At 69.9% G+C, this 57671-nt stretch carries 46 protein-coding genes, 4 tRNA genes, 1 other RNA gene and 2 pseudogenes (1 of these 53 only partly in view); 22 read left to right on the top strand and 31 right to left on the bottom strand.

Annotation, left to right across the window (positions count from 1 at the left end; all coding sequences use genetic code 11):
- Positions 1–73, top strand: the final stretch of a protein-coding gene (locus tag ACFT9I_RS13510; protein WP_189111161.1) for a DUF3073 domain-containing protein. Its footprint begins 176 nt before the window's first position; 73 of the gene's 249 nt are visible here — the last part of the coding sequence; its start codon lies off the left edge, out of view; its stop codon occupies positions 71–73.
- Between the two features lie 95 nt (positions 74–168).
- Here ACFT9I_RS13510 and purM read toward each other — a convergent pair whose 3' ends face one another.
- From purM to purS, 9 genes are all read right to left on the bottom strand, one after another.
- Positions 169–1245, bottom strand: a complete 1077-nt coding sequence (purM, locus tag ACFT9I_RS13505; RefSeq protein ID WP_382563744.1) for a phosphoribosylformylglycinamidine cyclo-ligase — start codon at positions 1243–1245, stop codon at positions 169–171.
- Positions 1246–1413: 168 nt separating this feature from the next.
- Positions 1414–2931 (bottom strand): amidophosphoribosyltransferase, encoded by a 1518-nt coding sequence (purF, locus tag ACFT9I_RS13500; protein ID WP_382563743.1) that lies wholly within the window; start codon positions 2929–2931, stop codon positions 1414–1416.
- A 144-nt stretch (positions 2932–3075) separates the two neighbouring features.
- Complete coding sequence (locus ACFT9I_RS13495) at positions 3076–3903, bottom strand: META domain-containing protein (RefSeq protein WP_382563742.1); 828 nt, start codon at positions 3901–3903, stop codon at positions 3076–3078.
- 86 nt (positions 3904–3989) lie between these two features.
- Complete coding sequence (locus ACFT9I_RS13490; protein WP_382563741.1) at positions 3990–4784, bottom strand: sterol carrier family protein; 795 nt, start codon at positions 4782–4784, stop codon at positions 3990–3992.
- Between the two features lie 10 nt (positions 4785–4794).
- Positions 4795–5634: a M23 family metallopeptidase gene (locus tag ACFT9I_RS13485; RefSeq protein WP_382563739.1), complete on the bottom strand. Its 840-nt coding sequence runs from the start codon at positions 5632–5634 to the stop codon at positions 4795–4797.
- A gap of 31 nt (positions 5635–5665) precedes the next feature.
- Positions 5666–6196 (bottom strand): ArsR/SmtB family transcription factor, encoded by a 531-nt coding sequence (locus ACFT9I_RS13480; RefSeq protein ID WP_382563737.1) that lies wholly within the window; start codon positions 6194–6196, stop codon positions 5666–5668.
- 131 nt (positions 6197–6327) lie between these two features.
- Entirely contained in the window at positions 6328–8586 is a 2259-nt protein-coding gene (gene purL, locus ACFT9I_RS13475; protein ID WP_382563735.1) for a phosphoribosylformylglycinamidine synthase subunit PurL, read from the bottom strand.
- A complete protein-coding gene (gene purQ, locus ACFT9I_RS13470; RefSeq protein ID WP_382563734.1) occupies positions 8586–9266 on the bottom strand; it encodes a phosphoribosylformylglycinamidine synthase subunit PurQ in 681 nt (226 codons plus the stop codon). Before purQ ends, purL begins: the two co-directional genes overlap by 1 nt.
- A complete protein-coding gene (purS, locus tag ACFT9I_RS13465) occupies positions 9263–9508 on the bottom strand; it encodes a phosphoribosylformylglycinamidine synthase subunit PurS (RefSeq protein WP_031230836.1) in 246 nt (81 codons plus the stop codon). The genes purQ and purS overlap by 4 nt, the downstream gene beginning before the upstream one ends.
- Before the next feature lie 399 nt (positions 9509–9907).
- Between purS and ACFT9I_RS13460 the strand changes: the two genes are divergently transcribed.
- The 8 genes from ACFT9I_RS13460 to ACFT9I_RS13425 all read left to right on the top strand — a co-directional run bounded on the left by ACFT9I_RS13460 (position 9908) and on the right by ACFT9I_RS13425 (position 14724).
- Positions 9908–10234, top strand: a complete 327-nt coding sequence (locus tag ACFT9I_RS13460; protein WP_171908496.1) for an Lsr2 family protein — start codon at positions 9908–9910, stop codon at positions 10232–10234.
- Between the two features lie 129 nt (positions 10235–10363).
- A tRNA-Gly gene (locus tag ACFT9I_RS13455) sits at positions 10364–10435 on the top strand.
- A gap of 41 nt (positions 10436–10476) precedes the next feature.
- Positions 10477–10549 (top strand) — tRNA-Gly (locus ACFT9I_RS13450).
- Between the two features lie 158 nt (positions 10550–10707).
- A complete protein-coding gene (locus ACFT9I_RS13445; RefSeq protein WP_382563731.1) occupies positions 10708–11703 on the top strand; it encodes an ABC transporter ATP-binding protein in 996 nt (331 codons plus the stop codon).
- Positions 11700–12512 (top strand): ABC transporter permease, encoded by an 813-nt coding sequence (locus ACFT9I_RS13440; protein WP_382563729.1) that lies wholly within the window; start codon positions 11700–11702, stop codon positions 12510–12512. Before ACFT9I_RS13445 ends, ACFT9I_RS13440 begins: the two co-directional genes overlap by 4 nt.
- A 60-nt stretch (positions 12513–12572) precedes the next feature.
- Positions 12573–13979, top strand: a complete 1407-nt coding sequence (locus tag ACFT9I_RS13435; RefSeq protein WP_382563727.1) for a sensor histidine kinase — start codon at positions 12573–12575, stop codon at positions 13977–13979.
- The gene (locus ACFT9I_RS13430; RefSeq protein WP_382563725.1) at positions 13976–14629 is read left to right on the top strand and encodes a response regulator; all 654 of its coding nucleotides are present in this window, start codon (positions 13976–13978) and stop codon (positions 14627–14629) included. The genes ACFT9I_RS13435 and ACFT9I_RS13430 overlap by 4 nt, the downstream gene beginning before the upstream one ends.
- 22 nt (positions 14630–14651) lie before the next feature.
- Positions 14652–14724 (top strand) — tRNA-Gly (locus ACFT9I_RS13425).
- Between the two features lie 59 nt (positions 14725–14783).
- Here the strand turns inward: ACFT9I_RS13425 and ACFT9I_RS13420 are convergent.
- The 6 genes from ACFT9I_RS13420 to ffs form a co-directional block, all read right to left on the bottom strand.
- Positions 14784–15683, bottom strand: coding sequence for a phosphoribosylaminoimidazolesuccinocarboxamide synthase (locus tag ACFT9I_RS13420; RefSeq protein ID WP_382563723.1), 900 nt, complete (start codon positions 15681–15683; stop codon positions 14784–14786).
- A gap of 101 nt (positions 15684–15784) precedes the next feature.
- On the bottom strand, positions 15785–17242 hold the full coding sequence (locus ACFT9I_RS13415) for a N,N-dimethylformamidase beta subunit family domain-containing protein (protein ID WP_382563721.1): 1458 nt from the start codon (positions 17240–17242) through the stop codon (positions 15785–15787).
- 316 nt (positions 17243–17558) lie between these two features.
- The gene (locus ACFT9I_RS13410) at positions 17559–19289 is read right to left on the bottom strand and encodes a hypothetical protein (RefSeq protein ID WP_382563720.1); all 1731 of its coding nucleotides are present in this window, start codon (positions 19287–19289) and stop codon (positions 17559–17561) included.
- A 380-nt stretch (positions 19290–19669) separates the two neighbouring features.
- A complete protein-coding gene (purD, locus tag ACFT9I_RS13405; protein WP_382563718.1) occupies positions 19670–20926 on the bottom strand; it encodes a phosphoribosylamine--glycine ligase in 1257 nt (418 codons plus the stop codon).
- A gap of 57 nt (positions 20927–20983) precedes the next feature.
- Positions 20984–23290, bottom strand: a complete 2307-nt coding sequence (locus ACFT9I_RS13400) for a DNA polymerase III subunit gamma and tau (RefSeq protein ID WP_382563716.1) — start codon at positions 23288–23290, stop codon at positions 20984–20986.
- A gap of 44 nt (positions 23291–23334) precedes the next feature.
- An RNA gene (gene ffs, locus ACFT9I_RS13395) (signal recognition particle sRNA small type) lies at positions 23335–23431 on the bottom strand.
- Between the two features lie 72 nt (positions 23432–23503).
- On the opposite strand from ffs, the gene ACFT9I_RS13390 reads away from it, so the two are divergent.
- From ACFT9I_RS13390 to ACFT9I_RS13380, 3 genes are all read left to right on the top strand, one after another.
- Positions 23504–23591: transfer RNA gene (locus ACFT9I_RS13390), tRNA-Ser, on the top strand.
- 573 nt (positions 23592–24164) lie between these two features.
- The gene (locus tag ACFT9I_RS13385; protein ID WP_382563714.1) at positions 24165–24290 is read left to right on the top strand and encodes a hypothetical protein; all 126 of its coding nucleotides are present in this window, start codon (positions 24165–24167) and stop codon (positions 24288–24290) included.
- Positions 24291–25025: 735 nt separating this feature from the next.
- Positions 25026–25865: an SAVMC3_10250 family protein gene (locus tag ACFT9I_RS13380; RefSeq protein ID WP_382563712.1), complete on the top strand. Its 840-nt coding sequence runs from the start codon at positions 25026–25028 to the stop codon at positions 25863–25865.
- On the opposite strand, the gene ACFT9I_RS13375 is transcribed toward ACFT9I_RS13380, so the two are convergent.
- The 7 genes and pseudogenes from ACFT9I_RS13375 to ACFT9I_RS13345 form a co-directional block, all read right to left on the bottom strand.
- Positions 25816–26406 (bottom strand): hypothetical protein, encoded by a 591-nt coding sequence (locus tag ACFT9I_RS13375; RefSeq protein ID WP_382563711.1) that lies wholly within the window; start codon positions 26404–26406, stop codon positions 25816–25818. The genes ACFT9I_RS13380 and ACFT9I_RS13375 overlap by 50 nt on opposite strands.
- A gap of 249 nt (positions 26407–26655) precedes the next feature.
- The gene (locus ACFT9I_RS13370) at positions 26656–27663 is read right to left on the bottom strand and encodes a hypothetical protein (RefSeq protein ID WP_382563710.1); all 1008 of its coding nucleotides are present in this window, start codon (positions 27661–27663) and stop codon (positions 26656–26658) included.
- Positions 27664–28056: 393 nt separating this feature from the next.
- Positions 28057–28566, bottom strand: a pseudogene (locus ACFT9I_RS13365) (transposase); the annotation flags it as partial.
- 880 nt (positions 28567–29446) lie between these two features.
- Positions 29447–29585 (bottom strand): annotated as a pseudogene (locus ACFT9I_RS13360) (site-specific integrase); the annotation flags it as partial.
- Positions 29586–29669: 84 nt separating this feature from the next.
- Positions 29670–30068 (bottom strand): DUF6281 family protein, encoded by a 399-nt coding sequence (locus tag ACFT9I_RS13355; protein WP_382563707.1) that lies wholly within the window; start codon positions 30066–30068, stop codon positions 29670–29672.
- A gap of 377 nt (positions 30069–30445) precedes the next feature.
- Positions 30446–31420 (bottom strand): hypothetical protein, encoded by a 975-nt coding sequence (locus tag ACFT9I_RS13350; RefSeq protein ID WP_382563706.1) that lies wholly within the window; start codon positions 31418–31420, stop codon positions 30446–30448.
- A 399-nt stretch (positions 31421–31819) separates the two neighbouring features.
- Positions 31820–32488, bottom strand: coding sequence for a hypothetical protein (locus ACFT9I_RS13345; protein WP_382563705.1), 669 nt, complete (start codon positions 32486–32488; stop codon positions 31820–31822).
- A gap of 306 nt (positions 32489–32794) precedes the next feature.
- Between ACFT9I_RS13345 and ACFT9I_RS13340 the strand changes: the two genes are divergently transcribed.
- The gene (locus ACFT9I_RS13340) at positions 32795–34315 is read left to right on the top strand and encodes a DUF4331 domain-containing protein (protein WP_382563703.1); all 1521 of its coding nucleotides are present in this window, start codon (positions 32795–32797) and stop codon (positions 34313–34315) included.
- Positions 34312–35676 carry a tetratricopeptide repeat protein gene (locus ACFT9I_RS13335; RefSeq protein ID WP_382563700.1) on the top strand — a complete coding sequence of 455 codons (1365 nt, stop codon included), beginning with the start codon at positions 34312–34314 and terminating at the stop codon, positions 35674–35676. The genes ACFT9I_RS13340 and ACFT9I_RS13335 overlap by 4 nt, the downstream gene beginning before the upstream one ends.
- Positions 35677–35863: 187 nt before the next feature.
- Here ACFT9I_RS13335 and ACFT9I_RS13330 read toward each other — a convergent pair whose 3' ends face one another.
- The 3 genes from ACFT9I_RS13330 to ACFT9I_RS13320 form a co-directional block, all read right to left on the bottom strand.
- Entirely contained in the window at positions 35864–38176 is a 2313-nt protein-coding gene (locus tag ACFT9I_RS13330; RefSeq protein ID WP_382563699.1) for an esterase-like activity of phytase family protein, read from the bottom strand.
- A 289-nt stretch (positions 38177–38465) separates the two neighbouring features.
- The gene (locus ACFT9I_RS13325; protein ID WP_382563696.1) at positions 38466–38774 is read right to left on the bottom strand and encodes a hypothetical protein; all 309 of its coding nucleotides are present in this window, start codon (positions 38772–38774) and stop codon (positions 38466–38468) included.
- A gap of 227 nt (positions 38775–39001) precedes the next feature.
- Positions 39002–39421: a Fur family transcriptional regulator gene (locus ACFT9I_RS13320; RefSeq protein WP_382563694.1), complete on the bottom strand. Its 420-nt coding sequence runs from the start codon at positions 39419–39421 to the stop codon at positions 39002–39004.
- Positions 39422–39626: 205 nt separating this feature from the next.
- On the opposite strand from ACFT9I_RS13320, the gene katG reads away from it, so the two are divergent.
- The 3 genes from katG (at position 39627) to ACFT9I_RS13305 (ending at position 42715) form a co-directional block, all read left to right on the top strand.
- Positions 39627–41858 (top strand): catalase/peroxidase HPI, encoded by a 2232-nt coding sequence (gene katG / locus ACFT9I_RS13315; protein ID WP_382563693.1) that lies wholly within the window; start codon positions 39627–39629, stop codon positions 41856–41858.
- A 174-nt stretch (positions 41859–42032) separates the two neighbouring features.
- Positions 42033–42419 carry a hypothetical protein gene (locus tag ACFT9I_RS13310; protein WP_382563691.1) on the top strand — a complete coding sequence of 129 codons (387 nt, stop codon included), beginning with the start codon at positions 42033–42035 and terminating at the stop codon, positions 42417–42419.
- A 152-nt stretch (positions 42420–42571) separates the two neighbouring features.
- Entirely contained in the window at positions 42572–42715 is a 144-nt protein-coding gene (locus ACFT9I_RS13305) for a hypothetical protein (protein WP_382563689.1), read from the top strand.
- A 47-nt stretch (positions 42716–42762) separates the two neighbouring features.
- Here ACFT9I_RS13305 and ACFT9I_RS13300 read toward each other — a convergent pair whose 3' ends face one another.
- Positions 42763–43371: a restriction endonuclease gene (locus ACFT9I_RS13300; RefSeq protein ID WP_382563688.1), complete on the bottom strand. Its 609-nt coding sequence runs from the start codon at positions 43369–43371 to the stop codon at positions 42763–42765.
- Between the two features lie 224 nt (positions 43372–43595).
- On the bottom strand, positions 43596–44486 hold the full coding sequence (locus ACFT9I_RS13295) for an NAD(P)-dependent oxidoreductase (protein WP_382563686.1): 891 nt from the start codon (positions 44484–44486) through the stop codon (positions 43596–43598).
- 149 nt (positions 44487–44635) lie between these two features.
- Between ACFT9I_RS13295 and ACFT9I_RS13290 the strand changes: the two genes are divergently transcribed.
- Positions 44636–47857: a BTAD domain-containing putative transcriptional regulator gene (locus ACFT9I_RS13290; protein ID WP_382563684.1), complete on the top strand. Its 3222-nt coding sequence runs from the start codon at positions 44636–44638 to the stop codon at positions 47855–47857.
- Between the two features lie 14 nt (positions 47858–47871).
- Entirely contained in the window at positions 47872–48261 is a 390-nt protein-coding gene (locus ACFT9I_RS13285; RefSeq protein ID WP_382563682.1) for an Imm1 family immunity protein, read from the top strand.
- A 10-nt stretch (positions 48262–48271) separates the two neighbouring features.
- Here ACFT9I_RS13285 and ACFT9I_RS13280 read toward each other — a convergent pair whose 3' ends face one another.
- Both ACFT9I_RS13280 and ACFT9I_RS13275 read right to left on the bottom strand, forming a co-directional pair.
- Positions 48272–48922, bottom strand: coding sequence for a response regulator (locus ACFT9I_RS13280; protein ID WP_382563680.1), 651 nt, complete (start codon positions 48920–48922; stop codon positions 48272–48274).
- On the bottom strand, positions 48919–50124 hold the full coding sequence (locus tag ACFT9I_RS13275; protein ID WP_382563797.1) for a sensor histidine kinase: 1206 nt from the start codon (positions 50122–50124) through the stop codon (positions 48919–48921). Before ACFT9I_RS13275 ends, ACFT9I_RS13280 begins: the two co-directional genes overlap by 4 nt.
- Positions 50125–50434: 310 nt before the next feature.
- On the opposite strand from ACFT9I_RS13275, the gene ACFT9I_RS13270 reads away from it, so the two are divergent.
- Positions 50435–51232, top strand: coding sequence for a class I SAM-dependent methyltransferase (locus ACFT9I_RS13270; RefSeq protein WP_382563678.1), 798 nt, complete (start codon positions 50435–50437; stop codon positions 51230–51232).
- A 52-nt stretch (positions 51233–51284) separates the two neighbouring features.
- Here ACFT9I_RS13270 and ACFT9I_RS13265 read toward each other — a convergent pair whose 3' ends face one another.
- Positions 51285–52163: an alpha/beta fold hydrolase gene (locus ACFT9I_RS13265; protein WP_382563676.1), complete on the bottom strand. Its 879-nt coding sequence runs from the start codon at positions 52161–52163 to the stop codon at positions 51285–51287.
- 135 nt (positions 52164–52298) lie between these two features.
- Between ACFT9I_RS13265 and ACFT9I_RS13260 the strand changes: the two genes are divergently transcribed.
- Positions 52299–53486, top strand: coding sequence for a hypothetical protein (locus tag ACFT9I_RS13260; protein ID WP_382563674.1), 1188 nt, complete (start codon positions 52299–52301; stop codon positions 53484–53486).
- A gap of 2 nt (positions 53487–53488) precedes the next feature.
- Here the strand turns inward: ACFT9I_RS13260 and ACFT9I_RS13255 are convergent, their stop codons facing one another.
- Complete coding sequence (locus ACFT9I_RS13255) at positions 53489–53830, bottom strand: winged helix-turn-helix transcriptional regulator (RefSeq protein ID WP_382563672.1); 342 nt, start codon at positions 53828–53830, stop codon at positions 53489–53491.
- Positions 53831–56159: 2329 nt separating this feature from the next.
- On the opposite strand from ACFT9I_RS13255, the gene ACFT9I_RS13250 reads away from it, so the two are divergent.
- The coding region (locus tag ACFT9I_RS13250) for a tetratricopeptide repeat protein (RefSeq protein ID WP_382563670.1) at positions 56160–57671 on the top strand (1512 nt) is incomplete at its 3' end.

Below are 57671 nucleotides of genomic sequence, written 5' to 3'. Positions count from 1 at the left end.
GTACGCGGAGCTGTACAACGACGACGAAGAGGACGAGGAGTCCGGCCCGTCGTCACAGCGCCGCGGCGCTTGACGTACGTACACCTCAAAAAGAAATCACCCATGTGACCCGGTCCGGGCATCCCGGACCGGGTTTCACCATGACACCAGTGCCCCGCCGGCACGGCCTCAGGCCGCATAGTCCCCGGTCAGCGCCGCGCCCGTGGTCGGGCCGCCGCTCTGCCTGTCCACGATGCCGCCGGCCACCCAGGCGCCCACGCCCCGGTCGGCGAGCGTGGTGAGCGCCGAGTCCACCGACTCCTCGGGGACGACGGCGATCATGCCGACGCCCATGTTGAGCGTCTTCTCCAGTTCCGTACGCTCCACCTGACCCGCCGAGCCGATCAGGTCGAAGACGGCGCCGGGCGCCCAGGTCGAACGGTCCACCGTCGCGTGCAGATGGTCCGGGACGACCCGCGCCAGGTTGTTGGCAAGGCCGCCGCCGGTGACGTGGCTGAAAGCGTGCACCTCGGTGGTCCTGGTCAGGGCCAGGCAGTCCAGCGAGTAGATCTTGGTGGGCTCCAGCAGCTCCGCGCCGAGCGTGCGGCCGAACTCGGCGACCTCGCGCTCCAGCGACCAGCCGAGCCGGTCGAACACGACATGCCGGACGAGTGAGTACCCGTTGGAGTGAAGCCCGGAGGACTCCATGGCGATCACGACGTCACCCGTACGGATACGATCCGCGCCCAGCAGCCGGTCCGCCTCGACCACGCCCGTACCGGCGCCGGCGACGTCGAAGTCGTCCTCGCCGAGGAGGCCGGGGTGCTCGGCGGTCTCGCCGCCGACGAGCGCGCAGCCGGCCAGCACACAGCCCTCGGCGATGCCCTTGACGATGGCGGCGACCCGCTCGGGGAAGACCTTGCCGACGCAGATGTAGTCGGTCATGAACAGCGGTTCCGCGCCGCACACCACCAGGTCGTCGACGACCATGCCCACGAGGTCGTGGCCGATGGTGTCGTAGACGCCCATCTTGCGGGCCAGGTCGACCTTCGTACCGACGCCGTCGGTCGCGGAGGCGAGCAGCGGGCGCTCGTAGCGCTTGAGCGCGGAGGCGTCGAAGAGTCCGGCGAAGCCGCCGAGACCGCCGACGGTCTCGGGGCGCTGGGTCTTCTTCACCCACTCCTTCATCAGCTCGACGGCGCGGTCGCCGGCCTCGATGTCGACGCCCGCGGCGGCGTAGGAGGCACCGGAGGATTCAGCTGGCATGTCGGAGAGCTTTCGTGTCAGTGCTGCGGGGCTGGACTGGGGCTGGATTCGAGGTCCGTGGGGCCGAGGGGCCGTGGGTTCGGGACGTGGCTGCGGGCCGCCGCGACCGGTAGGGAAGAGGGTCGCGGCGGGCCGTGCGGGCACGTACACGGGCGCTCATGGCCTCTGTTACGGCCGCCTGAGCGCGTCGGCGGCATCGGCGCCGCCCGCCAGCTCGGTCTCCAGCAGCTGCTTGCCGAGGAGTTCCGGATCGGGCAGGTCCATCGGGTACTCGCCGTCGAAGCAGGCGCGGCAGAGGTTCGGCTTGGCGATGGTGGTCGCCTCGATCATGCCGTCGATGGAGATGTACGAGAGCGAGTCGGCGCCCAGTGACGCGCCGATCTCCTCGATGGACATGCCGTTGGCGATCAGCTCCGCGCGGGTCGCGAAGTCGATACCGAAGAAGCACGGCCACTTCACCGGCGGGGACGAGATCCGGATGTGGATCTCGGCGGCGCCGGCCTCGCGGAGCATCTTGACGAGGGCGCGCTGGGTGTTGCCGCGGACGATCGAGTCGTCCACGACCACCAGGCGCTTGCCCCTGATGACCTCTTTAAGAGGATTCAGCTTGAGACGGATGCCCAGTTGGCGAATGGTCTGTGAGGGCTGGATGAAGGTCCGGCCGACATACGCGTTCTTGACCAGTCCCGAGCCGTACGGGATGCCGCTCGCCTCCGCGTAACCGATCGCGGCGGGCGTGCCGGACTCCGGCGTCGCTATGACGAGATCCGCCTCGACGGGCGCTTCCCTGGCGAGTTTTCGACCCATCTCCACCCGGGAGAGGTAGACGTTCCGCCCGGCGATGTCGGTGTCGGGGCGGGCCAGATACACGTACTCGAAGACACAGCCCTTGGGCTTCGCTTCAGCGAATCGGGAGCTGCGCAGGCCGTTCTCGTCGATGGCGATCAGCTCGCCCGGCTCGACCTCGCGGACGAAGGAGGCGCCGCAGATGTCGAGAGCGGCGCTCTCGGAGGCCACGACCCAGCCGCGTTCGAGCCGGCCGAGGACCAGCGGGCGGATGCCCTGCGGGTCGCGGGCCGCGTAGAGGGTGTGCTCGTCCATGAAGACGAGCGAGAAGGCACCCTTGGCGTGCCGCAGGACCTGCGGTGCGGCCTGTTCGACGGTGAGGGGCTTGCCGTCGTCGTCCGTCTGTCCGGCGAGGAGCGCCGTGATCAGATCGGTGTCGTTGGTGGCGGCGACGCGGGTCGTGCGGCCGTTCTCCTTGGGGAGGTCGGCGACCAGCTCGGCGAGTTCGGCCGTGTTGACCAGATTGCCGTTGTGGCCGAGCGCGATGGAGCCGTGAGCGGTGGCTCTGAAGGTCGGCTGCGCGTTCTCCCACACCGAGGCTCCGGTGGTGGAGTAGCGGGCGTGACCCACGGCGATATGGCCTTGGAGGGAGCCGAGGGAAGTTTCGTCGAAGACCTGTGAGACAAGGCCCATGTCCTTGAAGACAAGGATCTGGGAGCCGTTGCTCACTGCGATGCCCGCGGACTCCTGTCCGCGGTGTTGCAGTGCATACAGTCCGAAGTAGGTGAGCTTGGCGACCTCTTCGCCGGGGGCCCAGACTCCGAAGACGCCGCAAGCGTCCTGAGGGCCCTTCTCGCCGGGGAGCAGGTCGTGGTTGAGTCGTCCATCACCACGAGGCACGGCACCGAGTGTAGGCGAGATCGACCGCTGGTCCGAATGCGGTACGGAAGTGGGCCGTGAGGTGGACGGCGAAGCGGGCCGGCGGCGTGTCGCCACCGGCCCACCCGAAGAGGCCCCTGTTCACCTGGGAGAACCGGGCCGTGACTACTTCCCGGGGGCTCCCGCGCCGGCGCTGAGTCCTTCGCCGCCGGCCGTCCTGAGGGTCAGCTCACGGTGGTGCACCTCATACGTCACCTGGCCCTTGAGCACCTTCATCAGCTCCCGCTCCACGGACATTCCCGGCTCCGGGCAGAGCTTCCTGGTGGCCTTGACGGGCCCGAAGGTGATCGTGGAGCCCGCGACCTTCGCGGACGCCGAGAACCCGTTGCAGCCGAGGTTGCCGCTCACGGTGCCGTCCTTGGCGAAGGTGAGCGTCGCCTTCGGGGTCTCGCCCTTCTTGTCCTTGGGCAGCGAGCGGGCGGTCTTGTCGGAGATGAGGCCGTCGACGGCCCACCCGGTGCCCACGAGCGGGGCCGGCTTCTCGGCGGCCAGGGCGATGGAGTCGCCCCCGGCGGTGGTGAGGGTGAGCTTCTTGTCGTCGACCTTGGCCTTGATCTTGCCGTCGATGGCCCCGCCGAGGGCCTTCTCGAAGGTCCCGGGCACCCCCGGGCAGCCCATCTGCGTCGACGGCAGCCTCTCACCGACAGTGATCGTGTCACCGTCGATGGTGACCATCGCTCCGACGCCGTTGCAGCCGGTCTGCGCGCTGACCTTGCCCTTGGCGTCGATCTCCAGGCTGGCCTCGGCGGGCACCGCGACTTTCTTGCCGTCGACGCTGAGGCTCTCGATGCTCCAGCGCACGTCGGTCAGGGGCAGATCGGTCCGCACCGCGCTGCCGGCCTCGGCCGCCCCGTCGGACTCTCTGCCGGACTCGGTGCCGCAGCCGGCGAGGGCGAGGAGGGTCAGGGTCGTGAGGGCGGTGACGGTGGTCACTGACTGTTTCCGCATACCGCTGGGACGAGGCAGCCCCGGGTCCGGTTCCGTACGGATGCCGGGAGGGGCTGCCGCGAGGGGCTTGCTCAGCTCATGACCGGCAGCAGAGCACCGAGATCCGCGCGCTCCCCGCTCGCGCTGACCTGGGCCGATGCCAGCGCCTCGGCCCAGCTCGTACGGCCCGTGGCGAGCCGCAGCCAGGTGAGCGGGTCCGTCTCGACGACGTTCGGCGGGGTGCCCCGGGTGTGCCGGGGCCCCTCCACGCACTGCACGACGGCGTACGGCGGGATCCGCACCTCCGTCGACGCGCCGGGCGCCTTCGCCGCGAGCGCGTCGGCGAGCAGCCGGGTGCAGGCGGCGAGCGCCTGCCGGTCGAAGGGGATGTCGAGCCCGGCGGCGCGGTTCAGGTCGTCGGTGTGGACGACGAGTTCCACGGTGCGGGTGACCAGGAAGTCGCCGAGGCGCATGGCCCCGACCCGGACGGCGATCAGCCGGTCGGCCGGTGCGTCCGGCAGCAGCGCGGTGATCCGGCCGGCCGTGCGCCCGAACAGCTCGGCGGGCTCGGCGGAGGCCGCGTACGCCTTGACGTCGTCCGAGATCGGGGTGGCCAGCGCGGCCGTCGCGAAGGCCCACTCGGGCAGGCCCACCTCCGCGACGGGCGGCGCGGGCTGCTCCAGGGCGCGGCTGACGGACTCGACGCCGAAGCTCAGGTGTGCGGCCAGCTCGCGCACGGTCCAGTCGCCGAGGCCGGCGGGCAGGGCGAGTTGCTCGGGGGTGAGGGCGAGGACCGCTTCGCGCACGTGCGCGAACTGGGTGAGGACGGCGGTACGGGTCTTGTCGGAGTCGTAACCGCGCTGCTTGCGCTTCTTGGCCGGTGGCATGTCCGGGAGGCTAATCGAGGCTCGGCGCGGGTGACGCCTCGTCCTGAGGGGTGAACGACTCGCCGTTGGCCGGGACGCCGATGCCGCGCCAGGTGAAGGGGACGCCGCGCGCGGTGTCCAGGTCGGGGCCGTCCATCAGCTGGAAGTGGACGTGCGGCTCGGTGGAGTTGCCGGTGTTGCCGCAGTCGGCGATCCGCTGCCCCGCGCGCACCCGGTCGCCGACGGCGACGGTCAGCGAGCCCTTCTTGAGATGCGCGTACGCGGCGTACGTGCCGTCGCCGAGGTCGAGGATCACGTGGTTTCCGAAGATCCGCGCGGGGCCGGCCATGTCCCGTACCGCGCTCTCGGCCAGCATCAGGTAGGCGAGCGCCGGGAGCGAGGTGCGGGTGAGATGGTCGCGCTGCCGGTCCGACGCGTGGACGACGGTGGCGTCCGCCACGGCCAGCACGGGGGTGCCGAAGGCCGGATAGCCCTGATTCCCGCGTGCCATGGGCCACAGCAGGGCGAAGGGCGGGCGTGAGTCGGGCCCGGGCTCGGCGACGATGTCGATGGCGTACGTCTGGCCGTAGCCGTGCACGCCGTGGCTGGGCACCTTGTCCGCCGGGCTGTTGAGCGCGGTCCAGCGGCCGGTCACCGGCGCCAGGACCTCGACGGGGCTGCGGGCGTCGGCCGCCTTCACCTTGGCGGAGGTCAGCCGCCCCATGACGATCACCAGGAGCATCCCGAGCACGGCGGGGCTCATCAGCAGCGCCCAGCCGGGGTCCCAGCCGGCGAAGACGGCGACGACGAACGCGACGAAGACGATCCAGCTGAGACGGAAAAGGATCATGGCGAGTTTCCGGACGGACATGGTGCGTGTCACCTCGGTTCTCCTACGGATGTCAGTTCCTGGCCGCCGACAGCATGACCAGCAGGGGTACGACGCGGGCGGCGGGCACCTCGTAACGCCCCCGCCCCTTTGCCTGGAGCCAGCCCGCGCCGGTCAGTTGGCGCAGGTGGTGGTAGATCTGGCCGGTGGTGCCGATGTCGGCCAGCTCGGTCAGCTCGGCGGCGGTGCGCAGGCCGCCGAGGATCTCGCGCATCAGCCGGAGCCGTACGGCGTGCCCGAGCGCGGCGAAGCAGTCGGCGGCCACCGACCAGTCGGCGTCGAGCAGGTCGTCGGTCAGCTCGGTGAACTGCCAGCCGTAGGGCTGTCCGGTCGGCAGCCGTACCGAGCCGGTGTACATCACGCCGCCGGCCTCGGCCTCCGCCGCCGCGAGCTGCTCCTCCAACTGCCGCAGCGGTCGCAGGGCGTCGTCCGCCGTCGGCCCCGGCCGCTCCCCTCGTGGCGGCCGGGGTGACGACTCCGACTCGGCGCGCTCCAGCGCCGCGAGCCGGCGTTCCAGCTCGGCGACGCGTTCCTCAAGCTCCATGCGTTGAAGTTACGTAATTACGTAATCCACGGCAAGTGCTTTCCGTCGTGCGGGCACGGCGGACCTGACGAGGCCCCCGTCCGGTTCCATGCGAACCGGGCGGGGGCCTCTTCGTGTCTCAGGCCGCGGCCTCAGGCCAGCAGCGCCTCGATCGTTCCCTCGTGCGCCGCCCGCAGCTCGCTCAGCGCGATGCTGAACTCGCCCTGGACCTCGACCTCGTCGCCGTCCACCACACCGATCCGCGTCGCGGGCAGCCCACGCGCCCCGCACATGTCGGTGAAGCGCAGCTCCTCGCTGCGCGGCACGGCCACGACCGCGCGCCCGGCCGACTCGCTGAACAGCGCGGTGAACGCGTCGAGCCCGTCCGGCACGACCAGCCGCGCGCCCTTGCCGCCCCGCAGGCACGACTCGGTGACGGCCTGGATCAGACCGCCGTCGCTCAGGTCGTGCGCCGCGTCGATCATGCCGTCGCGCGATCCCGAGATCAGGATCTCGCCGAGCAGCTTCTCCCGGTCCAGGTCCACCTTCGGCGGCAGTCCGCCCAGGTGGTCGTGGATGACCTGCGACCAGGCGGAGCCGCCGAACTCCTCGCGGGTGTCGCCGAGCAGGTAGAGGAGCTGGCCCTCTTCCTTGAAGGCGATCGGCGTACGGCGTGTGACGTCGTCGATCACACCGAGCACGGCCACGACCGGCGTCGGGTGGATCGCCGTCTCGCCGGTCTGGTTGTAGAGCGAGACGTTGCCGCCGGTGACCGGGGTGCCCAGCTGGAGGCAGCCGTCCGCGAGACCGCGTGTGGCCTCGGCGAACTGCCACATGACGGCCGGGTCCTCGGGCGAGCCGAAGTTCAGGCAGTCGGAGATGGCGAGCGGCTTGGCGCCGGAGGCGGCGACGTTGCGGTACGCCTCCGCCAGCGCGAGCTGCGCGCCCGCGTACGGGTCGAGCTTGGCGAACCGGCCGTTGCCGTCCGTCGCCATCGCCACACCGAGGTTGGTCGACTCGTCGATCCGGACCATGCCCGCGTCCTCGGGCTGCGCGAGGACGGTGTTGCCCTGCACGAAGCGGTCGTACTGGTCGGTGATCCACGCCTTCGACGCCTGGTTCGGCGAGCCGACCAGCTTGAGCACCTGCTCGCGCAGCTCGGCCGAACTCGTGGGCCGGGCAAGCTTGTTGGCGTCGTCGGCCTGGAGCGCGTCCTGCCAGTCGGGACGGGCGTACGGCCGGTGGTAGACCGGGCCGTCGTGCGCCACGGAGCGCGGCGGCACGTCCACGATCTGCTCGCCGTGCCAGAAGATCTCCAGCCGGGTGCCCTCGGTGACCTCACCGATGACGGTCGCGATGACGTCCCACTTCTCGCAGATCTCCATGAACCGGTCGACCTTGTCGGGCTCGACGACCGCGCACATGCGTTCCTGCGACTCGCTCATGAGGATTTCCTCGGGCGAGAGGGACGAGTCACGCAGCGGGACGGTGTCCAACTCGACCCGCATACCGCCGGATCCGGCCGACGCCAGCTCGCTCGTCGCGCAGGAGAGACCGGCGCCGCCGAGGTCCTGGATACCGGCGACCAGCTTCTCGGCGAAGATCTCCAGGGTGCACTCGATGAGGAGCTTCTCCTGGAACGGGTCGCCCACCTGGACGGCCGGGCGCTTGGCCGGTCCGGTCGACTCGAAGGTCTCGGAGGCCAGCACCGAGACGCCGCCGATGCCGTCGCCGCCGGTCCGGGCGCCGTACAGGATCACCTTGTTGCCGGGGCCCGACGCCTGCGCGAGGTGGATGTCCTCGTGCCTCATCACGCCGATGCAGCCCGCGTTGACCAGCGGATTGCCCTGGTAGCAGGGGTCGAAGACGACCTCGCCGCCGATGTTCGGCAGGCCCAGGCAGTTGCCGTAACCGCCGATGCCCGCGACGACCCCGGGCAGCACCCGCCGGGTGTCGGGGTGGTCGGCCGCGCCGAAGCGCAGCGGGTCCACGACGGCGACCGGGCGGGCGCCCATGGCGAGGATGTCGCGGACGATGCCGCCGACGCCGGTGGCCGCGCCCTGGTAGGGCTCGATGTACGAGGGGTGGTTGTGCGACTCGACCTTGAAGGTGACCGCGTACCCCTGGCCGACGTCCACGACGCCCGCGTTCTCACCGATGCCGACCAGCATCGCGTCGTTGGCGGGGGCCTTGTCGCCGAACTGCTTGAGGTGCACCTTGCTGCTCTTGTACGAGCAGTGCTCGGACCACATCACGGAGTACATGGCCAGCTCGGCGCCGGTCGGCCGGCGCTCCAGGATCTCGCGGATCCGGGTGTACTCGTCCTCCTTGAGGCCGAGTTCCTTCCAGGGCTGGTCGACGTCGGGCGTCCCCGTCGCGTTCTTGACGGTGTCCAGGTTCTTGATCGTCATCAGGCGCTTACCAGCTTCTTCAGGATCGAGGTGAAGAACCCGAGCCCGTCGGTACGGCCCGTACCGATCAGCGGTTCCACGGCGTGCTCGGGGTGCGGCATCAGGCCGACGACGTTGCCCGCCGCGTTGGTGATGCCCGCGATGTCACGGAGCGAGCCGTTCGGATTGCCGTCCAGATAGCGGAAGGCGACCCGGCCCTCGGCCTCCAGCTCGTCCAGGACCGCCTCGGCGGCCACGTACCGGCCGTCGATGTTCTTCAGCGGTACGGAGATGGACTGGCCCGCCTCGTAGTCGGCGGTCCACGCGGTCGAAGCGTTCTCCACCCGCAGCTTCTGGTCGCGGCAGATGAAGTGCAGATGGTTGTTGCGCAGCATCGCGCCCGGCAGCAGATGCGATTCGGTCAGGATCTGGAAGCCGTTGCAGATCCCCAGGACCGGCATGCCGCCCTTCGCCTGCTCGATGATCGTCTCCATCACCGGCGAGAATCGGGAAATGGCGCCGGCGCGCAGATAGTCGCCGTAGCTGAATCCACCCGCCAGGACGACGGCGTCGACCTGCTTGATGTCCTTGTCGCGGTGCCAGAGTGAGACAGGTTCCGCTCCGGCGATCCTGACAGCGCGAAGACTGTCGCGGTCGTCGAGTGTGCCGGGGAAAGTGACGACTCCGATACGAGTGGTCACGACTCCACCTTTACGACGAAGTCCTCGATGACGGTGTTGGCGAGGAACGTCTCGGCCATCTCATGGATGCGGGCGAGGGCGGCCTCGTCGACCGGGCCCTGCACCTCCAGCTCGAAACGCTTTCCCTGGCGGACGTCCGCGATCCCGTCGAAACCCAGCCGGGGCAGTGCGCGCTGCACTGCTTGTCCTTGCGGGTCGAGGATCTCCGGCTTGAGCATGACGTCGACTACGACGCGTGCCACTGGCACTCCCGGTGGTGTGGTGCGGCTGTGTGCAGCTGTCTGCGGCTGTGGTTCTGACCGGGGAATCCCCCGACCCCCCGAGTGCCATCAGCGTACCCGTACACAAAATCTACGCGAGTAGATATCCACACAGTGCCGGACTCTCCACCGATCTCCGTCGATATCGCACCGTGAGACCGCACGGAAAAATCCAGGAAAAAACCCGCTCCCGCCATTGCCGTCGGACACGCTGATGCAATTGGCTGGGCTTCACAATGCGAGGCGGTTCGCTGTACAAAGGAATAGAGTAGAAAGTCGCATTGCCCCTAAACAGCCGGAAGGCCGGTATCGCCGCACGTCAGCCGTGTTTCAGAAGCATGAGCCGGACGAGGCGGGTGCCGCATGAAAGGACCGATATCCGTGGCGCAGCGCGTAGTGGTCACGCTCTCCGACGACATCAGCGGCGGAGAAGCGGCGGAAACGGTCTCGTTCGGCCTCGACGGGAAGTCGTACGAGATCGACCTCAATCCCGCCAATGCAAAGAAACTGCGCAAGGCCCTGGCCCCCTACCTGGAGGCGGGCCGGCGGCAGACCCACGCCGGCAAGAACCGTAAGTCGTACCGGCACACGGCCCTCGCGCCCGACCCGGCGGCCGTACGCGCGTGGGCGCTCTCGCACCGGATGGAGGTGCCGGCCCGCGGCCGGATCCCCAAGCGGGTCTACGAGGCGTTCCGCGAGGCCAGTTGAGGGACCGTCCGGCCGGAGGACGTCCGGCCGGGCTCGCCGGGGATCGGAGTTGCACAGCACCCCCAGCCATCGGCTAGAGTCTGGAGCACGCCGAAGGGCAAGGCCGAAAAGCCGAACCTCACGCAGCGTGCGGGTGTAGTTCAGTAGTAGAACGCCCCCTTTCCAAGGGGGAGGCGCAGTGTGCGATTCCTGTCACCCGCTCTGCATCACATCGAAGGTTTGTTGTTGGTGAACGATGCACTGCGGACGTAGCTCAGTTGGTAGAGCGCAACCTTGCCAAGGTTGAGGTCGCCAGTTCGAACCTGGTCGTCCGCTCCGTATCGAAGGCCCCGGTCACTTGTGACCGGGGCCTTCGTCGTGCCCGGCCGCTCTCTGTCCGGCCCCTCTCCGTCCACCCCCCAATGACATTTGTCATGAGCAGTGGTGACAGCGCGCACTGCTCCCGGGCCCGGTCCGGCGGAAGTCTTGAAGGCATGACACGAACTCTGGGAGACCACAGCGCGAGTGCCACGAATGTGGACAGGAACGTCATCGAGGTGGATCGGCTCCGGCGCAGCTACGCGGGAGGGTTCCAAGCGGTGGACGAGGTCTCGTTCACCGTCGGGGAGGGCGAGCTGTTCGCCCTGCTCGGGACGAACGGCGCGGGCAAGACCTCCACCGTCGAGATGCTGGAGGGCCTCGCCCGCCCCAGCGGCGGCACGGTGCGGGTGCTCGGGCGGGACCCGTACACCGAGCGGGCCGAAGTACGGCCCCGGACCGGGGTGATGCTCCAGGAAGGTGGCCTCCCCAGCGATCTGACGGTCAAGGAAACCGTGCGGATGTGGGCGGGCTGCACGAGCGGGGCACGGCCCACCGGTGAGGCGCTGGAGCTCGTGGGGATGGGCAAGCGCGCCGATGTACGGGTCAAGCAGCTGTCCGGCGGGGAGAAGCGGCGCCTGGATCTGGCGCTCGCGCTGCTCGGGCGGCCCGAGGTGCTGTTCCTCGACGAGCCGACGACCGGCCTGGACGCCGAAGGGCGGCGGGACACCTGGGAGCTGGTGCGCGCGCTGCGTGACGGCGGCACCACCGTCCTGCTGACCACCCACTATCTGGAGGAGGCCGAGGGCCTCGCGGACCGGCTGGCGATCATGCACGGAGGCCGCATCGTGGTGTCGGGGACACCGTCGGAGGTGACGGCGACCAGGCCGTCCCGGATCCGGTTCACGCTGCCCTCGGGCATGGAGCCCGGACAGCTGCCGCTCACGCTGATGGCAGCCGCCGACGGCCGGCGGATCGAGATCCGCACCCAGCACCTTCAGCGGGACCTGGCCGAACTGCTGCGCTGGGCCCAGGAGTTCGACGTACATCTGGACAAGCTCGATGCCCGGTCGGCCTCGCTCGAAGAGGCGTTCCTGGACATCGCCGCCCAGCGCGCGGGGGCCACGGCCCCCGGTGCGGGCACCGACACGGGAGAGGCATTCGCAGCATGAGCACGGTAATCGCACAGAATCGGGAGACGGCCGCCGAGGGCGGGACCGTGACCAGGGCGGGACGGCTGAGCGCGCTCGGGCGGGCCGAGCTGACCCTGCTCGTACGCAACAGGAGCATGCTCGTCACGGCGCTCCTCATGCCGCTCCTGCTGATCGCCTCGACCAAGGCCTCGCTGCGGAACGTCAACCTGGACGGCACCGGGCTGAGCGTCATGGAGATCGCCATGACGGGCGGCATCGGCATGGTGCTGCTCCTGGTGGTGTACATGAATCTCACCTCCGCCTACACCGCCCGGCGTGAGGAACTGGTACTCAAGCGGCTCCGTACGGGCGAGGTCTCCGACATGGAGATCCTCACCGGTACCGCGCTGCCGGCCGCCTCGCTGGCCCTCGCGCAGTGTGTCGTGCTGATCGTCGCCGGAATCGCGTTCCTCGACATCAGCGCCCCGCAGCGGCCCGAGCTGCTGGTCCTCGGTGTGCTGGCGGGCGTCGGGCTCATGGCGGCGCTGGCCGCGGCCACGGCCGGGTACACCCGTACTGTGGAGAGCGCCCAGATCAGCATCCTGCCGATGCTTCTGATCTCGTCGCTGGGATCGGGCCTGTTCGTACCGCTGGAGACGCTGCCCGACAAGATCGCCTCGATCTGCGAGCTGCTGCCGATGACCGGCGTCGTGACCCTCGTACGAGCCGGGTGGCTGGGCGGCACCTCGGGCGGCGACCTGGCCGTCGCGGGACTGAGTGCCCTGGTCTGGATCGTGCTGGCGGTGTTTGCTGTGAAGCGGTGGTTCCGCTGGGAGCCGCGGCGCTGATCACGGCGCGGGTGGGATCGGGTGGGACGGAGAACCGGGCGAGGACTCAGGAGGGACGACATGGCGAGGGTGCGGAGAGCGACGGGCTCGTGGGCCGGGAAGAGCAAGCCGGCCAAGGTCGAGATCTACACCCGCTGGTCCTTCCACCTCTTCGCGGTCGTCGAGGTCGGCGCGATCGGAGTGGTGATCGGCTCACGTACCGACTCCCCGGTCGGCGGCTGGCTTCTGCTGCTCGTCTGCGCCCACGCGCTCGTGAGCGCCGCCTGCAGTTCGTACTCACTGACCTGGGCGCTCGGCAGGCGGGCCCGGCCGAGCCGGCTCATCGCCGCGACGGCCGTGCTCACCGCCATCGGCTGTGTGGCCGCCATCAGCCTGTTCCCCGCGGACCCGAAGAACGTGGAGGACGCCACGTCGGTCTCCTCCCTGCTGGTCACCTTCGTCGGCTTCGGCCTCGCGTCGCTGGTCATCGGGGTCCGCCGGGTGCGGAGCATGCTGCTGGCCGTGCTGGCGGCCACGGTGTTCGTGGCGCTGACCGCCCTGGTGCTCGGGCTGTCGCCCGGCGCGCTCCTCGGGTGTGTGGTCGGGGTGGTGATCGCGGGGCTGGCCCTGGCCTTCACCACCGGTTTCTCGGTCTGGCTGGTCAGGTCCGTGTGGGAGCTGGACAGCGCGCGCGAACTCCAGGCCCGGCTCGCCGTCGCCGAGGAGCGGCTGCGCTTCGGCCGTGACATGCACGACGTCATGGGCCGCAATCTGGCGGTGATCGCGCTCAAGAGCGAACTCGCCGAGCAGTTGGCGCGGCGCGGGGGTACGGAGCAGGCCGCCGAGCAGATGTCCGAGGTGCAGCGGATCGCGCAGGAGTCGCAGCGGGAGGTCCGGGCGGTCGTACGTGGGTATCGGGAAGTGGACCTGCACACCGAACTGGAGGGCGCGCGGGGCGTGTTGAAGGCCGCCGGGATCGGTTTCCGGCTGGATCTGGAGGGGGCCGAGGCCGGGGTGGGTGCGGGAGCGGTCGCGAGTGCGGGCTCGGGCTCCGATGAGGAGGGTGCTGTCGGTGCCGGGGCGCTGGCTCCCGACGTGCAGTCGGCCCTCGGGTGGGTGGTACGGGAGGCCGCCACGAACGTGCTGCGGCACGGGGACGCGCGGCACTGCACGGTGCGGCTGACGGTACGGGAAGGGTGCGACGCGGTGCTGGTCGTGGAGAACGACGGGCTGCCCGAACAGGGCGTCCTGGTCCGGGCGGGCGCGGCCGGTACGCCCAGGACGGCGGGGGCCGGGCTCGCCGGGCTGCGGGAGCGGCTGGCCACGCTGGGCGGCACGCTCGACGCGGGCCCGGTGGCCGGTGCGCGCTTCCGGCTCACGGCCCGGGTGCCGCTGCCGGCGTCGTCCGTACAGCCTGTGCGGCCCGTAGCTCCCGTGGAGCCCGTGGAGCCCGTGGAGGCCCCCGTGTCCGGCGAGGTGACCGCGTGAGCGACGTACGCCCCGTACAAGATCCCGCGCCGGCGTCGGCCCCTCCCGTACGTGTCCTCCTCGCCGACGACGAGCATCTGATCCGGGGCGCGCTCGCCGCGCTCCTCGGGCTGGAGGAGGATCTGACGGTCGTCGCCGAGGCCGCCTCCGGGCCCGAGGCGCTGGCGATGGCCCTGGCGCACCGCCCCGATGTCGCCGTGCTCGATCTGCAGATGCCGGGCGCCGACGGTGTGAAGGTCGCCACATCCATCCGTAGCGAACTGCCCGGCTGCCGGACGATGATCGTCACCAGTCACGGCCGGCCGGGCCATCTCAAGCGGGCCCTGGCGGCGGGGGTGCGTGGCTTCGTACCGAAGACCGTCAGCGCCCGGCAGCTCGCCGAGATCATCCGTACCGTGCACGCCGGGAACCGGCACGTGGACCCGGAGTTGGCCGCCGACGCGATCTCGGCCGGGGACTCGCCGCTGACCGCGCGCGAGGCCGAGGTGCTTGAGCTGGCCGCCGACGGGGCGCCGATCGCCGACATCGCGGCGTGGGCCTCGCTGTCGCAGGGCACCGTGCGGAACTACCTGTCGTCGGCCGCGTCCAAACTGGGGGCTTCGAGCCGGCATACGGCGGTGCGTCTCGCGCGGGAGCGCGGTTGGGTATAGTGGGCTGCGCGCCACGGCGCATGCGGACGTAGCTCAGTTGGTAGAGCGCAACCTTGCCAAGGTTGAGGTCGCCAGTTCGAACCTGGTCGTCCGCTCAGCACAAGAACCCCCGGCCGGATCATCGGCCGGGGGTTCTTCGTTGTCGCCTCCGGGGCTACCAGCGGGTGCCGGTGAGGAGTTCGTACGCCTCCAGGTACTTGGCGCGCGTCGCGTCCACGACCTCGCTCGGCAGCTCCGGCGGCGGCTGCTCGCTCGCGCGGTCCCAGCCGGACGCGGACGAGGTCAGCCAGTCGCGTACGTACTGCTTGTCGTACGACGGCTGGGCGTGACCCGGCTCCCAGCTCGAAACCGGCCAGAAGCGCGAGGAGTCCGGGGTCAGTACCTCGTCGGCGAGCACCAGCCGGTCGTCGGCGTCGAAGCCGAACTCGAACTTCGTGTCGGCGAGGATGATGCCCCGGTCGCGGGCGATGTCACGGGCGCGGCCGTAGACGTCGAGCGTCGTGCGGCGCAGCAGCGCGGCGGTCTCCGCGCCGACCTGGCGGGCGACCTCCTCGTACGACACGTTCTCGTCGTGGTCGCCGACCGCGGCCTTCGTGGCGGGCGTGAAGATCGGCGCCGGCAGCTCGGAGCCGTCGACCAGGCCCTCGGGGAGCGCGAGTCCGCAGACGGTGCGGGTCTGCTCGTACTCGGCGAGGCCGGAGCCGGTGAGATAGCCGCGGGCGACGCACTCGACCGGGGCCATCCGCAGGGACTTGCAGATGAGGGTGCGGCCGGCCCAGTGGGCGGGGGCGCCGGCGGGGAGGTCGGCGGAGATTACGTGGTTGGGCGCGAGATCGGTGAGCTTGTCGAACCACCAGAGCGAGAGCTGGGTCAACACCCGTCCCTTGTCGGGGATTTCGGTGGGCAGGACCCAGTCGTACGCGGAGATGCGGTCACTGGCGACCATCACGAGATCGCCCGCCTCGTTCCGGTACAGGTCGCGCACCTTGCCGGTGTGCAGATGTACCAGGCCCGGGACCTGAAGCGGCTCGGGCTTTTCTACGAATCCGGACACGGTTCCTCGTTCCTCGCCGCGGGTGCTTTCCGCCGCCGATTCTCCCGTATGTGGGGAGTCGGGCGTGCGCGGGGGCGGCCCGGGGGCAGCCCGGGAGGCTGTCAGTCGCGTTTGCAGATGCGGTCGAGGAGGTTCGCCGTCGCCCGCTGGACGCGCGGGTCGACATGGCCGGGTCTGTCCAGCGCGGGCGACCACGCGAAGGTCCCCGAGGCGAAGACGAGGGCGCCGGACGGGGCCCGGTAGAGCGAAGTCTCCTGGTGGCGAAGGGTGTTGCCGATGTCCCGGTACGGCGAGTGGGCCAGCAGCATCCGCTCGTCGTGCTCGGGCAGCGCCGTACGCGGGAAGTAGCGGTCGGCCTCACCGGCGACCAGGCCGGGGATCTCGTCGCCCTCGGAGGCGCCGGTGGCGTCCCAGAACCAGTGCTCCGCGTTCCGTACGACCATCGGGTGCGGCTCGGGGACCCGGCCCACGTACTGGATCCCGAGCAGCTGCTGTTCCGGCTTGTCGACCTCCCGCCAGAGGGCCGGGCGGCCGGGGCCGTGGCGCTTGCGGCAGGTGAGGAGGCGGTCGGGGACGCCGGAGGGCGACGGGCCCAGCTCGACCTGCCAGTACATGGTGTTGGCGGAGAGGAAGACGAGCGAGGTGCCGTGCTCGCGCGCCCGCTCGACGGTGCGGCGCATGGGGAGCGACCAGTACTCGTCGTGGCCGGGGAAGACCAGTCCCCGGTAGCGGGTCGGGTCGATCAGGCCGGCGTGCAGGTCGCGGGCGTCCGCGTAGGCAATGTCGTAGCCGTAGCGCTCGGCCCAGCGGATGAAGTCGTAGGCGTGGCCGACGTGGATGGGCAGGCCCGCGCCCGCGTAGGGGCGGTCGAAGGAGACGGTGATCGCCGCGTCCTCCTCACCGAGGAGCCGGCCCTGCTCGTCCCAGGCGTGGTAGAGGCTGGCGCCGAGATGGCCGTCCTCCGGGTAGAGGTTGTACGCCTGCCAGGTGATGTCGGGGAGCAGGAGGAGCAGGTCGGCGGGGTGGCTGTCGCGGACCGTGAAGGGGATGTGGGAGCGGTAGCCGTCGGTGGTGGTGAGGACGGCGACGTACGCGCCCAGCGACCAGTACGACGGGATCTGGAGGCGCCAGGACAGCCACCAGTGGTGGCAGGAGACCGTGCGCTCGGCGGCGAGCGGGGCGGGCTGGACGATGCCGGAGAGGCGGGGGCTGGTGGTGATCTTGCGGGCGCCCTCGCCGCCGTAGTGCCCGATCCGGTAGACGTCCACGGAGAACGGCTGGGGCGGATCGACGGTGATGTGGAAGTCGATCGACTCGCCGGGCGCGGCGGCTCCGGCGGACGCGAAGCCCTTGATCTGGCGGTGGACGTCGTCGGCGGTATGGGGGCCGCCGCGGTCGCGCCCGAGCGTCGGGTCCGCGTACCAGGGCACGACCTGGCCCGTGTCGTCGAAGTAGTTCTCGCTGCCGCGCAGCCAGGGCACCGGCCCCTGGCCGAAGGGATCGGAGACGGCGTGGGCGAGCGCGCCCGATTCCCACCGTCGGATGTGATCGGCGCACATTGGCGCGCCCCTCCCTGGAAACCCCGTGCAGGTGTTGGTTGTTGGTCGACTGCCGGTGGGCGGACCGCCGTTGGGGCGGACCGTGTCAGCGTCGGCCTCCAGCACATCACATAACGCACGCGATCCGTCACCGTTCGTCGCGAATGAAGCGAACGGGCGGGGAGGGGAGTGGAGGGAAGTGACAGGAAACGGAGAGAAGTGGGCGGAACTTCCGGCTCCGGATGGAGGGTTGGGCGGACCATCGGCGGTTGGGCTGCCGGGGTTCGGCCGCCGGGGGTTCGGCCGCCTCACACCAGACGGACCGGCTTCTCCCGCCTCACACCAGACGGACCGGCTTCTCCGGCCGTACGCCCGTCGAGGCCAGCCACACGCGCAGTGGCTCCCCGTCGCCGTCCTCCACCAGGCTCAGCACGCCGGCCGCCAGGTCCGTGCGGCGCTTGCCGTCCATGAGGAGCGCCGGGCCGTCGAGCCAGTCGAGCCCCGGGGCCGCGCCCGCCGTGTCCACGGCGGCGCAGCAGACCATGGCGGTGACGTGGTCGGCGAGCAGCTCACGGCCCGTGCGCGGCGGCATGAGCGGGAACAGCGGCAGCGGGTCCGTCCCACGGAGGGCCAAGGCGTCGCCCGCGGTGCCCGCGGCGGCCGTGGGCTCGGGCGGTACGGCCTCGGCCTCCTCGCGCGCCACCTCGGCGCTGATCGAGGCGGCCAGGGTGTCGCCCGCCTCCTCGCCCTGTCCGGCGAGATGGTCCATCACGCGGTCCAGTGTGGGTCCGGGCACGGCGTCGGCCGTCGGGTCGCCCGGCCGCGCGGAGCGGCGTACGCCCATGTCGTCCAGGACGCGGTGCAGCCTGGCCGCTTCCGTACGCCACTTACGGTCGACGACCTCTTCCGGATACTGCTGCCAGTCGACCGGGGACCAGTCCGGGCCGGACGTGGCCGGGCCGCCGTGGAAGAGGCGCGCGGCCAGCAGGGACGCGGCCTCGTCGACCGCGCCGGGCTCTTCGAGCAGGTCGCAGGCGGGGCGCTCGCCGAGGCGGGAGGTGAAACCCTCGGCCAGCCGGTCGCGCCGCGACAGCTCCGTCAGTGCCGATACGACTCCGACGTCGAGCCGGGACGGCCAGCGGCCCATCCGCCAGGCGGGCAGGGCGACGCGGGTCAGCAGCCGGTCCCAGCCCGCGTAGGCGAGGCCGACCTGCTCCTGGGCGACGATCCGCAGGCCGTAGTCCACACCCTGTGCACGCTCGGACGCGGCGGAGGCGACGCCGCGCTCCATCAGGGCGGCGTGCTCGGCGCAGGCGCGCAGCATCAGTCGGGCGATCCGGCCGACGAAGCCGAGTGCGGCCCGTCGTATCAGCCCCAGGTCGTGGCGGCCCGCGAGGGCCACCGCGGCGTCCAGGCCCCGCACGAAGCGGCGGGCGGCGGCTATGTCGGGGTGCGACGCCGGTCCCGTACCGGCCACGACCGGGGCCAGCACGGCGCGCAGCTCGGCAACGCGCATCCACCACAGGAAGGGGGAGCCGATCACGAGGACGGGGGCGGCGGGGGCACTTCGACGGGAGGCGCCGCTACGACGCGAGGACGCGCCTGGTTCATTCGGGCCGGTCGGTGCGGTCGGTGCGGCGGCGAGGGCGTGCGCGGGGTGCGTACGATCCTCCAGCCAGCTGTCGCAGTCCGGTGTCAGGGCTATGGACGAGGGCGCCGGCACGTTCAACCGGTCGGCCAGATCCCGCACCAGGCGGTACAGGTCGGGGGCGGACCGCTCGGCGATCTCCACGGTGGGGCTGAGGGCAGGTCTGGCCCTGGCGATCACGGCGGCGACGCCCGCCGCGCACAGCAGCACCACCACGGCGACACCGGTCACGACCCAGCGCGCGGTGTCCCAACTCCCGCCGGTGAGACTGCCCGTGACACCACCCGCGAGCAGGACGACCGCCACCGCCGCGGGCAGCAGCGCGACGCCCGCCGCTCTGCCGCGCACGCGCAGCACAGCGAGAGCCCGGGACCTGGCGCCCAAGGCGCCGATCTCCTCACCGACACCGGAACCGGACACGTCCGGATCTCACCCCCTCTGCCAGCACTGCGGCGGATTTGCTCACTCCCCCACTGTGGCACCCGCCACTGACATCGCAATGCCGGTGGGCCAAGTGCCCGAACGCTTGCGCCGCACCATAGTTGGGGCCCCGGCGGGGGTCATCCGGATGGGTTAACCGTCACTCGATGGAATGGCTTTGGTCAAAGGTGCTGACGTTGCTGGTGTTTTGAGGTGTGGCTTCCGGGGCGGGGAGGTGGTGCGGGGAGGTGGCGGCGCCGAGCCGCATGACGGAGTCCCCGTCCGACCAGGTCGGACGGGGATCGGGGAGGGGATCAGGGACGGGTTCCGGGCTGGGCCGGGGCCGGGGCCGGGGTTCGGCCTCGGCGCAGGGCTCCGGTTCAGGCTTCGGCGGCCTTGCGGGCGATGTCCGTGCGGTGCTGCGAACCGTCCAGCCGGATCCGGTCCACGGCGGCGTACGCCCGCTCCCGAGCCTGCGCGAGATCCTTGCCGGTCGCTGTGACGGACAGCACACGGCCGCCGGCGCTGAGGACCGTGCTGCCGTCGTCGTCCAGCCGGGTCCCGGCGTGCAGGACGTACGCGTCGGGCGCATCCTGCGCGACGACGTCGGCCAGACCCTCGATCGGGTCGCCGGTACGCGGCGTACCGGGGTAGTTGTGCGAGGCCACGACCACCGTTACCGCCGCGTCGTCGCGCCACACCAGGGACGGCAGATCGGCGAGCCGGCCCTCGGCGGCGGCCAGCAGGACACCGGCGAGCGGGGTCCTCAGCCGGGCCAGGACCACCTGCGTCTCGGGGTCGCCGAACCGGGCGTTGAACTCGATGACGCGCACCCCGCGGCTGGTGATCGCCAGGCCCGCGTAGAGCAGTCCGGAGAAGGGCGTGCCTCGGCGGCGCAGTTCGTCGACGGTGGGCTGGAGGACCGTCTCCAGGACCTCGTCGACCAGCTTGGGGTCGGCCCACGGGAGCGGGGAGTACGCGCCCATGCCACCGGTGTTGGGGCCCTCGTCGCCGTCGAGCGCCCGCTTGAAGTCCTGGGCGGGGCGCAGCGGGAGCACCGTACGGCCGTCGGTGATGGCGAAGAGGGAGACCTCGGGGCCGTCGAGGAACTCCTCGATGACGACACGGCCGCAGGCGAGCGCGTGCTCGCGGGCGACGGTGAGGTCGTCGGTCACGACGACGCCCTTGCCTGCGGCGAGACCGTCGTCCTTGACGACGAAGGGGGCGCCGAAGGCGTCGAGGGCCGTGTCGATCTCCTCGGGGGTGGTGCAGACGTAGCTGCGCCCGGTGGGAACGCTCGCGGCGGCCATCACGGCCTTGGCGAAGGCCTTGGAGCCCTCCAGTCGCGCGGCCTCGGCGGACGGGCCGAAGCAGGCGATGCCCGCGTCCCGTACGGCGTCGGCGACCCCGGCGACGAGCGGCGCCTCGGGTCCGACGACGACGAGCCGGGCCTCCAGCTCGGTGGCGAGCCGGGCGACGGCCGCACCGTCCATGGCGTCGACCGTGTGCAGCTCGGCGACTTCGGCGATACCGGCGTTGCCGGGTGCGCAGTGCAGAGCGGTGACGTCGGGATCGAGGGACAGAGAGCGGCACAGGGCGTGTTCGCGGGCACCGCCGCCGATGACAAGGACCTTCACGGGGGGCAGCCTAGCGGGGACGGGGTGGGTGGCCGACCCGGTGTCCGGCGCCGGGGGTCAGTCGTTCGGATACTCCTCGACGACGGTGGCGCCCAGCTCGCGGACGATCAGGTCGTGGCCGGAGAGCGCGGAGTCGACGAGGTCGGCGTCGTCCTCTTCAGGAGTGTCGTCCTCGGGGGCGACGTGGCGGGGAGCCGCCGCGGGGCCGTCCGACGGGCGGCGCTGTTCGGGCGTCGTACGGCCGGGGGCGGCGGTCGCGGACGCGGCGGGGGCGTACGCGCCGGACATCGCGGAGCCGGAACCGGGGCCGGAGTTGGAGCCCGAGTTGGAGCCTGCGGAGGACTGGGCGGGTGGCGCCGGGGGTGCGGGGCGCTGGGAGGGGGCGGGTGCCGGGGGTCTGGAGCCTCCGCCGCCGCCGCCGTCCGCGCCGCCGAAGCCTCCACCCCCGCCTCCCCCGCCTCCGGGGTTGTTGCCGCCGTTCCAGCCGCCTCCGCCTCCGCCGCCGGGGGCGGGCGGCTGCGGGGTGCCGCCCGACGGATCGATGATCGCCTCGACCTTCCACTGCACGTGGAACTGCTCGGAAAGCGCCTGCTTCAGCACCTCCTCACTGCCGCTGCTGGCGAAGTTGTCGCGGGCGCCCGCGTTGAGGAAGCCGAGCTGGAGGGTCGTCCCGTCGAAGCCCGCCACCTGCGCGTTCTGGCTGAGCAGGATCCAGGTGAAGCGACGGCGGTTCTTCACCGCCTCCAGGATGTCCGGCCACATGTTCCGCACCTGCCCGGCGCCCTGGGCCATGACGGGACCGGCGGGCTCATGGGCCGGCGGGCCTGCGGCGGGGGCCGGGGCCTGGGCCGCTGGTTCGGGGGTCCCCGGGCCGCGCCCGGGGGTCGAGGCGGTGGGCCAGCCACCGGGCTTACGGGCGGGCTCGGGGGCGGCCGGGGCGGCCTGGGCGGGGGCCGAGGCACCGGGCCAGGCGCCGGGTCGGTTGCCGCTCGGGGGCGCGGGCTCAGCGGCGGGGGCGGGCTCGGGAGGCGGGGGCACCGGCCCAGGCGTACCGCCGCCACCGCCCTCACCACCGCCCTCGCCCTGCACGGCGGCCCGCGCCGCCGCAGGTCCGTTGCCGAGGCCGGGGCCCGCCGGATGGGCCTCGGGCCCGGGGACGTACCCCATGGCGGGTGCGGGCCCCCCGGTCGAGAACGCCGCCGCGGACACCCCCCGCTCCAGCCGGTCGAGCCGCGTCTGTACGGACCGTTCGTCGTCGAAGGCGGCGGGCAGCAGCACACGCGCGCAGATCAGTTCGAGCTGGAGCCTGGGCGAGGTGGCGCCCCGCATCTCGGTGAGCCCGGTGTTGACGAGGTCGGCGGCCCGGCTCAACTCGGCGGCCCCGAAGACCGACGCCTGGTCCTGCATCCGCTGGACCACGTCGTCGGGGGCGTCGATGAGCCCCTTCGTACCGGCGTCCGGAACGGCGGCCAGGATGACCAGGTCCCGCAACCGCTCCAACAGGTCGGCGACGAACCGTCGCGGGTCGTTGCCGCCCTCGATGACCCGGTCCACGACCTCGAAGGCCGCCGCCCCGTCGCCGGCCGCGAAGGCGTCGATCGCCGAATCGAGCAGCGAACTGTCCGTGTACCCCAGCAGAGACGTCGCCATGGCATACGTCACACCGTCCTCGGCGGCACCCGCGAGAAGCTGGTCCATGACGGACATCGAGTCCCGCACGGACCCGGCACCGGCCCGCACGACGAGCGGCAGCACGCCTTCGGCGACCGGGATCCGCTCCTCGCCGCACACCTTGCCGAGATAGTCCCGCAGCGTCCCGGGCGGCACCAGCCGGAACGGATAGTGGTGCGTACGCGACCGGATCGTGCCGATGACCTTCTCGGGCTCGGTGGTCGCGAAGATGAACTTGAGATGCTCCGGCGGCTCCTCGACGACCTTCAGCAGGGCGTTGAAGCCCGCCGGGGTGACCATGTGCGCCTCGTCGATGATGTAGATCTTGTACCGACTGCCGGCCGGCCCGAAGAAGGCCTTCTCGCGCAGATCACGGGCGTCGTCCACACCACCGTGCGAAGCGGCGTCGATCTCGATGACATCGATCGACCCGGGCCCGGTCCTGGCCAGGTCCTGACAGGACTGGCAGACCCCGCAGGGGGTCGGCGTGGGCCCCTGCTCGCAGTTCAGACAGCGCGCGAGAATGCGCGCACTGGTGGTCTTCCCACAGCCCCGCGGCCCGCTGAACAGGTACGCGTGATTGACCCGGTTGTTACGCAGGGCCTGCTGCAGCGGGTCAGTGACATGCTCCTGCCCGATGACCTCGGCGAACGACTCGGGGCGGTAACGGCGGTACAGCGCTAGGGACGACACACCTACGACGATATCGGCCCGCTACGACATCCCACCCCCGCCAACGCAGACGCCCCCCACGCACCCGCCAGAGCCAACCTACCCTTGCTGCCTTCCGGCCCTGGGGGAGTTCAGTCAGATAGCGCCACGTGAGGGGCTGCGCTCACAGTACCCGATGCCCACCCCCGACTACGAGTTCGCGAGCACCGCTCAACGTCTTGTATGGTTCGTCGCGGAGGATTCGCCTAGTGGCCTAGGGCGCACGCTTGGAAAGCGTGTTGGGGGCAACCCCTCACGAGTTCGAATCTCGTATCCTCCGCCATTGCTCTCACCGGGCAATAGTCGAAGGCCCGCCGTCGCTAGCGATGGCGGGCCTTCGACGTAGCGGGGAGGGTGTCAGGTGTCGCCGGCCGGCGAAGCCCTTCAACCTATTGTGGCCCCGGCCTCCCGGGGCAGGGGCGTCCTGGCATTTCCGGCGCTCGTCGTCCTCCTCGTTGCCGGTGTATCCGCTGCTGGGCGCACACGTCGCGGAGCGACACCACTCTCGGCCGGGCGGAGCGGGGTGCTGCGCCATGCATCCTCATCCGCGCCGGGAGGCCCGCACTCGCCTTGTCGCTGAGAGCGACGCCGTGCCGTGAGACCCGTCCCCGAGGGGCTGCGCCAAGGAGTCGACCATCAGGTGACCACGGCAGTTCTCAGTCTCAATCTTTCACACGAACCCGGTCTGTCTGCTGAGCGGCAACACGAGATCATCCTGCAGCACCCCAGCTCGGGGCGAAAGCAACACACGCTCCGTCGACCGATCCCTTCAACCACCCGAAACCGATCGGCATCAGCCCCAATGCGGTCTTGGCCGACACGACCATGGGCCTTCGTCGCAGAGGCCCGTCGCTACGTGGGGCGATACCGAGGTAGGCAGTCCGTTCTCGCCCACCTGGAAGAGATGTCCGGAGTCGAGTTCGCCCCGACGGACCACGTCCTGCACTTCGTCAACGCCTACGGCGAAGACCTCATCTTCTAGAGAAACCCAGGAGACAAATTGGCCACTCTCCTGCACAGCGCACTCGGCTGGGAGCCCCATCCCGTCAGCCTCTCGTCCCTGATGCGCTCAGAGATGCCGCCTCTGGACTCCGTTGCGAACGACGAGACCGCGGCTCGCCTCTGGAACGATCACCACCTGTCTTCAGCAGAGGACAGGGAGTTGGGGCCGCCGGAGATCGTGTGGGTTGTCGCCTGCTTCATTTCTACTCGGCAGGCGGGGAGTCGGACGCCTTCCCCGGAGCTGATAAGTACGAGGGATGCCCCCACTGCACGGGAGAGGAGCCCCCGGGGCATGCCAACATCCCAGCGGAGGTTCTGCATCGATACGTCATCGCCCGTGTTGTCACCCGGTTCCAGAGTGAGCCGGGTCTTCTCCAACGTTCGATCACGAGCATGCGTGAGGATGACCGGCTCGCCCCGGAGCTAGTGGCGAAACTGGGGCCTGGATGATGCGTCCGCCGGAGATCGCTGAACCCGGCTTCACGTGACCTTCAATCCTCTGCGCACCTGCCACTGCGAGTACTTCGGCGGCCGGGCCGGGACGTTCTTCACCCATGCCGCCGAGCACGCACGGCGCACGGACGGCAAGCTGCGGATGCGCCCTGCGGCTCGTCTGCTGCACTGGAGCAGTACCGATTGGCAAGAACCACCTAGGTTTGACGGAGAGCAGGCCTGTCCAGGCTACGACCGTAGACCGAGTTGAGCGGAGGTTCACTTGTACGACCTGGTCTATCTCTCGGAGCAGAAACTCAACGCCTGCCTTCTGGGTGCCACGGACCCCCGGTTGCCGTTCCTCAGCGGCTCGCTCCAGGTTCCGGCGGGGCCAGTGACCGCCCAGGTCGACCTCGGCGTCCCGGCAGCCAGCACCCTGGTGACTGAAGCGGCGTTGGACCGAGCAGTCAAGCGTTTGGTGCAACACCACGCTCCGTCCACTCTGAGCACTCCAGATCTGCGCCCCAACCAGTGGATCGCGTTCGACTTGGACATGGCACTCAAGACAGCACATGAGGACAGTGGGACGGTGCCGGACGACGTAGTACTGCTCGTAGGCGCTGCTCCAGCCCAGGATTCCGCGGTCGCCAACACCGGCCTGCTCTTGTGTGGATCGGTTCAGCACTTACGTGTTGAAGCACAGTCCGCCGGACGCTTTGGCTCTGGCACCTCCTGGATACACGCGATGATCGCGGAGATCGCACGCCGTGACGCACACGGCGTAGGAGTAATCCCGGAGTTCCTAACAGAGATGCTGCCGAATCGAAGCCCGATCGGCAGCATCGAAGACGCCTGTCTCGGTTTGTACTCGTGGATGAGCCGTGACCATCCGCCTCCTTCCCGCAGCAGGATGCGCGGCTACGCGAAGGTCCTGATCGACACGGGAAGCCAGGCCGACGTAAATCGACTCGTCGTCGCCACACCCTTGTACGTCGAAAACGCTCCCCAGCGTCCCGCGCGGCTGAATTGGTGGCGACGTCGCACAGCCAGACGCGGTCTCCAACCTGAACTCGCTAACGAACCCCCAGGTCGCCACGCGCCTGATCGCGGATCTCGTCGATAATCCCGTGCATGTTGTTGAACGACTCCCACAACCGTCGGCGGGCGTCGTCCTGTGCCCCGTCGTCACCCAAGCCCTGGTCGAGCGCCGTTCGCGCCCAAGTAACGAAGCACGAGGATTCGCCGGCAAACCTCCTGATCAGCACTCTCACCTCGCTGCCCCAGTAGAGCCGCGCGCCACTCGCCTCGACCGGAACGACAAGTGTCTCCCAAGGCCAGTGCCGCACGATCAGCTCCGCCTTGGCGTGAATTGACTCTTCCGTCGAATGCGCGCCTGCCCACACCTCGTCGATAGTCCGGTCGAGATCATGCAACCAGCGACCCAGAGCCTCGTATGCCAGCCCCACCCGCTCTTCCCTGCGCCGATCCTTTTCGGCGGCTAGCTGCTTTTGGAACTGCTGTTCTGCGAAAAGTAACTGGGCATCGACCTGGCCGCGCATCACTTCGAGATCACGGTCGCGTCGCCGAATCGCGTGTGCTGCACCCAGCGTGTATCCCGTGCAGACGATTCCCGCAGCGAGGAGTAAGCCAATAGCCGTCGACATCGTCGAATTCTCCTATTTCTGTCCCCGGCGAGCCACCACGAGGCCATTTCGATTTCCAGCGCAAGCACTTCGACACTCCGAGGACCCACGTACCTGGTCCTCTTCGCGACCACTTGGCCGGCCCACCACGAAATCAGAGAGCAAAAACCGCGCGATTCGCATGGGCGGAGATGGGAGAGGAAGGGCAGTGCGGCCCGTCCTCCCCCCCCTCCCCCCCCACGAGGTCAGCCTCATGGGTTATCTCTTTGCCTACTGATCCGTTTGGTCCGCACCGCCACTTGCGTGAAAGGCTCCATTTTCCACATCGTCGGGGTGCAGCACGGGGTCTGGGATGTTGAGTGCCTGCATAAGGGATGCGAGCGTCACCACCCTATTATTACCCACCCACAGCACACGAAAGGGGCTGGCCCCACTCCGGGCCCTTCGTGAAGCCTGCGACTCCGAGAGCCCTACGGCCTTCGCAGCTTCCTTGAACGCGATGTACTGCGGCAGCAGCTCCGAGAAGTGGTAATAGATGTTCTTTCCGTCCACCCATGAACGCCCTACTTGGGCAGGGGTAATTACGGGAGAATTAGCTCGACGGTGCATGCCCTCGCGAATTTTTTCGTGAACTTCCTTCACATGACTCATGACACCCATCCGGTGCAGCAGAGCCCCCACTCGCTCGCCGCGGATCCTTTCATCAGCATCCGGATTCAGCACCGATCCCGAGTCGATAATGGACGACGCGAGTACTACAGTTTCGGTGGAGTGGGAAACTTCTGGAGCCCAGTAGCTCACGTCCTCGGTGCATGCTTCTTTGGACGGGTGCTCCACCAGAGCTCGAGCGCAATTAAAAGCATGCTTCATCATGTCGTCGAGCAACTTGTTCGAGGTTTCACCGGCTGGCATCTCATCCCATTTATTGAGCAAACCTTCCACAATCGCTGATTTAATATCGGAAACTTCGTAATGCCACGTCCTGGCGAGGTCACGCGCCCAGCCGTCAAGGTTGCTTGCGACCAAGTCCAGAGCAATCAGAAGCCACTTCTCCCGTTCCTTTTTCTCACCTTCTTTCGCCAGAGTGACGATTGTCTCCCACGTGCGAAGATTCGATTTAGTCTTTGTCCGACCCAGCCGGACCTGATTCCGGAGTTCCCGATAGGTTGGATGCCTCTTTACCGTACACATTTCGACATCGCCTATGTGTGCACAGACAGGCTCTTCACCAAAGTTCCGTAGGGACTGCGCAGTGATGGCGGCAAAAATATTGGACATCAATATCCTCTCGCAACCGACTGGGTCCCGAGAAGATTACTATGGGGTCTTCCGATCTTTACCTTTCCTCCGGGAATGGACACGATCGAATGAATTTGGTTTGAATGCCCGCACGGATGGGGATCTCAGGGTGCCATGACTGTGGATGAAGTTGCGGCATGATCGACACCGGCCAGCGCACATACGGCTTCTCAAAGAGCGTTTTATCCCGTCCAGGGTGTTTGGTAAGGCACCCAATGTCAGCGGATTGGGGTCACGCCCCGAGGCATGTGAGGAGCCGCTTGTGGAGTGCGATGTGTGCGGACGGGCGATGTGGCGGTGGCCGGCCGGTGCTGCCGACTGTGTGGGACGAGGAGATCTGGTCCTGTTCCTGGTGCCACGCCTCCACTAATTTCATTTGGCGCGTCGGCGGTAGCAGATGATGCTGGTGAAGGCCAGGAAGTGTATCGGCCCTGCGTTCGTAGCAGCGGTGGAGTCCTCGGCAGCCGGCGAGCCGGGACCCGGTGCGTTCGATGGTCCAGCGGTGTCGGCTGAGTCACTGCGGGGTCTCCATGCCTTTGCGCGCGATGCCGTACTGGATTCCGCGTCGGGACAGCCATTGCCGCAGGTGGCGGTAGTCGTATCCCTTGTCGGCGTGGAGCTTGCGAGGCCTGCGCCGACGGGGCATCGCCCTTCGCAAGCGGGATCAGGGCTTGGCTGTCGTAGACGTTGGCACCGCAGATCGCGACGGACATAGGCAGACGGGTCGGCTCAGTGATCACGGGGATGTACGCCCCATAATTGCCAACTGCAGCCACGTACAGCCTGACTTGGCCACGAACACGGTCTCGCCAGAACCTCCCGATCGCCGTGGCGGCGCCGACCGCCATCTTGGGGCAGCGACGGCGCCTTCACGAGGAGTCGAGGCTAGCCCGGTGATTCGCATTAAGTCTGCTTTGCGTAACCAGACAGGCCAAGTGAATTGGGTTCCAGGGGCCGGTGGGGATCAATCGACGGTAGATACAGCCTGTAGTGCTCCCTGTTTATGGGTCGAAGGGACGACACGGGCACCTCCGGCCGGACCGGCGTCTAGCGCTGCAAGGACCTCCCGTCAGCCAGGCTCTCCACGAAGGCCCGCTCACCAGGCCCGAGCGTGCAGGGAACCGCCAGCACCCATTCGTACGAGTCATGGGCCATCGGCGTGCGAATGACTCCTTGATGGACTTCCTGCGGGCACGGGCAGAAGTGGGAAGCCATCCGGGTGGTACTCCAACTGGAAGATCCGAAGCCGTGAGCCGGACCTCACCTCGATGTCGATACCGGCATCCCCACCGCGTCCGTCGACTGCCCGTACTTCTGCTCGTGCGTCGTACAGGCGGTGCACCAAGGCCTCCGCCATGCGGTCGAACAGCGGCTGCCCGACACGATCCCATTCGATTGCCGTGGCCCCCCCCTGCTTCTCTGACAGAGTCATCACATCCGACACCGACAGGGGAACCTGTCTGTGGCCGGCACGCTGCGGGTGCGACCACTCCGGAGCCCACGACCGGCTCGGAAGGGTTGCAGTTCGGGTTGCATTCACCTCCGTTCGCGGAGGTCCGGCAGGGGTGGCCGGTTACGCTCCGTCCCAGCCCAGCACGGCGGTGAACCGTGCCGGACTGCACCACGAACAGTTGGAAAGCGTGTTGGGGGCAAACCCTCACGAGTTCGAGTCTCGTACCCGCAGCCATTGCTCTCACCGGGCAATAATTGACGGCCCCCTCGGGGCCCTCCTCTTCGGATCACCACCCCAACTGATGTGCGTCACGACCCGTTCGGGGACTCCGAGGATGAGCAGAAGGATGAGCTGGAGCGTCGCGGCTGCGTGCCTGGCGTCGTGCAGGCGCCCATCGCGAACCTTCGCGTCCAAGAAGCTGCTTCCACGCCTCGTAGTCCGTGCTGGGCACCAGAGGTACCTCCACGGGAGACGTTTCGCAAGCGTGGACGCGGGCCGCAGGAGATCAGATAGCTGTGCCCCGCGCCTCGCGTCATGGGCCGTCGATCAGTTTCTGCACCTCAGGCGGAAGCTTCGAGCCGGAGTAGGAGGCGACGAATATAGCTTCCTCCGGTGTCTCTCCGACGGCGATGGCCACCGTCGGGGAGATGCCGTTCACCTTGTAGGCGGTCTCCGTGGTCCCCGCCCCCTCTGCTTCGTCCTGGCCGCCGGTGTCGTCACAAGGGGGTTTGGTGGCGGTACCGAGCTTGTCGGCGATCGCGAAGTCCACATTCGCGACGTCTCGATACGTTCGGCCCTCGTAAGTGAATTGGAGCGCGCAGGACCCCGCCTGCTCGCCGCCGTCGCCGTCGCTGTCGGCCGTGCATGCGGTGGCCGACACCACCATGGTTGCCGCCAGCAGCACACCCGCAGATCGTCCGGCCCAGCTCATAGACATCCTCCTCAGTAGATGCTGCGAAGATCGAGGACGTCTCCCTCGCCGAGGGCCCCTTGCCCTTTGCCGTGTATACGAACATGTTCGTATACACGGTGAGGTTCTGGTGTCCCGATCCAACATAGGCACCGGTCCGAAGATATGTCCGGCCTCATGAGTGCCAACTGAGCGGATGTCATATTTGTTCGAGCAGTTGTGGTCGGCTTGTTCGTGAAGTCGTGGTCGTGGGTGTTGAAGCGGAAGTCGGCCTCGCAGGTCGTTCTTGACGGCCGGCATGGGCCAGGTCCACGAGCAGATCGAAGCGAGGTGGCAGGGCTCGACAGAACGTCGGGGACGTCGGAGCCTGTGGTGGCCTAGTCCCCACCTGCGGGCGGCTACTTCATGCCCACCAGCTTCTTGAGCCTTCCCATCGTCGTCACCTTGGGCTCGGCCTCGTACGCCTTCTTCAGTTGGGCGAAGTGATCGGCGCGGGTCCGGCTCAGGTACTCGTCCGTCTGGAGCCGCTTGGCGATCGACCAGGCGCGCTTGTGCTGGCCGTCGTAGTGGCAGACGAACGCCTTGCCCATCTCCAGCACGGACTTGAAGGGGATGCCGTCGGTGTGGTCGCGGTCGATGCGGTCCTGGACGTTGGAGATCAGCGCGAGCTTCTCGTCGACGGTGTAGTCGTCCTCGGTGATGCGCTTCATGACGTCGTCGGGGATCTGCTCGGTCACCTCGAAGGCGAGCGTGGAGCGGATCGGCGGGCCGGCGATCTCGATGTACGGCAGCAGGGCGCCGGTGCTGTGGTGCAGCCACGGCAGGCGGGGACCCGCGAAGTCCTGGTGGAGTACGACGGTCCCGGGCCGCATGCGCGTGAGGAACCGCTCCGACACGCACTGGAAGACCTGGGCCGTCTTGGCTATGTCTATGTGCAGGAACTCGACCGGGCTGGTGTCCTTCGGGTCCGACGTCTGCCACAGGTCACCGGCGTGGATCTCCAGGAACGGCAGGAACGGATCCAGGCGCCTCTTGAAGTCGTCCAGGAACGAGTTGTCCTCCGCGGGCTTGTGCCCGGAGTCGAAGAACTTCTCCGTGGCGTACGTGCCCTTGCCGACGCGGAAGAAGTCGTACGAGTGCAGCCGACCCGCCTTCTCGTCGAACACGGGGCTCTCGTGCAGGCCGAGCGCGAGCGCGTACGTCGATCCGCCGCCTCCCGAGCCCAGTTCGACTATGCGGTCCTGGCCCGTGAGGTGATGCCGGCCCACCAGGTACAGAAACTTCAGCTCCCACTTGCTGCACTGGGTGTAGGGCAGGTTCTCCGGCAGCTCCACACTGTCGAAGAGGGAGTAGAGATGGCCGAGCTTCGTCATGAGTGCCTCACGGGATTCTTTGGTTAGGCGGTGCCCACGACCCTAGGGAATTGGGCACTGTTTCACCATTAATTCAATGGAGTAACTCGATGATTGACTCAGCTTTCCTTACAATTCCTGTGGAATTAACCCCCGCGCTACTGAGCGCCGCAACGCAACCACCGCTTGCCGGGTGCCAGGTCGGCGCACCCCGCCCTGGGTGCGCGTCTGCTGTCTCACTGTGCCATTAACCACGCTGACCTGTGAAAAGGAACTCCGCCGCTGATGCCCGTGAGGGCGGTGGGGCCAGCCCCGCAGGCGGCCGGCGCCCGCGCAGGACCGCCGCCGGTCGCGTACCCCAGGAGGGCTCGCGACGCGGCGGCGGCTGCTACTACTGCTACTGCTCGTGGTGCGGAACCTCTAGCCCCGGGTGGGGACGTAGTCGAAGTTCGGGGTGAGCGTCCCGAACAGGCTGCCGACGCGCGGCGACTCGCCGCCCGTCACCGAGGTGAACAGGTCGGCGGCCTCCTGTGTCAGGTAGAAGGGGGCCTGCTTGATGCGGAAGCCGGTGAAGCTGGGGCGGGCCCCGGCCATCACCTCGGTGTAGGTGGACTCGGCGATCGAGACCTCTTCGGAGAGCCGCTTCCCGTCGACCGACACGCCCGCCGAGTAGGCCGGGGTCGGCATCACACGGATGAAGGTGGACTGCAGCGTGATGGCCTTGCCGGAGGCCTTGTGGTGGAAGCGCAGCCCGCCGGGGTAGAAGATCCGGCCCTTCGAGTCGAGACCGTCACCGGCCGTCGATCCGATCGGCATGGAGAAGCCGCGACGGTCCGCGTCCATGCGGAACGGGCTGATGGCTTCGAGCGTGATGCCTTCGCGCTTCATCCACGCGATCGCTTCGTCCCCCAGGGCCACCTGCGCGTCTCCCCACGGGGAGATGTAGGCGCCCGGGAAGGGCTCGGCGACGGCGACCTCGGGGGCGGCTGCCGACTGCTGCGGGGCGGCTGCCCCGGCGGCGGTCATACCGAGCGGCACGGTGAGTGCGGCCACTGCGGCAAGGACGGTGAGACGACGGAGTGCGCGCATACGTATGAGCTCTTTCTCTGCTGCTGACGTGAAGCGTGTCCTGGATCCAGGACACGCCGGAACCCAACAAAGCTGCGCAACACCAGAGTTCGTCTGAGGTCAACCGTGACGACGGAGGCGCATCTTTTAGCCAGGTATGCCCATTGATGCATAGAAGTGCGCGGTTTTAACCGTTCGTTAGCCCAGGGGACGGAAGAAATCAGCACGATGCGGTGATGCGGAGCGGCATTGGCCATTCGAAGATCAACAGCGCCTCACTCTGGTGGAACTCCCCCACACACAGCACTGGAGAACGTCATGCCCGAAATGGCAAGCACTCCTGCCTCCGACCGACCCGCCGGCCAGGGGCCGGGGCTCCCGTACCGAAACCCCGGCCCCACCCGCCGGAAGCTCGGGGCGCTCGCCGCGGCCACTGCGGCCCTGACCGCCGCGTCGGTGGCGGGCCCGCTCACCGGCGTCGGTGAGGCGGGCGGCCATATCGACGCGCCCTCCTCACTGCGGGACAGCGCGACGGACATCACGGACGTCTACGCCTTCACCAGCCCCGAGGACACCGGCACGGTCACCCTCATCGCGAACGTACGGCCCTTCCAGCTGCCGGGGACGGCGGCCAACGCGCTGGTCGACCACCCGTTCGCGACGGGCGCACGGTATGAGATCCATACGGACGCCGACGGGGACGGAGCGCCCGACGCGACCTACCGCTGGACGTTCCGCAACGAGGACCGCCGCCCGTTCGGGGCGGGTCCGAAAGTCGGTCCGCTGCCCGTGAACTCACTGGACGACCGGTCGCTGGGTGTCCGGCAGAAGTACACCCTGGAGAAGGTCGCCGCGGACGGCACCGCCACGACGCTGCTGCGCGACGCCGTCGCCGCCCCCACCCACACGGGGCGCGCCCTGATGCCGAACTACGGCAAGCTGCGCACCCAGGCGATCCGCGACCTGCCGGGCGGTGGCCGTACGGTCGCCACGCAGGCGGCGGAGTCGTTCAAGGCGGACACCCAGGTCTTCGGCCTGTTCGTCGCCGGGACCTCGGGACCGGTGCCCGGCTGGCTGCCCGACGCCCAGCCGCTGTCCGCCCTCAACGTGAACAGTCTGGTGCTCCAGGTGCCCAAGAGCGAGGTGGCGCTGGCCGGTGACGCCCGGCGCAATCCGGTCGTCGGCGTCTGGTCGTCCGTCTCGCGCGAGGGCGCGGACCTCGGCCGGAGCCTGGCCGCGCAGGCCCCCTCCTACCGGCAGGTCTCCCGCAACGGCACCCCGCACGTCGCGTTCGCCGTCCACGGGTCGACCGTCGGGCTCGCGAAGCCGGGCGGGCCGGAGGACCGCTTCCAGGCACGCGCCCCGAAGGACGACCACCTGGACGCCGACTTCCTGGCGGCGACGCTCGACCCCGTACCACCGAAGCGCATCGAGCGAGCCCAGGGCCGCAAGGCTCCGGCGACTCCGCGCCGCGACATCCAGGCCCTGTTCATGAAGGGCATCGGGAAGTCCAACGGGTCGTTGTTCGGCTTCGACCTCAACAGCCACACCATGAACGCCGACGCCGATCCGTCGCGCATCGTGCTCGCCGAGCAGCTGCGGCTCAACCTCACCACCCCGCTGACCGCGGCCCCCAAGGCGCACGGCGTGCTCGACGGCGACCTCCAGGGCTTCCCCAACGGGCGGCGCCTCAACGACAACATCGACGGGCCGCTGATCAGGATGCTGGAGGGCGAGCCCGCGGGGCCGTCCGCGCGGGAGCTGCTGCCCGACCCTGTCGTACGCCTCGAACCGGCCGACGCGCAGACCACGTTCCCCTACCTCAACCTCCCGCACGCGGGCCCGTGAGGCGTCTGATCACCGCGGCGGGCGGGGCGGTGGCCGTGGCCGGCTGTGTGGCGGGACTCCTGTATCTGGGGCCCGCCACCGAGAGCCCCACGGCCACCGCCCCGGCCGCCACCGCGCCTGCCGGGGGTGCTCCCGGCGGAAGCGTTCCTGTCGGGGGTGCTCCTGCCGGGGATGCTCTCGCGGCAGGCGCGCTCGACACCGCCAGGAAGCGTACGGAGACGTACCCCCGGGACCCGGTGGGCTGGGCCGCGCTCGCCGGCGCCGAGATCGAACAGGCCCGGACCACGATGGACGCGGCCCGGCTGGAGGCCGCCGACCGCGCCCTGCGCCGCTCCCTGGCCCTGGACAGGACCGGCAACTACGCCGCCGACGTCGGCCGGGGGCAACTGGCCAACGCCCGGCACCAGTTCGCCCAGGGCCGCGAACACGGTCTGCGCGCCACCCGGATGGCACCGGACCGGCCCGACGGGTACGCCGTCCTGGCCGACGCGGAGATCCAGCTCGGCCACTACCAGGCGGCGCGCGCCGCCGCGCAGCGCCTGCTCGATCTGGCGCCCGCCTCAGGGGCGTACAGCAGAGCTGCCTACGACCTGGAGACGAACGGCCGGCCGGCCGATGCCGCCATCGCCCTGAAGCGGGCCGTGGACAGCGCGTCGACGACCGGCGAACGCGCCTTCGCGCAGACGCGGTTGGGCGATCTGGCCTGGTCGCGGGGGGAGCTGGACCGGGCGGCGAAGCACTACCGGTACGCCCTGAGCACCGAGCCGGACTATCCGTACGCGGTCGCGGGGACGGCCAGGGTGCTCGCGGCGCGGGGTGAGCCGGACAAGGCGCTCGACGCGTACGAACGGCTGGCGGCACGGACTCCGCTGCCGCAGTTCCTGCTGGAAGCGGTCGAGTTGCGAGCTTCGATGTCCAAGGCATCCAAGGCCGCCAAGGCCGGTGCCGGTGATTCCAGGCCGGGCGGAGAGGCGGCCGCGTTGGCCGCCCAAGTACGGCTGCTGCGCGCGGACGGCGGCCCCGTCGACCCGTATCTCGCGCTGTTCGCCGCCGACCACGGCGACCCGGCGGTCGCGGTGGAGCTGATGCGCGGGGAGTGGAAACGCACCCGCAGTGTGATCACGGCCGACGCCCTGGCCTGGGCGCTGCACCGGGACGGGCGGGACGGCGAGGCCCTGGAGTACGCGCGTCGGGCGGCCGCGACCGGCTGGGACAACGCGCTGTTCCGCTACCACCGAGGTGCGATCGAACACGCCCTCGGGCTGCCCGGGGCCCGGCGCCACCTGCGTGAGGCGCTGGAGACGAACCCGTACTTCTCTCCCTACCATGCCGCGCGGGCGCAGGAGTTGACCAGGAAATGAGGCACGTCCGCCGGGGGGCCATCGCCGTACCCGCCGACGTACCTGCTGTCGTACCCGCCACGATCGTGCTGGGATCCGGCTGACGGTACGCAGCCTGGTCCGAGACTCGGGCTCGGGCTCGGGCAGGCGGCAACGGCCCCCTGCGGTGCGCACCGCAGGGGGCCTGAAGCCGAGGACCGGGCCGGGATCAGTCGCGGCCGAAGATCTTCCTGGTGGAGCCCAGGTCCAGGAGCGCCGTCTCTCCCGTGGCGTTGTCCAAGCCGTCGTTGTCCGTTACCGCGTAGACCTCACCGTCACCGGTCACCGTCAGGCCCTCCAGCTTCTCCTGGGTCCAGCCGTTCGTCGCGCGCAGGTCGGGCAGCACGTCGTGGGCGAGCTTCTTCGGGAGCACCGGCAACTGGCCTGTGGGGGCAGCGGACTTCGGGAGGTCGACCGTGTACACCCGCTTGATTCTGGCGGACGGGCCGTTGAGTTTGTCCCGCTCGATGACGGCGAGCTTGTCGCCGACCACGGTGATCTCGGAGAGGCCGATCCAGTCGCCCGGGGTGGTGGTGGCGCCGATCCGGTAGCCGTACCAGCTCCAGGTGCCGGCCGCGACGTCGTACCGGCCGAGCCGGACGGTGCCCGCCGGGTCGGTCTTGACCTCGCGTTGCAGCGTGGCCCAGACCACCTCGTGACCGGTGCGGTCGGTGGTCGCGGTGACCCCCTCGAAGCCCTGTCCCGCGAGCCCCGCGGCGACGTCCGCCGGCAGGGGGACGACCTGCTGGGTCTTGCCGGTCTTGTCGAGCCGGACCAGCTTGTTGCCCGCGCCGGTCGTGCCTTCCACCGCGAGCCAGAAGCCGCCCTGCGGACGGGCGTGGATGCCCTCCGCGTCGTAACCGATCGGCCGGCCGTCGGCGCCCTTGACGGTCAACGAGCGGGTGATGACCGCCGGTTGGCGTGCCGCGTCGATGGTGAGGATCTTGGTGGTGGAGTACGCGGCGTCGGTGACGCTGTAGAGCTGGTGCGACCTGCCGGGTACGGCGGAGAGCGCACCGAGCGCGCCCCAGCCGATCGGCGCGCCGGCGGAGCCTGCGGGGTCCGTGGCCGAGACGATGCTCGGGAACGCGGGGGTGTGCCTGCCCAGACGGAAGAGGCTCACCGAGGCCCGTACGTTGACCGAGGCGTCGTCCTCCTCGCTGGAGACCGCGAGCAGGTCCCGTGACGGGATCGGCAGCAGCCCCTCGGGGCCGTTGGTGGTGGCCAGGACCTGGCGGAAGACCGGGGCGGTCGGCCGGCTCAGGTCGTAGACGGCGACGAAGTTGCTCCGCTCCGAGCCGACGAAGGCGTAGCGCACGCCGTCGTACTCGGCGATCGCCAGACCTTCCGGCTCGGTGCCCTTCTTCTCCGCGCGGTCCTCGTTGTGCAGGCCGTAGCGCACGGCGATCGACTCGAAGCTGTTGCCCGCGTCCCAGACGACCTTGCCGGTACGGCTGTCGAAGATGGACCAGCCCCGGGTGCCGCCGCGCCAGTCGCCCTCGTTGGCGGTCGCCAGGTAGCGGTCGTCGATCCAGCCGACCGAGTCGGGCTCGCGCGGTACGTCGGTGATCGAACCGGTCAGGTCGATCGCGCCGTCCTCGACCGTGTCGATGCCGTCGACCGACGCCGTACCGGCGCTGAAGGCTTTCGTGATCCGGCCCGTCGGCAGATCCAGCACGACGACGCCGTTGTTCTCCTGCAGCGTCACCACAAGTTGGTCGCGGCGGTTGATGGAGACGTACTCCGGCTCCGGGTCGGTCGGCTCGGTGATTCCGGCTGCGGCCAGGGCGGGCAGCGCCCTGCCGTCCGGTTGTGTCAGCGGTACGGCCCGGGTACGCCAGCGCGTGGGCGCGTCGCCCTTGAGGTCGACGATCTGCACGAAGCCGGCCGGCAGTTGGGGCAGGTCGCCCGCCTCGCCTCCGGGCGGGGTCGCCTCCTCGTCGCGCTCGTTCTCGATCGCGATGGCGGCGTACCGCTTGTCCTTGCTGATCGCGATGGAGTCGGGCTGGCCGCCGAGGTCGTAACTCGCCACCCGCCGGCGGTCGCGCAGCGAGATGACGTCGAGCCGGCCGGACGGGTCGGTGTAGCCGGCGCTGGTGTTCACCACCACCAGGACGTACCTGCCGACGACGGCTATCGAGGTCGGCTCGTCCTCGACGTTGCCGAGTTCGGCCAGTGACAGCGTGCCGAGACCGCGCGGACGGTCGGGCTCGCCGATGTCGAGGAAGCCGATCCGCCGGGCCGCCGCGTCCGTGTAGACGAGGGTGCGGCCGTCCTCGCTCGTCGCCGAGATCTCGGCGACGGTCGGGGAGGCCGGGTCCTCGCCGGCCGGCCGGTTCTGGAAGACCGGGTAGGTGGCGGTGCGGTCGAAGGCGAGCGGCCGCCGCGGCTCCTGGTGTGCGCTCGCCGCGCCCGTACCGGCCAGCGCGCCGGCTGCGACAGCCACGGCCACGAGCGCGGCGTGGGTTCTCTTGAGGTGCATCGTCTCTCCGTTGGGCGACAGGGCAGGGGCAGGGCAAGGGGGGCGGGGCAGGGCAGGATCGTGCCACCTGCGAGCGAGCGCGGAACGGCGTCCAGGTGAACAGCCGCCGTTGGACAGCCACCCGTGGACAGCCGCCGGTGATCGCCGGCGTGGGTCGGGGAGCGCCGACGGCGCCCGGACATGACGACGCCGGGGTGCCTTGTCGGCACCCCGGCGGGACGTCTGTGGTGAGGAAAGCGGCGGGACTGATCTTCAGATTCGAACGGACGGCCTGGGCCGCGGACTCCGCTCAACTCGCGGCGCGGGGACGGTGGATGGTGAAAAGAAGCGCGGCCGACGCGGCGACGATCAGCCCGAGGAACCCGGGATGCATGTCCTTGGTCAGGCTCTCCGCGCCGTCGGGCCGCGTCAGCCATACGACGAGCGGGATCGCGAACATGACGGCGACGAGTGCCGCCGCCAGACGAACGGCTCGGTCGGGGACGCCGCGGAGAGCGCCGACCAGCGCGATCGTGACCGGGACGATCGACACCAGGGCGAAGCCGCCGAGCACCATGAGGGGAACCGCCCAGGCGGAGATGGCCACCGGCAGGGGCACACGTCGGCCCGTGCGGGCTGCCGGTTCGGTTGACTCGGCAGAGTCGGCTGAGTCGGCCGGTTCGGTTGACTGGAGTGGGGTCGACATGGCTTTCCTCACAAGGGGGTGACGGGGGGCCGAGACGGCGCTGCGCACGGGGCGGTGCCGCGACCACCGCCGACGTCCCTGGTGCTCCCGGAGTCCCAGGTGCCGCTGACGCTAGCGAGGTGGAGGAAAATTGTGCAGTGTCAGATTTTCTTCACACAGGACGGACAGAGCCCGCGATACGTGACCTCGACCTCGGACACCGTGAACCCGAACCGCTCCCCCGCCGGCAGACCGGCCAGTGGATCGCCGGTGGGGTGGACGTCCCGGATGGTGCCGCAGCCGGAACACACCAAGTGCTGGTGCGGGTGGTGCGCGTTGGGGTCGTAGCGCATGGCGCGGCCCTCGGCGGAGACCTCCATGACCTCGCCGATGGAGACCAGTTCGCCCAAGGTGTTGTAGACCGTCGCCCGGGAGATCTCGGGCAGCAGCCGCGCCGCGAGGGTGTGCACCTCGTCGGCCGTGAGATGTACGTGATCGCCGTCGAGGACCTGGGCGACGACCCGGCGCTGGGAGGTCATCCGCCAGCCACGCCCGCGCAGCCGCTCCAGCAGGTCACTCATGTCGGTTCACCTGTTCAGGTTCGGGACACCCGAGGTTCGCCCATGGATGTCCGGATTTTTGCTGAATCCCACTGAATATACTTTTAGTTCGCTTCTTGACTTGGACTCTGTCCATCGTAGGATCGGTTCCGGCCGCCTGAGTACCGCCCGCGTACCGCCGAGTACCGACTGAGTACCGTAATCCGCCTGGTCCGGAAGGATTCCCATGTCTGAGAACCATGATGCAATCGTCGTAGACGCGAAGTCGGAGGGTGAAGGCGGCTGCCCCGTCGCACACGGGCGGGCCCCGCACCCGACCCAAGGCGGCGGAAACCGCGAGTGGTGGCCCGAACGGCTCAACCTCAAGATCCTCGCCAAGAACCCCGCCGTGGCCAACCCCCTCGGTGAGGAGTTCGACTACGCCGCGGCGTTCACCTCCCTCGACCTGCCCGCCGTGAAGCAGGACATCGCGGAGGTGCTGACGACCTCGCAGGACTGGTGGCCCGCCGACTTCGGCCACTACGGCCCCTTCATCATCCGGATGGCCTGGCACAGCGCGGGCACGTACCGCATCAGCGACGGCCGCGGCGGCGCCGGTGCCGGTCAGCAGCGCTTCGCCCCCCTCAACAGCTGGCCGGACAACGGAAACCTCGACAAGGCCCGCCGACTGCTGTGGCCGGTGAAGAAGAAGTACGGCCAGAGCCTGTCGTGGGCCGACCTGATGATCCTCGCCGGCAACGTCGCCCTGGAGACGATGGGCTTCGACACCTTCGGCTTCGCCGGCGGTCGCCCGGACGTCTGGGAGCCCGAGGAGGACGTCTACTGGGGTCCCGAGACCACCTGGCTCGGCGACGAGCGCTACACCGGTGACCGTGAGCTGGAGAGCCCCCTCGGCGCGGTCCAGATGGGCCTCATCTACGTCAACCCCGAAGGCCCGAACGGCAGCCCCGACCCGATCGCCTCGGCCCGCGACATCCGCGAGACCTTCCGCCGGATGGCGATGAACGACGAGGAGACGGTCGCGCTCATCGCCGGCGGCCACACCTTCGGCAAGACCCACGGCGCGGGCCCGGCGGACAACGTCGGCGACGACCCCGAGGCCGCCCCGATCGAGCAGCAGGGCTTCGGCTGGAAGAACAGCTTCGGCACCGGCAAGGGCGGCGACACCATCACCAGCGGCCTTGAGGGCATCTGGACGAACACCCCGATCACCTGGGACAACAGCTTCCTGGAGATCCTGTACGGCTACGAGTGGGAGCTGTTCACCAGCCCCGCCGGCGCCAACCAGTGGCGGCCGAAGGACGGCGGCGGTGCCGGCTCCGTACCCGACGCCCACGACGCGTCGAAGAGCCACGCGCCGACGATGCTCACCACCGACCTCGCGCTGCGCGTCGACCCGGCGTACGAGCAGATCTCGCGGCGATTCCTCGCGAACCCCGCGGAGTTCGCGGACGCCTTCGCCCGCGCGTGGTTCAAGCTGACGCACCGTGACATGGGCCCGATCGTGCGCTACCTCGGCCCGGAGGTCCCGGCCGAGACGCTGGTCTGGCAGGACCCGCTCCCCGCCGTTACGGACGAGCTGGTCGACGCCGAGGACATCGCCTCCCTCAAGGAGCAGATCCTCGCCTCGGGCCTGTCGGTGTCCCAGCTCGTGTCCACCGCCTGGGCGTCCGCCTCGACCTTCCGCGGCAGCGACAAGCGCGGCGGCGCCAACGGCGCGCGTATCCGCCTCGAACCGCAGAGCGGCTGGGAGGCCAACGACCCCGACCGGCTCGCGGTGGTGCTCCGCACCCTCGAAGGCATCCAGGAGACCTTCAACTCCGGCCCGAACGGCGGAAAGCGGGTCTCGCTCGCCGACCTGATCGTGCTCGCCGGGTCCGCCGCTGTCGAACAGGCCGCCAAGACCGCCGGCTTCGACGTCGAGGTCCCCTTCACGCCGGGCCGCGCCGACGCGACGCAGGAGCAGACGGACGTGGAGTCGTTCGCCGCCCTTGAGCCGGCCGCCGACGGATTCCGCAACTACCTCGGGAAGGGCCAGCGGCTGCCCGCCGAGTTCCTGCTGATCGACCGGGCGAACCTGCTGACCCTGAGCGCCCCCGAGCTGACGGTCCTCGTGGGTGGCCTCCGCGTCCTGGGCGCCAACTACCAGGAGTCGTCGCTCGGTGTCCTCACGGCGACCCCCGGGTCGCTGACCAACGACTTCTTCGTCAACCTGCTCGACCTGGGTACGACGTGGAAGGCGACGTCCGAGGACGCGAACACGTTCGAGGGCCGCGACTCCGCCACCGGCGAGGTCAAGTGGACCGGCAGCCGGACCGACCTCGTCTTCGGGTCGAACTCCGAGCTGCGCGCGGTGGCCGAGGTCTACGCGAGCGACGACGCGAAGGAGAAGTTCGTGAACGACTTCGTCGCGGCGTGGACGAAGGTCGCGAACCTGGACCGGTTCGACCTCGTCTGATCATTTCGGTCGGCCGATGATGACGGCCAGGTCGGTCCCTACGGGCCGGCCTGGCCGTTTCGCGTTCACGTGCCCGCGTGCGCGTACGCCGCCCAGACATGGGGGCGGTCCGGGATCCGGCGGCTGTGGTCCCGAGGCCCCGGCCGCCCGTCCGGCCGTCGATAGGGTGCCGCTATGACCGAGACGGAGAACCCCCGAGGCCCACTGAGACCGCTCGCCGAACTGCCGGACGTGTACGCCTTCTTGGAGGAGGTCCGGCTGCGTCCGGGCATGTGGGTGCGGGGTGGTTCACTGGCCCACCTCGACTCGATGCTGTCCGGGTATCGAGTGGCACTGACCATCCACGGTGTGGAAGAACCCCTCGACTTCTGGGGCCCCAGGGGCCAGGCCCCGTTCGCCGACTGGCTGTTGACCCGGCCGGGCATGCCGGACGAAAGCTCCCTGACCTGGTCGGCGGAGATCGAGCGGGCGGCGGAGAGGGCCGGCAGGCCCGCCATCGAGATGTTCTTCGACCTGCTGGACGAGTTCCGCGCCAGGGGGGACGCCGCCGGGGCGCGGTGAGTGGCGCCGACGGCGGGAACCGGTCGCCAGGGGGCCGCGAATCGGACGAATGCCGGGGATGGCGGGATACGGGACGCTCTTCGCCTTCCGTGACCGGCACCGCCCGGGGACGATTGACGCTCGGCGTACTGCCCGCGATTCCGGGAGGACGTATGGGCAAGCAGGTCAAGTGCGGATCGACCCAGACCGTCAGCGGCAAGCCGTGCCAGCGGCCGGCGATGATCGGCTACTCCCGCTGTCAGACGCACCGGGGCGGATGGACGCCGCGGCAGAAGCGGAAGACCAAGAAGCGCTGACGTTCAACCCCCTGTTCGCGCACGGTGATTGATGGGGTGTCAGTCCGTCAGTTCCCGTACGTGTCCTTCCAGCGCCTGCGGTGCGCGCGGTCGCCCTGGCCGGTGCCGTTCAGTGGGAGCAGTTCCTGGAGCGAGGTGCCGGTGTTCCACTGGCCCAGCAGATCGCGGTGGACGGCGAGGATGCCGTGGCGGACGGCGAGGGCGAGGGCGTCCCTGCTGAACGGGCAGGTCGCCGCGAACACCGCCACGTCCGCCTCGTGGTGGAGCCACGCCGTGCCGACGAACTTCTGCATGTCGCCGCTCGGCACATAGCGGTGCGGGGCGTAGTGCTTGCACTGGACGACCAGTCGGCGGCCGTCGGGCAGCCTCCCGATCACGTCGGCCCCCAGATCCCCGGACCGGCCGCTGACTTCGACGTCCGTACAGCCGTCGCGCCGGCAGAGTTCGGCGACGTACCGCTCGAACTCCTGCCAGCTCATCGCGTCCACCTCCGCCAGCGACAGCCGGCCGACCCGGATCGCGTCCTGCTCCCGCCACCGCCGGTCCCGGCCGCGCACCAGCCGGTCCGTGCGATGCAGCCACCAGGCCACGCCGCCGGCTCCACCGAGCACGGCCGCGCCGACGACGTACGGCCAGACGTCGGACCAGAACGTCACGAGCGCGAGGAGCCCTGAGCCTCCGGCCCCCAACAGGCCCTTCCGCCGGGCCTCGTAGCGTCTCCGCCTCCGACTCCGTGCGGCCGACACGCGCTTGCGCTTGCTCCCGCGTTTCCTCGCCATACGTCCCCCGGTCTCCGCCCGTATCCGCCCGTACCCCCGGGGAAGTCTGGTCGGGGGGTACGCGGAGCGAAAGAGGCCCCTCTCGGCCACACCGGTGGGCGTCAGCGCGAGGATCGGAGTGACTCGATCGCCCGGGAGAGGCTCTCCGCCCCGTGGCCCTGGGCGATCTGGCGCTCGAAGAGGGTCTGGAGAGGGGTCAGCAGGTCCACCCCGACGCCCTGCGCCTTGGTGGCCGTCAGCATGTTGGTCAGGCCCACCGCGTTGATTTCGAGGTTGGACGTCGCCGTCGTGTAGTCGCCGGAGTCGATCTCGGCGGCGAAGCCGGGCAGCGCCGCGGCGGCCGCGTTCAGCCAGGGGACCAGGAGGCCGGTGATGTCCGTGGCCTTGACCTGCGCCGAATCGGCGATCGCGACCGACTGGAAGAAGCCCGCGAACATGCCGTACATGCCGCTGAGCAGCGCGATGTCGTAGAGCGATGCCTGGCCCGGGTCGGTGCCGACGAAGGTGGGGGCGCCCAGGAGGTTCAGTTGCTCGCGGTACGTCTCGAAGACGGCCGACGAGCCGCTGTAGAGGACGAACGCGTCCGGCGTGCCGATCGTCTGCGGTACGGCGTAGACCGCCCCGTCCAGATACTCGGCGCCCTGTCCCGTCACCCACGCCGCCAACTCCCGCGCGGGCTCCGGGGTTCCGGAGGTGAGGTTGATCAGCGTCCGGCCCCGGAGCGCGTCGGCGGCGGGCGTCAGGACCTGTCGTACGGTGTCGTAGTCCAGCACGCAGACGATGACGAGTTCCCCCGCCGCGACGGCTTCGGCGGCCGTCGCCGCCCGGTTCGCGCCTCTGGCGACCAGGTCGTCGGCCTTGGCCGGGGAGCGGTTCCAGACCGTGGTGCGGTAGCCCTGTTCGAGGAAGGCGGCGGCCAGCACGCGGCCCAGGTTGCCGAGGCCGATGACGGTGACGCTGACGGTCGGCTGCTGTGCGGGCTCGGTGGTCATGGGGTTCCTCCTGTTTGTGTTCCGCGGTCGGTGCGATGGGTTCGTCCGGTGCGATGGGAGGAACTCTGTCGAGTCGGGCTGTCGATCGACTGCCGGTCCACTGTCGGTCGGCCGTCCACCGGCCGGCCGCCGCCCGTAGGGTGGCTCGTATGCGATTCGGGGTGCTCGGTCCGCTGGCCGTGTGGACGGCGGACGGCGACCCCGTTCAGATCCCCGGCGCGAAAGTCCGCGCGCTGCTCGCCCACCTGCTGGTCGATCCGGGGCGTGCCGTGTCCGTCGGCCGGCTGGTGGACGAGTTGTGGGGGTCCGCGCTGCCGGACGATCCCGCCAACACGTTGCAGGGGAAGGTCTCTCAGCTGCGCCGCGCGCTGGAGCGCGCCGAGCCGGGCGGGCGGGGTCTGGTGGTCTCTGGCGCCGGGGCTTCGGGGTATCTCCTGCGGACCGGTCCCGACGCCGTCGACGCGGGCAGGTTCACCGCGCTGCTGGACCGGGCGCGGGCCGAGGCCGTACCCCGTACGAAGGCGGAGCTGCTGGCCGAGGCGCTGGGGCTCTGGCGGGGAGAGGCGTTCGCGGACTTTGCCGGGGAGCCGTTCGCCCTCGCGGAGATCAACCGCCTGGCGGAGGCACGGCTGACGGCGCTGGAGGAACAGGCCGAGGTACGGCTGGAGTTGGGCCTGCACGCGGAACTGGCCGGTGAACTCGGCGGCCTGGTCGCCGCCCATCCGCTGCGGGAACGGCTGCGCGCCCTGCACCTGCGCGCACTGTACGGCGCGGGGCGCCAGACCGAGGCGCTGGAGAGTTTCGAGGACCTTCGGCGGCGGCTCTCCGACGAGCTGGGCCTGGAGCCCGGCCGCGAACTGGTCGCCCTCCAACAGGGCGTGCTGCGGCAGGACTTGGCGGTGGCCGACGCCCGCCCCTCCCGCTCCGTACGCTCCGTCCGTACGAACCTGCCCACCCCCCTCACCGAGATCGTCGGCCGGGACGAGGCCGCTGCGAGCGTGCGCGACCTGCTCGGCGCCTCCCGGCTGATCACCCTCACCGGCCCCGGCGGGGTCGGCAAGACCCGGCTGGCCGTGGAGGTCGCCCGGCGGTCCTCCGACGCGTACCCCGACGGCGTCTGGCTCGTGGAACTGGCCGCGCTCGCGCCGTCGCCGGGTCCTGCGGCCGATCCCGACGTGGTGCACGCGGTGGCCGAGGCCGTCATGAGAGTCCTGGACATCCAGGAGGGAGACGGAGCGGGCGGGGCGGGCGGGGCACTTTCGCTGGCCCGCCGGCTGGCCGGCGCGCTGCGCGACCGGCGGTTGCTGCTCGTCCTGGACAACTGCGAGCACGTCGTGGATCCGGTCGCCGAGCTGACCGCCACGCTGCTCCCTGACGCGCCCGGCCTGACTGTCCTGACGACCAGTCAGGAGCCGCTCGCCATCAGCGGCGAACAGGTGTGGCCGGTACCGCCGCTCCCCCTCCCGAGCGCGGTCGCGCTGTTCACCGCCCGTGCCGGGGCCAGGGCCGGGGCGGGGAGCGAGGACGACTCGCGCGCCGTCGCCGAGCTGTGCCGCCGCCTCGACGGCATCCCGCTGGCACTGGAACTCGCCGCGTCGCGCGTGCGGACCATAGGCGTGCACGGTCTTGTCGCCCGGCTGGACGACCGGTTCGAACTCCTGGCCGTCGGGCCGCGGAACGCCCCCGACCGACAGCGGACCCTTCGGGCGGTGATCGACTGGAGTTGGGGTCTGCTGACGGACGCCGAGCGCGTCGTACTGCGCAGACTGGCGGTCCACAGCGGGAGTTGCGCCCTGGCGGCGGCCGAGGCGGTCTGCGCGGGGGGCGATGTGCGGTCCACCGACGTCTTCGAACTGCTCGCCCGCCTGGTGGAACGGTCCCTGGTCGTGCTGTCCGACCGGCCGGAGGGTCCCCGCTACCGGCTGCTGGAGTCGGTCAAGGAGTACTGCGTCGAACAGCTCCGGGCGGCGGGCGAGTTCGACACCGTACGGGAGCGGCACAGCCAGTACTACGCCGAACTGGCCCGCCACGCCGGGCCGTTGCTGCGGGGGCCCGAGCAACGGCACTGGCTGGAGCGCCTGGACGCGGAGGCGGCCAACCTGCGGGGTGCGCTCGATTTCGCCGTACGGCACGGGGCGGGCGAACGGGCGTTGCGTACGGTGAACGCGCTGGCCTGGTACTGGGTGCTGCGCGGCCGACCGGCGGAGGCCCGCCGCTTCCTGGACGCGGCGCTCGCGGCCGTACCCGTACTCACACCCGATCGCGCCCTGGCCACGGCGTGGCGGGCGGGTATCTGCCTGCTGCAGGGCGAGCCCAGCGGCCCCGGGGACAGCACGGAGGGGATCGACGGCATCGAAGACCCCCTCGACCGGGCAACCGCCCTGTGGTTCCTGGGCTTCGCGCAGATGGGATCCGGTGACGTGACCATCGGGGAGAGCCTGGTGAACCGGTCCCTGGACGCGTTCCACGCCATCGGCGACACCTGGGGGACGGCGGCGGCGCTGAGCGTACGGGCCCGGCACGCGATGGCCCGCGGCGACCTCGACGCCGTCCGGCGCGACGGCGAACGGAGCGCGCGCCTCTTCGATGAGACCGGCGACCGCTGGGGACGGCTCCAGACCGTGTTCCCGCTGGCGGCGCTGAGCCAGATCACCGGCGACTACGAGCACGCCGCCCGCCTCCAGCGCGACGGGCTGGCCATCGCCGAACAGCTCGGGCTGTGGACCGAGGCCGCCAAGCGGCTGTGCGGTCTGGGCAGGATCCATCTCCTCACGGGCGATCACGCGCGGGCCCGTGCGTTCCACGAGCGCGCCCTCAAGCTGGCGCGCGAACAGAACTCCAGGTCCGGACAGGTCGACGCCGAACTCGGGCTCGGACTCGGCGCACGCCAGGAGGGCGATTACGACCGGGCCGAGCGCCATATGCGCGGGCTGCTCGCCTGGTTCCGCGAGGTGGGTTACGGCCCCGGCAGCACGCTGGCGCTGGCGGAACTAGGCTTCGTCGCCGAACTGCGCGGCGACGCGGAGACCGCCCGGACCCTGCACCTGGAGGGCTTCGACGCCGCGTACGAACTCGGCGACCCCAGGGCCGTGGCCCTGGCGGTGGAGGGGCTGGCCGGCGCGCGGGCCGCGGCCGGCCGGTACGGGGACGCCGCGAGGCTGCTGGGCGCGGCGGCGGCTGCCAGGGACTCCGTCGGCGCCCCGCTGCCGCCCGCCGAACGCCGGGACGTGGACCGCGTCACGGCCGTGGCGCGCGAGGCGCTGGGGTCGGCGGGGGTGGCGGGGACGGCAGGGGCGGCGGGCTTCGACGCGGAGTTCGAGCGGGGCGCGCTGCTGGACCTGACCGACGCACGGGCTCTGGCGACGGCGTGACAGGGAGCGAGGCCGTGACAGTGACCGAGGCCGAGTCGTGGGCGTTCGCGGACGGCTCCGATGGGCCGGTGACGCCCGACGCGGCGGTCGATCAGCTCCGGAGCAGGATCGCGAGCGGGGTTCTTGAGTCGTGGCTGGCCGCTTCGGACGGCCGGTTGCTGGCCGTCATCAGCAACACCGAGCGCGCGATGGTCATGCTCCTCGACGGCGAGGGGGACCCGGGCGGGCACGCCACGGATCCGGGCGCCGATGCGGAGAGCGACGGGTTCGTCCTGGCGAACGGGCAGAGCGACACGTATCCCGATGAGGACACCGTGCCCCTCGGTGAGGCGCTTCGGATCGTCCGCCACATCCTCGCCACGGGCGGGCCGCCGGCCGATGTGGCGTGGACGGTCGACCGCTGAACACAATCGCTCAAGGGAGCAACCGCTGCTCCTTCGCCAGTGCCACCGCCCCCGACCGCGTGTCGACCCCCAACTTGCCGTAGATACGGCCCAGATGGGTCTTCACCGTCGCCTCGCTGATGAACAGCGCGCGGGCGATGTCGCGGTTGCCCAGGCCGCGCGCCAACTGCTGGAGTATGTCCAGTTCCCGTTCGGACAAGGTGGGGCGCGGGCTGCGCAGTTGGGCCAGGACGCGGTCCGCGATGGGGGCCGAGAGCGCGGTGCGGCCCGCTGCCGCGCCGCGGATGGCGGCGAAGAGTTCGTCCGGCTGCTCCGCCTTGAGCAGGTACCCCGTGGCGCCCGCCTCGACGGCGCGGGTGATGTCGGCGTCCGTGTCGAACATCGTGAGCACCAGCACGCGCGGCAGGCCCCCGGCCGCCGGCCCGTACGCCTCGTCCGCGAGCAGTCGCCTGGTGGCCGCCACGCCGTCCATGCCGTCGCCGAGTTGGAGGTCCATGAGTACGACGTCGGGCCGTACGCGCGCGGCCGTCGCCAGCGCCTCCTCGCCACTGCCCGCCTCGCCGACCACCTCGATGCCGTCGGTGCTGGACAACAGCGCGCGCAGGCCGGCGCGTACGACCGCGTGGTCGTCACAGAGCAGGAGCCGTACGGGAGTTGTCATGACGCGCCCTTTTCCGACGTGCTGAGTGCGAGGGGTACGGCCGCCGACACCACCGTGCCCTCGCCCGGCTCGGACTCCACGGTGAGCGTGCCGCCCAACTGCCGTGCCCGTACGCGCATGGCGGGCAGCCCGTGCCCGCGCCCCGGGCGGGCCGCCACGGGAGCGGAAGCGGGAGCGGAAGCGGAAGCGGAAGTGGTAGTGGGCGTGGGCGTGAAGCCGCGGCCGTCGTCGGCGACGTCCAGCGAGATCTGGTCGTCCAGACAGGTCAGGGTCAGCGCGGCCCGCGTCGCCCCGGCGTGCTCGCGTACGTTGGCCAACGCGCCCTGCGCGATGCGCAGCAGCGCCGCCTCCACCCGTTCCGGCAGCGGCCCCGGAGTGCCGTCCAGCCGGAACACCACGGTCAGTTCCGCGCCGCTCTCGCGGTCGGCGAGCGCGCCTAGTGCCGGGACGAGCGTGCGCTCGGCCAGGTCGGCCGGGGCCAGGTCGTGCACGAACCGGCGCGCCTCGGCGAGGCTGCGGGACGCGATCTCCCCCGCGTCCCGCATATGTCCACGCGCCGCGTCCGGGTCCGCGTGCCAGACCCGTTCGGCGGCCTGGAGCAGCATCTGCTGGCTGGACAGGCCCTGCGCGAGGGTGTCGTGGATCTCCGTGGACAGCCGCTGCCGCTCCGCCAGGATTCCGGCCCGGCGCTCGGTGGCGGCGAGATCGCGGCGCGTACGGACCAGGTCGTCGATCAGCGCGCGCTGCCGGGCGGCCTGGCGTTTGAGGTGGATCAGTACGGCGGTCCCGACCGCGGCGACGGCCGGCGGGGCGAGCACCGCGTTGGGGTCGAACTCACCTTGCGCGAAACGCAGTTTGGACGCCACGACCAGCAGGGTCAGTACGGTGGCGAGCGACACCGCCGTCCGTGTCGACAGGGTGTGCAGACCGGTGAAGAGAAGCGGCATCGCGCACCACGCGGCGCTCGGCGCGAGCGCGAGCAGCACGGCCCAGACCGCCAGCACCGCCCCCACCCAGGCCATGTAGCGGGCATCGGGCCGCGTACCGGAGAGCGGCGCGGGCGCCAGGAAACGTCCGAGGAGATAGAGCCCCCCGAACACCACGAACAGCCCGACGACCCAGCCGACGTGCGTCGCGCCCTCGTGCCGGATCAGATAGCGGGCCAGCGAGGCGCCCAGGAGCAGCACGAACGCGGCGTCCATCACGGCCGTGAGCCACCGCCGGTCGGGATCGGCACTCGTCGTCGTCACTGTCACTCGCTCCCTCAACGCCTCCGCCACACGCCTCCGCCACACGTCTCCGCTCGCGGTCACCACCACCAGTCCTAACGTGCCCGCCACCGTCCCGCATCAGCCGATCGGTTGACACGGCTGTCGCCCGTACCGCTCGCGAACCGGGGCCGGTTCGCCGTACCCCGGCGCCCGGCCGGCCCCGAGGCTGATGACAACGCCCCATCCGCCCCCCAGCCGACCCCCAACCGCCGCCTCCGCCTCCGTACAAGGGACCCGAGACATGCCCGCCAAGAACCTCACCGTCAACCGCGCCGCCCTCGGCCACCGCGTCGCCTACGCGCTCCGCCACCCCGACCGGGCGCCCCGCTATCTGGCCCGCGCGGCCCGCGACACCTGGCTGCGCCACCGCTGGCCGGACCACATCGCGTACTACCGCGCGGTGATGCGCTCCGACACCCGCGCCGACCCGGACGCGGCGGTCGGCAGCCGCAGCCACGAACGGTGGCTGGCCCTCGGATCGATGCAGTTCGACTACCTCATCGGCCACGGCCTGCGCCCCGGCCACCGCATGCTGGAGATCGGCTGCGGCAACCTCCGCGCGGGCTGGCGGTTCATCGGCCACCTGGAGCCGGGCCACTACTACGGCGTCGACATCTCCCCCGACATACTCGCCGCCGCCCAGGACACCCTGGTCCGCCACGGCCTCCAGGCCCGCCTCCCCACGCTCACCCCCGTCCGCGACCTGAAGCTGAGCTTCCTCCCCGACGCCCACTTCGACGTGATCCACGCCCACAGCGTCTTCTCGCACTCACCGCTCCCGGTGATCGACGAGTGCCTGGCCCATGTCGGCCGGGTGCTGGCGCCGGGCGGCTGGTTCGACTTCACCTTCGACCGCACGGAGGGCAAGGAACACCAGGTGCTGCGGGAGGACTTCTACTACCGCACGGAGACGCTGATCGCGCTCGCGGAACAACACGGCCTGACGGCCCGCTTCATGACCGACTGGGAGGACCTGCCCCACGGCCAGTCGAAGATCCGCGTCACCCACAACCGCCCGGAGCCGGCCAACGACCGCTGACAGCCCTACGTACCGCCTTGTCAGCGGCTGTCAGCGCCCCGTCCGCCTGCTGTCAGCGCCGCACCGGCTCGGCCAGTACCTCGCCCAGCACCTCCCGCAGGAGCCGGCCGAATTCGTCCGGCCACTTCGCGTAACCGACATGGCCGCCGGGGAACATCACCAGCTCCTTGCCGAGGCGCTCCGCGAGAGCGACGGCCGGGCGGTGCACGTCGTACGTACGCGAGACCTCGCCGCCGGCCACCACGACGCGCCCGGTCAGCGGGGCGAGCGCGGCGAAGTCGGGGACGAAACGCGTGAACGGCCGCATCACATGGGCGAGGAAGAATTCGGTGTTGTCGTTCGCCTCGGGCAGCACCGGCGCGGGGCTGCCGCCGAAGATCGCGCTGAACTGCTCCATCGCCGCCGGGACCCCCTCGCCGCGGTACGTGGCGTGGACGGTGTCGATGAAGGCCAGCCGCTCCACGGCGTCCGGCAACAGCCCGAAGGCGGGCGGTTCGTGCACGACCAGCGCGGCGATCCGGTCCGGGCGCCGGCCGGCGAGGCGCAGCGCGAGCTGGAGGGCGATGAGGCCGCCCGAGCAGCTGCCGAAGACCTGGACCGGCTCGTCGGGGGCGGCCACCAGGTCGAGCAGGCGTTCCGCGTCGTCGGCGTGGACCTCGATGCGCTGGTCGACCGGGGGGCCGTCGAGCGGGCTGCGGGAGTTGCCGCGCGGGTCGAGGGTGAGGACGCGGTGGTCGACAGCGAGGTGGGCGGCGAGGCGGCCGAAGACGGCGGCGTCGGAGGCACCGCCGCTCAGGAGCAGCAGGAGCGGTCCGCTGCCGCGTACCTCGTAGCGCAGGACCGCGCCGGGCACGGCCAGCGTGCCGACGACGACCGCGCTCTCGGTCGGGGTTTCGGTCGGGGTCTCGGTCTCGGTGTTCACGGTGTCCATCGCGCTCCAGACCAGAAGCGGCGTAACGCCGCTGTGTCATCGAATTTTCACCCAGAGTAGCCAGGTCCAGTATCGTGCGCCGGGAGCGACAACCGCGCTGATCGCACCGATCCGTTCCCCGGGGAGTGGCCCGACATGGCAGACGACACCGGCGGCGCGGCCAGGCCGCGCCTCCTGCTGAACGCCCAGCCCTTCGGCTTCGGGCCACCGGCCGCGACGGCGATCCTCGCCCGCGAGCTGGCCCCGTTCTGCGACGAGTTGGCGTACTTCGGCGGCGGGCACACGCTCGACCTCCAGCACCGGCCGCCGTATCACGCGGTGTACGGGACCACCGGCCTGTCCGACGACGAACGGCTGGCGTCGCTGCGCCGGCTGGCGCCCCGCTACGACCTGTTCGTCACGGCCATGGACTTCGCCGAGGCCGAACTGGCCCGCCGCGCGGGGCTGAACGTGGCGGTGTACGACGCGCTCACCTGGTTCTGGCCCGAGATCCCGGCGGTCGCCGGGGACGCCGCGCTGTACATCGCGCAGGACTTCTTCGGGGTCCGCGAGCGGATCGCGGCGGACGCGGCGCTCCGGCGGAACGCCGTGATCGTGCCGCCGATCATCCCGCTCCTGCCGCCCCGGCAGATCTGGCGCCCCGAGCGCCCGGGGACCGACCGGGACCGGCACGTCCTGCTCAACCTGGGCGGTCTGCAGAACCCGTACTGGCAGCCGTCCGACGCCGCCGCGTACGCGCGGCTGATGCTGGACGCCGTACGGTCCGCGCAGCCCGCCGGCCGGCCGGTCGTCGTCACGACGAGCCGCGGCGTCGCCGAGGCGCTCGGCGACCCCGCCGTCCGTACCGCCGACCGCGACACCGTGCTCGACCTGATGAGCGGCGCCGCGTACGCGTGCATGACGCCGGGCCTCGGCAACATCTACGACGCGGCGGCGACCGGCGTACCGACGCTGTGGCTGCCGTCCGCGAACGAGACCCACCACCTCCAGGCCCGCCTCCTCACCGAACACGGCTACTGCGACGCCCGGCTGGACTGGCCGGACGTGGGCGGCCCCGCCGACTACGACACACCGCCGCCGGCCACCCCGGAGGCGCTGACGAAGGCGATCGTGGACGTGGTGCGCCACCTCTCGTCCGCCGGTTCCCTGCCGACCCTGCGGGACCGGCTGGCGGACCAAGTGGCCAAGTCCACGGCCGGCCTCGGCCTCGTACCGGGCAGCGCCCGGTCCCTGACGGAGCGCTTCGGCCACGGCGGCATGCAGGGGGCGGCGACGGCGCTGGTTCGGTGGGCGACGGAGAACCCCGTACACCTGGGACTCTGATCTCAAGCGCCCGCCGACGCCTCCCGCGCGTCCAGCAGTTCGTCCCAGTGCTCCCCCGTCCAGGCGCACGCCGCGTTCATCGGGACGAGGAGGCTGCGGCCCAGTGGGGTGAGGGCGTAGTCGACGCGGCGTACCGGCCCGGGGTGGGCCCTGCGGGCGATCAAACCGTCGCGTTCCAGGGCGCGGAGCGACTGCGTGAGCACCTTCGCGGTGATGCCACGCAGAGGGATCCGCAGCTCCGAGAAGCGGCGCGGGCCCCGTTCGAGGCAGCGGATGATCAGGTCGGCCCATTTGTCGCCGAAGCGGATCGGGGAGAGCGTGGACGGGCAGACCGGGTCGAACATGTCGGGGTCCCGCCCGGCACCCCTTCGGTAACCGGGTCTTCCCTGTCGTCCGAAGGGAGCGGTCGGCGTCGGGACCGGCCCCGCTCCGGCGGTCACCATCGAACGGACCATCACCCGCAGCGGTAAGAACTTCCGTACCAGTGACTACCGGTGGCAACAGGCCGAGGCCCCGACGGTCTACCGCACCACCACAACGGCCAGCACAGGCGCGCTGCTCGAACTGGCCGAAGGCGAAGCGCTGTTCGCCGTGGACCGACGCCGCGCGCTCCCCGGCCACGCCGGTCGCGCGAAACTGAACCTGATTTCCCTATGCCCCACCTGTCACACGCGATTCGACGACCCGCATAACCCACTGGATCGCAAAGCCATGCACCACTAAAAACGCGACCGAGCCTGTCCGTCTTTCGGGCCACCTCGACTACGAATGAGACGGTCATGCCGAGTTCCAAGTGCATCCCGACAGGCGCTTCGGAGTGAGTCCACACGGACTTCGTACGCAGAAGAGGTTCTTGAAATGCCGGTCTTGATCTTAGCGACCCCTGATTCCCGAATCTCAGCGATCCGGCCAGTGGTGCCCACCTTGGTTTTCTGCACCTCTGTACGACGGTGACTTCGGACGTAATCCCTCCCTCGCCTCGATAGGTACGATGACCTAACCGCTCCATCCAGACTGAACCAGCGCATGTCCCTGGACAGGTCGAATTTGTCCAGCGATTCGACCACGCCGTCCAAGCCAGGCACCATGCGCTCCCATCGCCTCACATCCTGCTCTTTCTCCGCAGCGTCAACCAGCTGGAGAAGGTCACGCATCGCAGGGTCGGCAATGGATGAATCTACGACCTGGAGATCCTCATCAGTGTCGCTGAAGATCTCAGGAACCCCGGGTCGCACATGCAGGACTGCGTTCCCCCCTGGAGACACCCGTGAGTTCAAGTTCCACGTCTCTACGAGCAGCCGCGGCAGCCGCGTCGGGGGTCGCACCTGGTCGGCCGGATCAAGCCGCTCTGAGCGGAAGACAGACACTATCGGGCGGTACCCGACCCTGAGTGGCGAGACCCCAAGCCCAGTTGGCCTGCGTCCCCTTCGACGCCCAGGGGGAGAACGTCGGCCTGGGCCGGCGTGGCGGAGAGAAGGGGAATGAGGACAGCGGAGAGCGCAAGACCGCGCAACAGGTTCTTGATCACAAACCGCAGTGATACCGGACGGTGCCGAATGTCGGGCCGAGCTCCGCACCCGCCCCCGAACGGACGTACGCCTTCACCGCAAAAACGATCAATCGAGGTCGCTCACAACAGACTTGGGCGGTCATGGAACAGTGCCCGCCGCCCTCGGAGGTGGGGGGCGCTTGAGGAATGCTTCCGTTCGTCGCGGATACGCCTCCCCCAACGCTGGCTCTACGTGTAAGCCTCGATGCGCGAAGCACCAAGGCCCCTGGTCGGCGTATGGGGTCGCGCAGCGCAAGGAGAAGGAAGCCAAGGCGAAGAAGCTCAAGATCCGCAAGAAGCGGTAGGCGATGAACAGGGAAGTGCGGTCGGACTATTCACCGGCGTGGCTGCTGGCTTCGAGCGGCTGGATTATGCTCAGCAACCGATCCGTCTGGCGCCACGAATCAGAAGGTTGCCGGTTCAAATTCTGCTGAGTGCACGTAGGTGGGTGTGAGGCTCTTCGGGGCCTCTCGGGGTGGTGTGAACTAGGCAGGCGTGGAGGTTCGGTGGACTTTCGGGTTCTTTCGGTCGGGGTAGGTGGCAGCGTGTCACTATGAGTAATTTCAAAGCGTATTGAACATATTTTGAGTTGGGGATGGGTGTGCAGGCTGTGTTGCGATGGTTAGTGGCGGTGGTTGGGTCAGCTACGGCGTTCTTTGTCGTGGCGGTCCCGTGGGCAGTGGTGTCGGACGGTGGCGATGATCCCTGGGACGTGATCGGTCCGGTGTCCGGTGTGACCGCAGCGGGGGTTCTCGCCGCGTTGGGCTGGTGGGCGTCCCAGGCCAGTGGGGGCGGGCCCGGCGGGGCGAGTCGGATCCGACAGTCTGCACGCGGGCGGGGCAACATCCAGCAGACGGGTGGCAGCCAGGGCGCCGGGGTGCGTAGTGCGGCACGTGAGGATGTCCGGCAGAAGGCTCGCGGTGACGGAAGTGGTGACATCGATCAGGTTGGCGGGAATCGTACCTGAGCGGGGGGCTGACCCAGTGGTGGAAAATACGGGAAAGCGTCGGACCCAGCAGCAGGCGGAGTCACAGGGACATCTCACTCAGGTCGCTGGGAACATGAACGTCTACTCTCCCCCAGTGCCCGTGCCAACCGTGGAATGGCCGGTGTGGGTGGGAAGTATGCCGCGTCTCGCGGCCGCATTCCAACCGCGTACCGGCGTGCGCCTGGAAGCCGAGAGAGCGCGTTCCAGAGGCAGTGAGGTGGTGCTGTCGGGGGACGGCGGTGTGGGGAAGAGCCAACTTGCGGCGTCCCTGGCACGGGAATTGCGGGACCAGGAACGCTCCGCAGAAGAAGGACTGGATATTCTGGTGTGGGCGAAGGCTACCGAGCCCGACCAGATCATCACCGCCTACGCGGAAGCGGCCGACCAGCTGAAGCTTCCCGGTGGTTCCTCCGACGACAGCGGCGCGGCGGCGCGGGTGTTCCTCAAGTGGCTTGCCACCACGGACCGACGGTGGCTGGTGGTGCTGGACGACATCACCAACCCGGAGGCTATAGAGGCGTGGTGGCCGGACCGCTCTCGTAACGGCTGGGTGCTGGCCACTACCCGGCGTGACGACGCCCTTCTCAGCGGGCAGGGCCGTACCCTCGTCTCTCTCGGCCTCTACGGCGAGGAGGAGGCACGGGCGTATCTGCGCCGCCGTCTCGCCGACGCCGGCCGCCCTCAGCTCTACGACCCCGACCTGGCGGATGAACTCGCCGCCGAACTCGGGCATCTCCCGCTGGCTCTCGGCCATGCCGCCGCCTACCTCATCAACACCCGCCGCACGATGAGCAACTACCTCGCACTTCTCCGGGACGCCGGCAGCAGACTCGGGGATCTACTCCCGCCGAGCGCGGACACCGAAGGCTACGGACGCCCTGTCACCACCGCTCTGCTGATCTCCCTCGATGCTGTTGAGGAGGCCCACGCCAACGGCCTCGCCCTGCCTCTCCTGCGACTTGCCTCCGTCGTGGACCCTCTTGGCCACCCCGTCGCGCTGTGGACCACACCCCCCGCACTGGACCACCTGCGCACCACACGCCCCTCACGTCGCCGCCGCATGCGCCGGCACCACCCGGTCGTCACCGAACCGGATATCCGCAGCGCACTCGAATGCCTGCGCACCTACGCCCTCATCGCCCAGGACACCGACACCGGACCAGTGCGAATGCACGCACTGACCGCCCGCGCCATCCGTGAGACCATCCCGCCGGACACCCTCCCCGACATCGCCCGCGCCGCAGCCGACGCCATCCTCAGTCTCTGGCCCGACCTCGACCACGAGGACCGGGAACTGTCGGCAGCGCTGCGCGCGAACACCATTCGCCTCGACCAGCACACTCGCCCGGCCCTGTGGCAGCCCACCACCCACTGGTGCATCCACCGAGTCAGCGTCAGCCTCGCCTCGGCGGGCCTCTACAACCAGGCAGTCGAATACAATTTGGGCACCGTTCATCGCAGTGATGATCTCCACGGTCGCGACCATCCCAATTCCCTCGGCGTTCGCCACAGCCTTGCCAACTCCTACGGCGACGCCGGGCGTATCCAAGAGGCTCTCGATCTGCGAGAACAGGTTCTGGCCGACCGTGAACGGATTCTAGGACGCGACCACCCAGACACACTCTCCGCTCGCAGCAGCCTTGCCAAC

It is taken from the genome of Streptomyces sp. NPDC057137, from assembly GCF_042670825.1.
Classification (GTDB): domain Bacteria; phylum Actinomycetota; class Actinomycetes; order Streptomycetales; family Streptomycetaceae; genus Streptomyces.
The sequence above is the reverse complement of the archived record's forward strand: the minus strand, read 5'-3'. Positions and strand labels throughout refer to the sequence as shown.

What these genes read in the sequence shown, in the direction of transcription:
- purM (WP_382563744.1), bottom strand. Translation starts at nt 1,245, where the DNA reads ATGCCAGCTGAATCCTCCGGTGCCTCCTACGCCGCCGCGGGCGTCGAC.
- ACFT9I_RS13490 (WP_382563741.1), bottom strand. Translation starts at nt 4,784, where the DNA reads ATGCCACCGGCCAAGAAGCGCAAGCAGCGCGGTTACGACTCCGACAAG.
- ACFT9I_RS13485 (WP_382563739.1), bottom strand. Translation starts at nt 5,634, where the DNA reads ATGTCCGTCCGGAAACTCGCCATGATCCTTTTCCGTCTCAGCTGGATC.
- ACFT9I_RS13480 (WP_382563737.1), bottom strand. Translation starts at nt 6,196, where the DNA reads ATGGAGCTTGAGGAACGCGTCGCCGAGCTGGAACGCCGGCTCGCGGCG.
- purL (WP_382563735.1), bottom strand. Translation starts at nt 8,586, where the DNA reads ATGACGATCAAGAACCTGGACACCGTCAAGAACGCGACGGGGACGCCC.
- ACFT9I_RS13445 (WP_382563731.1), top strand. Translation starts at nt 10,708, where the DNA reads ATGACACGAACTCTGGGAGACCACAGCGCGAGTGCCACGAATGTGGAC.
- ACFT9I_RS13440 (WP_382563729.1), top strand. Translation starts at nt 11,700, where the DNA reads ATGAGCACGGTAATCGCACAGAATCGGGAGACGGCCGCCGAGGGCGGG.
- ACFT9I_RS13435 (WP_382563727.1), top strand. Translation starts at nt 12,573, where the DNA reads ATGGCGAGGGTGCGGAGAGCGACGGGCTCGTGGGCCGGGAAGAGCAAG.
- ACFT9I_RS13415 (WP_382563721.1), bottom strand. Translation starts at nt 17,242, where the DNA reads ATGTGCGCCGATCACATCCGACGGTGGGAATCGGGCGCGCTCGCCCAC.
- ACFT9I_RS13375 (WP_382563711.1), bottom strand. Translation starts at nt 26,406, where the DNA reads ATGTCGACGGCTATTGGCTTACTCCTCGCTGCGGGAATCGTCTGCACG.
- ACFT9I_RS13370 (WP_382563710.1), bottom strand. Translation starts at nt 27,663, where the DNA reads ATGTCCAATATTTTTGCCGCCATCACTGCGCAGTCCCTACGGAACTTT.
- ACFT9I_RS13355 (WP_382563707.1), bottom strand. Translation starts at nt 30,068, where the DNA reads ATGAGCTGGGCCGGACGATCTGCGGGTGTGCTGCTGGCGGCAACCATG.
- ACFT9I_RS13350 (WP_382563706.1), bottom strand. Translation starts at nt 31,420, where the DNA reads ATGACGAAGCTCGGCCATCTCTACTCCCTCTTCGACAGTGTGGAGCTG.
- ACFT9I_RS13345 (WP_382563705.1), bottom strand. Translation starts at nt 32,488, where the DNA reads ATGCGCGCACTCCGTCGTCTCACCGTCCTTGCCGCAGTGGCCGCACTC.
- ACFT9I_RS13340 (WP_382563703.1), top strand. Translation starts at nt 32,795, where the DNA reads ATGGCAAGCACTCCTGCCTCCGACCGACCCGCCGGCCAGGGGCCGGGG.
- ACFT9I_RS13330 (WP_382563699.1), bottom strand. Translation starts at nt 38,176, where the DNA reads ATGCACCTCAAGAGAACCCACGCCGCGCTCGTGGCCGTGGCTGTCGCA.
- ACFT9I_RS13320 (WP_382563694.1), bottom strand. Translation starts at nt 39,421, where the DNA reads ATGAGTGACCTGCTGGAGCGGCTGCGCGGGCGTGGCTGGCGGATGACC.
- katG (WP_382563693.1), top strand. Translation starts at nt 39,627, where the DNA reads ATGTCTGAGAACCATGATGCAATCGTCGTAGACGCGAAGTCGGAGGGT.
- ACFT9I_RS13310 (WP_382563691.1), top strand. Translation starts at nt 42,033, where the DNA reads ATGACCGAGACGGAGAACCCCCGAGGCCCACTGAGACCGCTCGCCGAA.
- ACFT9I_RS13305 (WP_382563689.1), top strand. Translation starts at nt 42,572, where the DNA reads ATGGGCAAGCAGGTCAAGTGCGGATCGACCCAGACCGTCAGCGGCAAG.
- ACFT9I_RS13295 (WP_382563686.1), bottom strand. Translation starts at nt 44,486, where the DNA reads ATGACCACCGAGCCCGCACAGCAGCCGACCGTCAGCGTCACCGTCATC.
- ACFT9I_RS13290 (WP_382563684.1), top strand. Translation starts at nt 44,636, where the DNA reads ATGCGATTCGGGGTGCTCGGTCCGCTGGCCGTGTGGACGGCGGACGGC.
- ACFT9I_RS13280 (WP_382563680.1), bottom strand. Translation starts at nt 48,922, where the DNA reads ATGACAACTCCCGTACGGCTCCTGCTCTGTGACGACCACGCGGTCGTA.
- ACFT9I_RS13275 (WP_382563797.1), bottom strand. Translation starts at nt 50,124, where the DNA reads ATGGACGCCGCGTTCGTGCTGCTCCTGGGCGCCTCGCTGGCCCGCTAT.
- ACFT9I_RS13270 (WP_382563678.1), top strand. Translation starts at nt 50,435, where the DNA reads ATGCCCGCCAAGAACCTCACCGTCAACCGCGCCGCCCTCGGCCACCGC.
- ACFT9I_RS13265 (WP_382563676.1), bottom strand. Translation starts at nt 52,163, where the DNA reads ATGGACACCGTGAACACCGAGACCGAGACCCCGACCGAAACCCCGACC.
- ACFT9I_RS13260 (WP_382563674.1), top strand. Translation starts at nt 52,299, where the DNA reads ATGGCAGACGACACCGGCGGCGCGGCCAGGCCGCGCCTCCTGCTGAAC.
- ACFT9I_RS13255 (WP_382563672.1), bottom strand. Translation starts at nt 53,830, where the DNA reads ATGTTCGACCCGGTCTGCCCGTCCACGCTCTCCCCGATCCGCTTCGGC.